Source organism: Variovorax sp. VaC1 (genome assembly GCF_043658315.1).
In the GTDB taxonomy this organism is placed as follows: domain Bacteria; phylum Pseudomonadota; class Gammaproteobacteria; order Burkholderiales; family Burkholderiaceae_C; genus Variovorax.
This window is the reverse complement of sequence record NZ_JBIGLT010000001.1, coordinates 110,328-166,546: the sequence shown is the minus strand read 5'-3', so window position 1 is coordinate 166,546 and position 56,219 is coordinate 110,328. Positions and strand designations below refer to the sequence as shown.

General features: G+C 67.0%; 50 protein-coding genes and 1 pseudogene (2 of these 51 cut by a window edge). 30 read left to right on the top strand and 21 right to left on the bottom strand.

Annotated features, from left to right (window positions below; translation table 11 throughout):
• On the bottom strand, positions 1-566 hold the 5' portion of the coding sequence (locus ACGLHS_RS00795; protein ID WP_093236757.1) for a phosphonate utilization associated transcriptional regulator. 163 nt of this gene lie to the left of the window's left edge; the window shows 566 of its 729 coding nt (coding positions 1-566); the start codon lies at positions 564-566; its stop codon lies beyond the left edge, outside the window.
• Positions 567-724: 158 nt separating this feature from the next.
• Here ACGLHS_RS00795 and ACGLHS_RS00790 point away from each other — a divergent pair, with 158 nt between their 5' ends.
• The 4 genes from ACGLHS_RS00790 (at position 725) to ACGLHS_RS00775 (ending at position 5,893) form a co-directional block, all read left to right on the top strand.
• Positions 725-1,765 (top strand): putative 2-aminoethylphosphonate ABC transporter substrate-binding protein, encoded by a 1,041-nt coding sequence (locus tag ACGLHS_RS00790; protein ID WP_394475990.1) that lies wholly within the window; start codon positions 725-727, stop codon positions 1,763-1,765.
• A gap of 75 nt (positions 1,766-1,840) precedes the next feature.
• Positions 1,841-2,977 (top strand): putative 2-aminoethylphosphonate ABC transporter ATP-binding protein, encoded by a 1,137-nt coding sequence (locus ACGLHS_RS00785; RefSeq protein ID WP_394475988.1) that lies wholly within the window; start codon positions 1,841-1,843, stop codon positions 2,975-2,977.
• Positions 2,974-4,707 carry a putative 2-aminoethylphosphonate ABC transporter permease subunit gene (locus ACGLHS_RS00780; RefSeq protein WP_394475985.1) on the top strand — a complete coding sequence of 578 codons (1,734 nt, stop codon included), beginning with the start codon at positions 2,974-2,976 and terminating at the stop codon, positions 4,705-4,707. The genes ACGLHS_RS00785 and ACGLHS_RS00780 overlap by 4 nt, the downstream gene beginning before the upstream one ends.
• A gap of 46 nt (positions 4,708-4,753) precedes the next feature.
• Positions 4,754-5,893 (top strand): 2-aminoethylphosphonate--pyruvate transaminase, encoded by a 1,140-nt coding sequence (locus ACGLHS_RS00775; protein WP_394475983.1) that lies wholly within the window; start codon positions 4,754-4,756, stop codon positions 5,891-5,893.
• Positions 5,894-5,917: 24 nt separating this feature from the next.
• On the opposite strand, the gene ACGLHS_RS00770 is transcribed toward ACGLHS_RS00775, so the two are convergent.
• The gene (locus tag ACGLHS_RS00770) at positions 5,918-7,225 is read right to left on the bottom strand and encodes an SUMF1/EgtB/PvdO family nonheme iron enzyme (protein ID WP_394475980.1); all 1,308 of its coding nucleotides are present in this window, start codon (positions 7,223-7,225) and stop codon (positions 5,918-5,920) included.
• A gap of 167 nt (positions 7,226-7,392) precedes the next feature.
• Here ACGLHS_RS00770 and ACGLHS_RS00765 point away from each other — a divergent pair, with 167 nt between their 5' ends.
• The 3 genes from ACGLHS_RS00765 to ACGLHS_RS00755 all read left to right on the top strand — a co-directional run bounded on the left by ACGLHS_RS00765 (position 7,393) and on the right by ACGLHS_RS00755 (position 10,062).
• A complete protein-coding gene (locus tag ACGLHS_RS00765) occupies positions 7,393-7,932 on the top strand; it encodes a TRAP transporter small permease subunit (RefSeq protein WP_093236751.1) in 540 nt (179 codons plus the stop codon).
• A 73-nt stretch (positions 7,933-8,005) separates the two neighbouring features.
• Positions 8,006-9,550, top strand: coding sequence for a TRAP transporter large permease subunit (locus ACGLHS_RS00760; protein WP_394475977.1), 1,545 nt, complete (start codon positions 8,006-8,008; stop codon positions 9,548-9,550).
• Positions 9,547-10,062: a hypothetical protein gene (locus ACGLHS_RS00755; RefSeq protein ID WP_394475975.1), complete on the top strand. Its 516-nt coding sequence runs from the start codon at positions 9,547-9,549 to the stop codon at positions 10,060-10,062. The genes ACGLHS_RS00760 and ACGLHS_RS00755 overlap by 4 nt, the downstream gene beginning before the upstream one ends.
• A 28-nt stretch (positions 10,063-10,090) precedes the next feature.
• On the opposite strand, the gene ACGLHS_RS00750 is transcribed toward ACGLHS_RS00755, so the two are convergent.
• On the bottom strand, positions 10,091-10,429 hold the full coding sequence (locus tag ACGLHS_RS00750) for a hypothetical protein (RefSeq protein ID WP_394475973.1): 339 nt from the start codon (positions 10,427-10,429) through the stop codon (positions 10,091-10,093).
• 140 nt (positions 10,430-10,569) lie between these two features.
• Positions 10,570-11,649, bottom strand: coding sequence for a TRAP transporter substrate-binding protein (locus tag ACGLHS_RS00745; RefSeq protein WP_093236747.1), 1,080 nt, complete (start codon positions 11,647-11,649; stop codon positions 10,570-10,572).
• Between the two features lie 222 nt (positions 11,650-11,871).
• On the opposite strand from ACGLHS_RS00745, the gene ACGLHS_RS00740 reads away from it, so the two are divergent.
• The 5 genes from ACGLHS_RS00740 to ACGLHS_RS00720 all read left to right on the top strand — a co-directional run bounded on the left by ACGLHS_RS00740 (position 11,872) and on the right by ACGLHS_RS00720 (position 16,432).
• Positions 11,872-13,029: an ABC transporter substrate-binding protein gene (locus ACGLHS_RS00740; protein ID WP_176800979.1), complete on the top strand. Its 1,158-nt coding sequence runs from the start codon at positions 11,872-11,874 to the stop codon at positions 13,027-13,029.
• 128 nt (positions 13,030-13,157) lie between these two features.
• Positions 13,158-14,039, top strand: coding sequence for a branched-chain amino acid ABC transporter permease (locus tag ACGLHS_RS00735; protein WP_093236746.1), 882 nt, complete (start codon positions 13,158-13,160; stop codon positions 14,037-14,039).
• 1 nt (position 14,040) lies between these two features.
• Positions 14,041-14,904 carry a branched-chain amino acid ABC transporter permease gene (locus ACGLHS_RS00730; protein ID WP_093236745.1) on the top strand — a complete coding sequence of 288 codons (864 nt, stop codon included), beginning with the start codon at positions 14,041-14,043 and terminating at the stop codon, positions 14,902-14,904.
• Positions 14,901-15,704, top strand: coding sequence for an ABC transporter ATP-binding protein (locus ACGLHS_RS00725; protein WP_394475968.1), 804 nt, complete (start codon positions 14,901-14,903; stop codon positions 15,702-15,704). The genes ACGLHS_RS00730 and ACGLHS_RS00725 overlap by 4 nt, the downstream gene beginning before the upstream one ends.
• Positions 15,701-16,432: an ABC transporter ATP-binding protein gene (locus ACGLHS_RS00720; RefSeq protein ID WP_394475966.1), complete on the top strand. Its 732-nt coding sequence runs from the start codon at positions 15,701-15,703 to the stop codon at positions 16,430-16,432. Before ACGLHS_RS00725 ends, ACGLHS_RS00720 begins: the two co-directional genes overlap by 4 nt.
• 139 nt (positions 16,433-16,571) lie before the next feature.
• On the opposite strand, the gene dxs is transcribed toward ACGLHS_RS00720, so the two are convergent.
• Genes dxs through xseB form a run of 3 tightly spaced genes read right to left on the bottom strand, consistent with a single transcriptional unit; the run spans position 16,572 to position 19,638 of the window.
• Complete coding sequence (gene dxs, locus ACGLHS_RS00715) at positions 16,572-18,422, bottom strand: 1-deoxy-D-xylulose-5-phosphate synthase (protein WP_093236742.1); 1,851 nt, start codon at positions 18,420-18,422, stop codon at positions 16,572-16,574.
• Positions 18,423-18,442: 20 nt separating this feature from the next.
• Complete coding sequence (locus ACGLHS_RS00710) at positions 18,443-19,375, bottom strand: polyprenyl synthetase family protein (RefSeq protein ID WP_394475963.1); 933 nt, start codon at positions 19,373-19,375, stop codon at positions 18,443-18,445.
• Positions 19,372-19,638 carry an exodeoxyribonuclease VII small subunit gene (gene xseB / locus ACGLHS_RS00705; RefSeq protein ID WP_093236740.1) on the bottom strand — a complete coding sequence of 89 codons (267 nt, stop codon included), beginning with the start codon at positions 19,636-19,638 and terminating at the stop codon, positions 19,372-19,374. The genes ACGLHS_RS00710 and xseB overlap by 4 nt, the downstream gene beginning before the upstream one ends.
• A gap of 286 nt (positions 19,639-19,924) precedes the next feature.
• Here xseB and ACGLHS_RS00700 point away from each other — a divergent pair, with 286 nt between their 5' ends.
• The 8 genes from ACGLHS_RS00700 to ACGLHS_RS00665 all read left to right on the top strand — a co-directional run bounded on the left by ACGLHS_RS00700 (position 19,925) and on the right by ACGLHS_RS00665 (position 28,520).
• Positions 19,925-21,064 (top strand): aromatic ring-hydroxylating dioxygenase subunit alpha, encoded by a 1,140-nt coding sequence (locus tag ACGLHS_RS00700; RefSeq protein WP_394475959.1) that lies wholly within the window; start codon positions 19,925-19,927, stop codon positions 21,062-21,064.
• A 132-nt stretch (positions 21,065-21,196) separates the two neighbouring features.
• Positions 21,197-22,129 (top strand): DMT family transporter, encoded by a 933-nt coding sequence (locus tag ACGLHS_RS00695; protein WP_256327133.1) that lies wholly within the window; start codon positions 21,197-21,199, stop codon positions 22,127-22,129.
• Positions 22,130-22,167: 38 nt separating this feature from the next.
• Positions 22,168-23,076 carry a sulfurtransferase gene (locus ACGLHS_RS00690; protein WP_394475956.1) on the top strand — a complete coding sequence of 303 codons (909 nt, stop codon included), beginning with the start codon at positions 22,168-22,170 and terminating at the stop codon, positions 23,074-23,076.
• Positions 23,073-23,654, top strand: coding sequence for a DUF2796 domain-containing protein (locus tag ACGLHS_RS00685; RefSeq protein WP_394475954.1), 582 nt, complete (start codon positions 23,073-23,075; stop codon positions 23,652-23,654). Before ACGLHS_RS00690 ends, ACGLHS_RS00685 begins: the two co-directional genes overlap by 4 nt.
• 4 nt (positions 23,655-23,658) lie before the next feature.
• Positions 23,659-24,405 (top strand): ABC transporter ATP-binding protein, encoded by a 747-nt coding sequence (locus ACGLHS_RS00680; protein WP_394475951.1) that lies wholly within the window; start codon positions 23,659-23,661, stop codon positions 24,403-24,405.
• Between the two features lie 73 nt (positions 24,406-24,478).
• Positions 24,479-25,741, top strand: coding sequence for an ABC transporter permease (locus tag ACGLHS_RS00675; protein ID WP_093236735.1), 1,263 nt, complete (start codon positions 24,479-24,481; stop codon positions 25,739-25,741).
• 3 nt (positions 25,742-25,744) lie between these two features.
• Positions 25,745-26,386 carry a DUF3299 domain-containing protein gene (locus tag ACGLHS_RS00670; RefSeq protein WP_093236734.1) on the top strand — a complete coding sequence of 214 codons (642 nt, stop codon included), beginning with the start codon at positions 25,745-25,747 and terminating at the stop codon, positions 26,384-26,386.
• A 154-nt stretch (positions 26,387-26,540) separates the two neighbouring features.
• Positions 26,541-28,520, top strand: a complete 1,980-nt coding sequence (locus ACGLHS_RS00665; RefSeq protein WP_394475947.1) for a DUF3300 domain-containing protein — start codon at positions 26,541-26,543, stop codon at positions 28,518-28,520.
• Between the two features lie 140 nt (positions 28,521-28,660).
• On the opposite strand, the gene ACGLHS_RS00660 is transcribed toward ACGLHS_RS00665, so the two are convergent.
• The 3 genes from ACGLHS_RS00660 to ACGLHS_RS00650 all read right to left on the bottom strand — a co-directional run bounded on the left by ACGLHS_RS00660 (position 28,661) and on the right by ACGLHS_RS00650 (position 31,252).
• Positions 28,661-29,929, bottom strand: a complete 1,269-nt coding sequence (locus ACGLHS_RS00660; RefSeq protein WP_093236732.1) for a M20/M25/M40 family metallo-hydrolase — start codon at positions 29,927-29,929, stop codon at positions 28,661-28,663.
• A 116-nt stretch (positions 29,930-30,045) separates the two neighbouring features.
• Positions 30,046-30,465, bottom strand: coding sequence for a hypothetical protein (locus ACGLHS_RS00655; RefSeq protein ID WP_093236731.1), 420 nt, complete (start codon positions 30,463-30,465; stop codon positions 30,046-30,048).
• Between the two features lie 64 nt (positions 30,466-30,529).
• The gene (locus tag ACGLHS_RS00650; protein WP_394475943.1) at positions 30,530-31,252 is read right to left on the bottom strand and encodes a helix-turn-helix domain-containing protein; all 723 of its coding nucleotides are present in this window, start codon (positions 31,250-31,252) and stop codon (positions 30,530-30,532) included.
• 204 nt (positions 31,253-31,456) lie between these two features.
• Here ACGLHS_RS00650 and ACGLHS_RS00645 point away from each other — a divergent pair, with 204 nt between their 5' ends.
• The 8 genes from ACGLHS_RS00645 (at position 31,457) to ACGLHS_RS00610 (ending at position 41,546) form a co-directional block, all read left to right on the top strand.
• Entirely contained in the window at positions 31,457-32,617 is a 1,161-nt protein-coding gene (locus ACGLHS_RS00645; protein ID WP_394475941.1) for an NAD(P)/FAD-dependent oxidoreductase, read from the top strand.
• A gap of 33 nt (positions 32,618-32,650) precedes the next feature.
• A complete protein-coding gene (locus ACGLHS_RS00640) occupies positions 32,651-34,102 on the top strand; it encodes a M81 family metallopeptidase (RefSeq protein ID WP_394475939.1) in 1,452 nt (483 codons plus the stop codon).
• Positions 34,103-34,143: 41 nt separating this feature from the next.
• Entirely contained in the window at positions 34,144-35,730 is a 1,587-nt protein-coding gene (locus ACGLHS_RS00635; RefSeq protein WP_394475936.1) for an ABC transporter substrate-binding protein, read from the top strand.
• 71 nt (positions 35,731-35,801) lie between these two features.
• On the top strand, positions 35,802-36,737 hold the full coding sequence (locus tag ACGLHS_RS00630) for an ABC transporter permease (protein ID WP_093236726.1): 936 nt from the start codon (positions 35,802-35,804) through the stop codon (positions 36,735-36,737).
• Positions 36,738-36,767: 30 nt separating this feature from the next.
• Positions 36,768-37,670, top strand: a complete 903-nt coding sequence (locus ACGLHS_RS00625) for an ABC transporter permease (protein WP_394478130.1) — start codon at positions 36,768-36,770, stop codon at positions 37,668-37,670.
• A 7-nt stretch (positions 37,671-37,677) separates the two neighbouring features.
• A complete protein-coding gene (locus tag ACGLHS_RS00620; RefSeq protein ID WP_093237640.1) occupies positions 37,678-38,715 on the top strand; it encodes an ABC transporter ATP-binding protein in 1,038 nt (345 codons plus the stop codon).
• Positions 38,712-39,701, top strand: a complete 990-nt coding sequence (locus ACGLHS_RS00615) for an ABC transporter ATP-binding protein (protein WP_394475932.1) — start codon at positions 38,712-38,714, stop codon at positions 39,699-39,701. Before ACGLHS_RS00620 ends, ACGLHS_RS00615 begins: the two co-directional genes overlap by 4 nt.
• A 378-nt stretch (positions 39,702-40,079) precedes the next feature.
• Positions 40,080-41,546 carry an amidohydrolase family protein gene (locus ACGLHS_RS00610; RefSeq protein ID WP_394475930.1) on the top strand — a complete coding sequence of 489 codons (1,467 nt, stop codon included), beginning with the start codon at positions 40,080-40,082 and terminating at the stop codon, positions 41,544-41,546.
• Positions 41,547-41,663: 117 nt separating this feature from the next.
• On the opposite strand, the gene ACGLHS_RS00605 is transcribed toward ACGLHS_RS00610, so the two are convergent.
• From ACGLHS_RS00605 to ACGLHS_RS00585, 5 genes and pseudogenes are all read right to left on the bottom strand, one after another.
• Positions 41,664-41,879: a hypothetical protein gene (locus tag ACGLHS_RS00605; protein WP_093236722.1), complete on the bottom strand. Its 216-nt coding sequence runs from the start codon at positions 41,877-41,879 to the stop codon at positions 41,664-41,666.
• A gap of 136 nt (positions 41,880-42,015) precedes the next feature.
• Complete coding sequence (locus ACGLHS_RS00600; protein WP_394478128.1) at positions 42,016-42,927, bottom strand: ZIP family metal transporter; 912 nt, start codon at positions 42,925-42,927, stop codon at positions 42,016-42,018.
• Positions 42,928-43,045: 118 nt separating this feature from the next.
• A pseudogene (locus ACGLHS_RS00595) lies at positions 43,046-43,289 on the bottom strand (dienelactone hydrolase family protein); the annotation flags it as partial.
• A 34-nt stretch (positions 43,290-43,323) separates the two neighbouring features.
• The gene (locus ACGLHS_RS00590) at positions 43,324-44,076 is read right to left on the bottom strand and encodes an aspartate/glutamate racemase family protein (RefSeq protein WP_394475927.1); all 753 of its coding nucleotides are present in this window, start codon (positions 44,074-44,076) and stop codon (positions 43,324-43,326) included.
• A 111-nt stretch (positions 44,077-44,187) separates the two neighbouring features.
• Complete coding sequence (locus ACGLHS_RS00585; protein ID WP_394475924.1) at positions 44,188-45,078, bottom strand: transporter substrate-binding domain-containing protein; 891 nt, start codon at positions 45,076-45,078, stop codon at positions 44,188-44,190.
• Between the two features lie 229 nt (positions 45,079-45,307).
• Between ACGLHS_RS00585 and ACGLHS_RS00580 the strand changes: the two genes are divergently transcribed.
• Positions 45,308-46,534, top strand: a complete 1,227-nt coding sequence (locus ACGLHS_RS00580) for a D-amino acid dehydrogenase (protein ID WP_394475922.1) — start codon at positions 45,308-45,310, stop codon at positions 46,532-46,534.
• Here the strand turns inward: ACGLHS_RS00580 and ACGLHS_RS00575 are convergent.
• The 6 genes from ACGLHS_RS00575 to polA all read right to left on the bottom strand — a co-directional run bounded on the left by ACGLHS_RS00575 (position 46,467) and on the right by polA (position 55,913).
• On the bottom strand, positions 46,467-48,041 hold the full coding sequence (locus tag ACGLHS_RS00575) for a PepSY domain-containing protein (protein ID WP_394475920.1): 1,575 nt from the start codon (positions 48,039-48,041) through the stop codon (positions 46,467-46,469). The genes ACGLHS_RS00580 and ACGLHS_RS00575 overlap by 68 nt on opposite strands.
• A gap of 16 nt (positions 48,042-48,057) precedes the next feature.
• Positions 48,058-50,226, bottom strand: coding sequence for a TonB-dependent receptor (locus ACGLHS_RS00570; RefSeq protein ID WP_394475918.1), 2,169 nt, complete (start codon positions 50,224-50,226; stop codon positions 48,058-48,060).
• 117 nt (positions 50,227-50,343) lie between these two features.
• Complete coding sequence (locus ACGLHS_RS00565) at positions 50,344-50,700, bottom strand: DUF2946 family protein (RefSeq protein WP_093236715.1); 357 nt, start codon at positions 50,698-50,700, stop codon at positions 50,344-50,346.
• 50 nt (positions 50,701-50,750) lie between these two features.
• Complete coding sequence (locus tag ACGLHS_RS00560) at positions 50,751-51,653, bottom strand: LysR family transcriptional regulator (protein ID WP_093236714.1); 903 nt, start codon at positions 51,651-51,653, stop codon at positions 50,751-50,753.
• Between the two features lie 31 nt (positions 51,654-51,684).
• The gene (locus tag ACGLHS_RS00555) at positions 51,685-52,977 is read right to left on the bottom strand and encodes a M20/M25/M40 family metallo-hydrolase (protein WP_394475915.1); all 1,293 of its coding nucleotides are present in this window, start codon (positions 52,975-52,977) and stop codon (positions 51,685-51,687) included.
• 110 nt (positions 52,978-53,087) lie between these two features.
• Positions 53,088-55,913, bottom strand: coding sequence for a DNA polymerase I (polA, locus tag ACGLHS_RS00550; RefSeq protein WP_394475912.1), 2,826 nt, complete (start codon positions 55,911-55,913; stop codon positions 53,088-53,090).
• 97 nt (positions 55,914-56,010) lie between these two features.
• Here polA and ACGLHS_RS00545 point away from each other — a divergent pair, with 97 nt between their 5' ends.
• Positions 56,011-56,219: the 5' portion of a hypothetical protein gene (locus ACGLHS_RS00545; RefSeq protein WP_394475910.1), read on the top strand. The gene runs 172 nt beyond the window's last position; the window shows 209 of its 381 coding nt (coding positions 1-209); it begins with the start codon at positions 56,011-56,013; the stop codon falls past the right edge of the window.

Here is a 56,219-nt window from a genome sequence, read left to right as displayed (position 1 = left end):
TGCTCGTCGGCCGAGACCTTGAGGCCCCCGCCGCTGTCGAGCGCGCGCATTCTGAAAAGGTGCAGCTCCTTGACCAGGCGCTTGTAGGTTTCGGTGAGCTTCTTGCTGCCGGCGGTGTCGAGCAGGATCTCGTGGAACTGCAGGTTGAGCTGTGCGTACTGCTCCACGTCCTGCGCCTGCGCGGCCGAACGCATCGCGTCGACCATGGCGCGCAGCCGCTCGATCGCGTCGGGCGCAATGGCCAGCGCCACGCGGCGGCCGATGATTTCTTCGAGCGCCTCGCGCAGTTCGTAGATCTCGTCGGCTTCCTCGAATGCGATTTCGCGCACGAAGACGCCGCGGTTCTTTTCGTTGCGCACGAGGCCGGCTTCTTCCAGCGCCCGCAGCGCTTCCCGGATGGGGCCGCGGCTGGTGTTGAAGCGCTGCGAGAGCTCGCTCTCGTTGATGCGGCTACCGACGGGGAGCTCGCCCGTCATGATCAAACGCTCGATTTCCTCCTGCATCAGCATCGGCAGCGAGCTGGACTGGAGGAATGCGAGGGCGGCGGAGTGATTGCTGGTGACCATGGGGCGTATTTTCCCGAAGAATTGAAAACTGTCAACAATCTTTTATTGACAGTCATCAATCGTCAATCTACATTTCGCTCGCCGGAGCTTGGCACGCCAGCAGCCGGAGCCCGCCACTCACCTCTTCCAGTGACAGCCAGCCCTCTCAGGAGAAACAGATGACGATGAAACAAAGCACGCGCCGTCTCACGGCGGTTCTGTGTGCGGCGACGCTCGGCCTTGCGGCCAGCGGCGCTGCATGGGCGCAAAAGACCTCGCTCCTGGTCTACACGGCGCTCGAAACCGATGCCATGAAGCTCTACAAGGACGCCTTCGAGAAAGCCAACCCGGACATCGAGGTGAAGTGGGTGCGCGACTCCACCGGCATCGTCACCGCCAAGCTGCTGGCCGAGAAAGCCAATCCGCAGGCCGACGTGGTGGCCGGCCTGGCCGCCAGCAGCCTGGCCCTGCTGGGACAGGAAGGCATGCTGCTGCCCTACGAGCCCAAGGGCTTCAAGGAGTTGAACCCCGCGTACTCCGACGCCGCACGCCCACCGGCCTGGGTCGGCATGGACGTCTGGGCCGCGACCATCTGCTTCAACCGCGTCGAGGCGCAGAAGCTCGGCCTTCCAAAGCCCGAGACCTGGAAAGACCTGGCCAAGCCGGTCTACAAGGGCACGATCTCGATGCCGCACCCGGCCTCCAGCGGCACCGGTTATCTCGACGTGTCCTCGTGGCTGCAGAACATGGGCGACGCCGAAGGCTGGAAGTACATGGACGCGCTGCACCAGAACATCGCGCAGTACGTGCACTCGGGCTCCAAGCCCTGCAAGCAGGCCGGCGCGGGCGAGTTCCCCATCGGCATTTCCTTCGAGTTCCGCGCACACCAGGTCAAGAAGTCGGGCGCGCCGGTCGATCTGATCTTCCCGAAAGAAGGCCTGGGCTGGGACATCGAAGCCACCAGCCTCATGAAGACCAGCACGAAGCTGCCGCAAGCCAAGCGCTTCGCCGACTGGATGGCCAGCAAGGAGGCCAACCAGATCACCTCCACCTGGTGGGCCGTGGTGGCCTACCCCGGCGTGGCCTCGAAGCTGGAAGGCATTCCGGACAACTACGAAAAGCTGCTGGCCAAGAACGACATCAACTGGGCGGCAAAGAACCGCGAACGCATCCTGGCGGAATGGAGCAAGCGCTACGAAGGCAAGGCCGAACCCAAGTAAGCCCCGCGGCATTCCCGACTTTCAATCCGCGGGCGCCGCCGCAGTGGCGACGCCCGCCAACGACGAGTGCGAAAAATGGATATGACCGACACCAAGTTCATTGCCAACCCGGTGCCTGCGAGCGCGCCCGCCGCGCTCGAGATCGTCGGCGTGCGCAAGGACTTCGAATCCTTCAGCGCGTTGCGCGACGTGCACCTGCGCGTGAATCCGGGCGAGATGCTGTGCTTTCTCGGCCCCTCGGGCTGCGGCAAGACCACGCTGCTGCGCATCATCGCGGGACTGGAAACGCAGACCTCCGGGCAGATCCTGCAGAACGGCAAGGACGTCTCGTGGCTCTCGCCGGACAAGCGCGACTACGGCATCGTGTTCCAGTCGTATGCGCTCTTTCCCAATCTCTCGATTGCCGACAACATCGGCTACGGCCTGGTCAACAGCCGCGCCCGGCGCGGCGACATCAAGGCACGCGTCGAAGAATTGCTGAAGCTCGTCGGCCTGCCGACCTCGGGCAACAAATACCCGAGCCAGCTCTCCGGTGGGCAGCAACAGCGCGTGGCGCTGGCGCGCGCCCTTGCCACGCGACCCGGCCTCCTGCTGCTCGACGAGCCGCTGTCGGCGCTCGATGCGCTGGAGCGCATCCGCCTGCGCGGTGAAATCCGCCGGCTGCAAAAGCAGGTCGGCATCACGACCATCATGGTCACGCACGACCAGGAAGAAGCGCTGTCGATGGCAGACCGCATCGTGGTCATGAACCACGGCGTGATCGAGCAGGTCGGCACGCCGATGGAAGTCTATGAACAGCCGGCCACGCCCTTCGTGGCCGATTTCGTGGGCAAGGTGAATGTGCTGCGCTCGGTGGCGCTGGGCAACCACCGCTTCCAGGTCGGCGACATGGAACTGCAGTGCGACGCCTGCGACGGCGCCTTCGAGCCCGGCGAGGCCGTCAACCTCTACCTGCGCCCCGAAGACCGCGCGGTCGAGCACCTGGCCGACGACACGGCCAACCGCCTGCAGGTGCGGGTCACCAAGGTCGAGTTTCTCGGCGGCCTGTGCATTGCCGAAGTGACGGCCGATGCGCTGCATGGGCAGGCGCTGGGCCTGCACTTTTCGCTCAACCAGTTGCACGACCTGGACATCCGCGAAGGCAACACCATCGACATCGCGCTGCGCGCGAACCGCATCCGCGCCTTCTCCGCCCGCACGCCGAAGCCATGAACACGCTCGCCCGCCCTCGCACCGCGTTCGCCGCCTTCAGCGCGCGCCCCGTCATGCGCTGGAGCCGCGACGAAACCATCGCCCGCGCCATCCTGCTCGTGGTGATGGCGATGCTGTTCGTGTTCCTGATCGCACCGCTGCTGACCATCCTGGCGCATGCCGTGCAGGACCGGGAAGGCCGCTTCGTCGGCCTGACCCACTTCATCACCTACTTCCAGACACCCAGCCTGCTGCGCGCGGCGTGGAACTCGATCTGGGTGTCTGCGGTGGTGGTGATGATCTCGGTGCCCACGGCCTTCGTCTTCGCCTATGCGCTCACGCGCAGTTGCATGCCGGCGCCGCTCAAGGCGGTGTTTCGCCTCGTCGCGCTGATTCCGCTGCTGGCGCCCTCGCTGCTGTCGGCCATTTCGTTCGTGCAGTGGTTCGGCAACCAGGGGGCGCTCAAGTTCCTCCTGGGCGGCGTGTCGATCTACGGTGCGCCGGGGATCATCATGGCGGAGGTCTACAACACCTTTCCGCATGCGCTGATGATCCTGATCACCGCCCTGTCGCTGGCCGACGGACGGCTGTACGAGGCCGCCACCGCGCTGCGCACCCGGCCCTTGCGGCAGTTCATGACCATCACGCTGCCATCGTGCAAGTACGGCCTCATCAGCGCGGCCACCGTGGTCTTCACCTATGTGGTGAGCGACTTCGGCGCACCCAAGGTGATCGGCGGCAACTTCAACGTGCTGTCGGTCGATGTCTTCAAGCAGGTGGTGGGACAGCACAACTTCTCGATCGGCGCGGTGGTGGGCATGCTGCTGCTGATTCCGTCGATCATTTCCTTCGTCATCGACTACGTGGTGCGGCGCAAGCTGAAGGCGCAGCTCACGGCCCGCTCGGTGCCCTACAGCCCCAAGCGCCGCAAGCTCGCCGATCCGCTGCTGATGCTGTTCTGTACGGTGGTGTGCGGCCTGCTGCTGGCCACCATCGGCATGGCGATCTACACCTCGCTGATCTCGCTGTGGCCCTACGACCTTTCGCTCACGCTCAAGCACTATCACTTCGTGCTGGTCGAAAGCGACATGGCCGCGGCCTACGGCAACAGCCTGATCGTCGCCATGGCCACCGCCGTGGCCGGCTCGCTCATCGTGTTCGTGGGCGCCTACCTGATCGAGAAGACGCGCAACCTCGGCCTGATGCGCCGCGGCATGCACCTGATGGCGGTGCTGTCGATGGCGGTGCCGGGACTGGTGCTCGGGCTGGGCTACGTGATGTTCTTCAACCATCCGGCCAACCCGCTGAACTTTCTCTACCAGACGATGGCGATCCTGATCATCTCGATGGTGGTGCACTACTACACGTCGAGCCATCTCACGGCCGTCACCGCGCTCAAGCAGATCGACAACGAGTTCGAGGCCGTGTCGGCCTCGCTCAAGGTGCCGTTCTTCAAGACCTTCCTGCGGGTGACGGTGCCGGTGTGCCTGCCGGCCATCCTGGACATCGGGCGCTACTTCTTCGTGGTGTCGATGGCCAGCCTGTCGTGCGCCATCTTTCTCTACACGCCCGAGACCATCCTGGCCTCGGTCGCGATCATGCATCTGGACGACGCCGGCGACATCGGCCCGGCCGCGGCGCTGGCCAGCCTGATCGTCGTGACCTCGACCCTCGTGTGCATCGCCTATTCGCTGCTCACGCGCGTGCTGCTGTCGCGCACGCAGGCCTGGCGCAACCTGAGCCGCGGCTGAACACGCATCGCACCTCTCTCATTTCCTTTCCCCGCCTGGAGACATCATGAGTCAAACGCACCACCCCAGCTACCCCATCCTGCTCACGCCCGGCCCCCTGACCACCTCGGACCGCACACGCCAAGCGATGCTGCGCGACTGGGGTTCGTGGGATGCGGACTTCAACCAGATCACCGCGCGCATCCGCAAGGAAGTGCTGAACATCGTGCACGGCACGGGCACGCACGAATGCGTTCCGCTGCAGGGCAGCGGCACCTTCTCGGTGGAAGCAGCCATCGGCACCGTCGTTCCGCGCAACGGCCATGTGCTGGTGCCGAGCAACGGCGCCTACTGCCAGCGCCTCGCGAAGATCTGCAAGGTGCTGGGCCGCAGGCTGACCACCATCGACTACACCGAGGAAAAGCAGGTGTCGCCCGCAGACGTCGACCGCGCGCTTGCAGCCGACCCCAGCATCACGCACGTCGCCGTGGTGCATTGCGAAACCGGCGCGGGCGTGCTCAACCCGCTGCACGAGATCGCGCTGGTGGTTGCAAAGCATGGCCGCGGCCTGATCATCGATGCCATGAGTTCCTTCGGCGCGCTGGAGATCGATGCACGCAGGACGCCCTTCGACGCGGTCGTCGCTGCTTCGGGCAAGTGCCTCGAAGGCGTACCGGGCATGGGCTTCGTGGTCATCAAGCGCAGCACGCTCGAGAAATGCGAAGGCAACTGCCACTCGCTGAGCATGGACCTGTACGACCAGTGGGTGTACATGGAAAAGACCACGCAATGGCGCTTCACGCCGCCCACGCATGTGGTCGCGGCACTCGACACCGCCATTGCGCAGTACATCGAGGAAGGCGGCCTGAAGGCACGCGGCGCACGCTATGCGCGCAACTGCAAGGGACTCATCGACGGGCTGGCTGCGCTGGGTTTCAGGAGCTTTCTCGACCCGGCCATCCAGGCGCCGATCATCATCACCTTCCACGCGCCGGACGACGCCAACTACAACTTCAAGACCTTCTATCAAGAGGTCAAGAAGCGCGGCTACATCCTCTACCCCGGCAAGCTCACGCAGGTGGAGACCTTCCGCGTCGGCTGCATGGGGCACTTCGGCGAGGCGGGCATTCCTGGTGCGGTCGCGGCGATTGCGGACACGCTGAAAGCCATGGGGATCCGGCAGGTGTCGGCGACCGCCACAGCCTGAGCGGCGCGCACGGACGGACGGCCCCTACAACGCGCAGGTCCGGAAGCCGAAGAAGCCGTCGTCGCGCTCTGGCAGCGCGAAGCTGCGGCGCTTGAGCGAGCGCAGGCGCGCACGCGTCGCGAACGAGGCACCGCGCAGCACGCGCGCACGGCCGAAGGCGGCCTCGGGGTCGAACTCGCCGCCGGCGCTCCACGGGTCGGCGCGATAGCCGGGCCATGGCTGCAGCGTGCCCGCCGTCCATTCGTGCACGTCGGCCCAGCGAAAGCCGCGCCGCGCGGCCACATGCGCCGCGATTTCCCATTCGACCTCGGTCGCAACGCGTCGCCCCGCCCAGCGGGCCCAGGCATCGGCCTCCCACCAGCTCAGGTGCACGGCGCTGTGATGCCCGGCCGCCCGCACGGTCGCACCGAAGCGCTGCTGCAGCACCGAGCCGCCCGTGCCGTTGCGTGCCACGCCGATCTGCTCGACATGGCGCGGCCCGCGCCGTCCCTCGACCTGCGCGGCCAACCAGCGCCAGCCCTCGGCGTGCCACAGTTCCTCACGGTCGTAGCCGCCGTCGTCGACGAACTCGATGTACTGGTTCCAGGTGACGGGCTGCGCATCGATCTCGAACTCGGGCACGTCGACCCGGTGTGCGCTGCGCTCCTGCGCAAAGGCGAAGCCACTCTCGGACGACCCCAGCTCCCAGCGCGTGGCCGGCAGCAACAACGGCGGGTGCGTGACGGCAATGGGCGCCTGCTCGATGCCCAAGGGCAGCCCCAGCGTCTGCGCCATCACCACGAACTGCTCGCCGCGCAGGTCTTCATGGAACAACGCGAGGCGATAGAAGTACAGCCCCGCATCGGTCTCGGCCGCGTGCTCCAGCAGCTCGAGCGTGCTCTCCAGCGTTTCGAGCAAGTAGGCGCGGGTCTGGCCGAGATCGGGCAGGTCCGCGGGCCAGCGACGGGGCCCGGGCGCGTGCTGCATCGGGCTCCACCAGTCGTCGGCGCCGGGCTCGATCGCCGCGAGCCGCGTGGGCCGCACCGGGCAGTCGGGGCCGAAGGCGCGCTGCGTGTTGCGGCCGATCCACCACTCGGCAAACCAGCCGATGTGGCCGGCCAGCCAGGCCGCCGGCACCACGCCTTCTTCTTCCAGCGCGGGTGGCCGCACGAGCGCATCGGCGCCCATGGCTTCTTCATAGAGCGACAGCAGGTGCAGCGTCTGGTTGCGCGCATCGATCAGTGCCAGCGACAACAGCTCACGGCCGGCGCGGCACATGTCCGTCGAGTCGATCGAATGGGGCAGGCCCTGGGCCCCGGAAGGGGTCGAGGAAGGCGGCAGGCGCGAAGACATCGCCGATTATGAGGACCGCCCAAGGGCCTCGAAACATGCCCCGGATTCCGGGTAAACCCGCCCAGTGAAACGGCGCAATACAAAGGTATGCGCGGGTAACATTCCGGGCTTTTGCGCAGCCCCCACAACGGGCCCGCGTTTTTTCTGGGCTTCGTGGGAGACACCCCTTGTCTGCATTCCTCAAATTCGCGACCGGCATGGACTGGGTCAGCGAAAAACTCGGCAAGATCGCCGGCTACGCCGTACTGGGTGCCTCGCTGATCTCTGCCGGCAATGCCCTCATCCGCTATGGCCTCGACTTCAGCAAGAACTCGTGGCTCGAGATCCAGTGGTACCTGTTCGCCGCCACCGTGATGCTCGGTGCGCCCGTGGTGCTTCGCTTCAACGAGCATGTGCGCGTGGACATCATCTACGGCAAGCTCAAGGGCTACGGGCCGGTGTATGTCGACCTGTTCGGGCTCATCTTCTTCCTGCTGCCGGTGATGGCGCTCTTCACGTACCTCACCTGGCCCTTCTTCTGGAACATGTGGGTCACCGGCGAGATGTCGGGCAACATCGGCGGCCTGATCCGCTGGCCCGCCGCGCTGCTGATGCCCGTGGGCTTTGCGGCGATGTTCCTGCAGGGCGTTTCGGAAATCATCAAGCGCATTGCCTACCTGCGCGGCCTGATCCAGATGGACACGCACTACGAGAAGCCGGTGCAGTGACGGGCGCCCCTTGCGCGCCCCTCCTTCGCACTCTTTCAGGCCCCGCCCTTTCTCGCACCGCAGGTAAGTAGCAATGCACATGGAAAACTTTGCCCCGATCATGTTCGCGGGGCTCATCGTGATCATGCTGATCGGGTTCCCGGTCGCGTTTTCGCTCTCGGCCCTGGGCCTGATCTGCGGCTTCTTCGCCATCGAGATGGGCTGGTTCCCGGCCGGCTTCATGGCCAACCTGCCGCTCAACGTTTTCGGCATCCTGTCGAACGAGACGCTGCTCGCCATTCCGTTCTTCACCCTGATGGGAGCCGTACTGGAGAAGTGCGGATTGGCGGAGGACATGCTCGACTCCATGGGCCAGCTCTTCGGCCCGGTGCGCGGCGGCCTGGGCTACTCGGTGATCATCGTGGGCTTCATCCTCGGCGCCATCACCGGCACGGTGGCCGGCCAGGTGATCGCGATGGCGATGATCTCGCTGCCGATCATGATGCGCTACGGCTACGACATGCGCTACTCGACCGGCGTGCTCGCCGCCTCGGGCACGATCACGCAGCTGGTGCCGCCCTCGCTGGTGCTCATCGTCATGGCCGACCAGCTCGGCACCGACGTCGGCCAGATGTACAAGGGCGCCTGGGGTCCGTCGATCCTGCAGGTGATCATCTTCGCGATCTACACCTTCCTGGTGGGCCGGCTGCGCCCGCACTACGTGCCGGGCCTGCCCGTCACCGCACGCACGCTGAACGGCTGGGCACTGTGGGGCAAGTGCCTGCGCGGCATCATCCCCTCGGCCATCCTGATCTTCGCGGTGCTGGGCTCGATGGGCGGCCTGCCCTTCATGGACAACGCCATCGCCACGCCGACCGAGGCCGGCGCGATGGGCGCGGTGGGCTCGCTGATCCTGGCGCTCATCCATCGCCGCCTGAACTGGTCGCTGCTGAAGGGCGCGATGGAAGGCACGATGCGCCTGACGGCCATGGTGGTGTTCATCCTGATCGGCTCGCGCGTGTTCTCGCTGGTGTTCCAGGGCGTCGATGGTGCCAAGTGGATCGAGCACATGCTGTCGGGCCTGCCGGGCGGGCAGGTCGGCTTCCTGATCGCGGTCAACATCTTCGTCTTCTTCCTTGCGTTCTTCCTCGACTTCTTCGAGATCGCGTTCATCATCCTGCCGCTGCTGGGGCCCGTCGCGCACAAGCTGGGCATCGACATGGTGTGGTTCGGCGTGCTGCTGTGCGTGAACATGCAGACCTCGTTCATGCATCCGCCCTTCGGCTTTGCGCTGTTCTATTTGCGGGGCATCGCCGACACCCTCTTCAAGAACGGGGCGTTGCCCAAGAAGGTGGAGTCGCGCGACATCTACCTGGGCGCCATTCCGTGGGTGGCGATGCAGCTGCTGCTGGTGGCCATCGTGATCTTCTTCCCGCAGACGGTGACCGTGTTCCTCGAGAAGGAAAAGGTCGTCGACATCGACAAGGTCAACCTCGACATGCCCGCTGACGCCGAGCCGCCCCCCGCCCCCGACAGCAACGGCGTGAACATGGAAGACCCATTCGGCAACGGCAAGAAGGATGAGGCGGCCACCCCGGCCGAAGCACCGCCGGCCTCCAGCGAGACCGCCAAGCCGTGAGCGACCACGGCCCAGGCACCGCGCAAGAACAACAGGACAACGACAACATCGACGGCCCTCGCACCCCGCCCCTTGAAAGCGCGGCCTTCCCGCCGCTCTTGCGCACGCTGGCGGTGGTGCTCGTGGTGGACATCTTCGCCTTCGCGCTCTGGAGCCTGCCTTCGCTGCGCACCACCACCTGGTCGACCAGCGCCCTGGTGGTGTTCGGCATCGCGGCCCTGTGCGTGGTGTGGGTGGGCTACTGGATCGTCTACAGCCGCACCCGCATCGAGGGTGACGTGCTCACGCAGACCTGGCTCTGGGACAAGCGCGTGAGCGCACAGGACGTGGCGCAGCTCAAGCTGGTGCACATCCGCATGCTCGAACGCCTGATCGCACCGCGGCTGCTGGTGCGGCGGCGCTACGGCGGCATGACGTGGTTCCACGCGGCCGACGCTAGCGTGCTCGTGGCGTTCGGCGAGCAGGTGGCGAAGCGCTCGATTCCGCAGAAGCCGGACAACGGCGAGCCCTGAGCAAGGCGCCTCGGGGCGCTTTCTTCTTCTATCGCTGGAGCAGGCGCTCGAGCGTTTCGCGAATGGCGCGCGGCTTGTCGATGCCATCGCCATCGGCCGGACAACTTGCCGCCTGCACCCGCTCCGCGCCCTTCGGCCCGACCTGGGCATGGAGCTGTTCGCAATCGCAGCGCAGCCGGCCCTTCAACGCCTTGGTGTGCGCATTGCGCACCTCGGCCACCCAGCACGAATCGCCGCAGCCGCACGAGTGGTATTCGAGTACCTCGCCGCGCGTGTTCCATGGCAGCGTGTAGCTGCCCGTGCCGGCCGCGGCCTGCGCGCCCGAGGTGAACGCCATCGCGAGAAGCGCTATCGCAAGGGACGACATTCGAAGCATGCGAAGAAGACCTGGAAGATGGAGAAAGAGACGCACGATAACCGCAGCGAACGGGCGAAAAAAAGCCCCGCCTGGATCGGCAGGGCTTCTTGCTCGAGACAAGGCGCCGCAATGGCGCCCGCCTTTTCTTCTTACAGCTTCTGCTGCTGCATGAAGCGGTCGAACGTGCCTTCGGTGTAGCGGAACCAGGCGTTCTGGTCGGCCAGGAATTTCGACCAGTCGCCGTAGATCTTCTTCCACTCGGGGTTGCTGTTGTTCAGGTCCGAGTAGATCTGCTGGGCCGACTTGAAGGCGGCGTTCATCACGTCCTGCGAGAACGGGCGCAGCTTGGTGCCCGAGCCCACGAGCTGCTTGAGCGCGACCGGGTTCTTGGCGTCGTACTTGGCGGTCATGGTGATGTTGGCGTGTGCGGCGGCCGCCTCGACGATGGCCTTGTACTCGCCCGACAGGCCTTCCCAGGCCTTGGTGTTGATGTAGAAGTCGAGCTCGGGGCCGCCTTCCCACCAGCCGGGGTAGTAGTAGAACGGGGCGATCTTGTTGAAGCCCAGCTTCTGGTCGTCGTACGGGCCGACCCACTCCAGGCCGTCGAGCGTGCCCTTTTCAAGCGCCGGGTACAGGTCGGCGCCAGGGATCGATTGCGGGATCACGCCGAAGGGTTCGAGCACCTTGCCGGCGAACGGGTTGGTGCGGAACTTCAGGCCCTTCAGGTCGGCGACCGACTTGATTTCCTTGCGGAACCAGCCGCCCATCTGCGCGCCCGTGTTGCCGCCCGGCAGGTTGATGATGTTGTACTTGGCATAGAACGCGCGCATCAGCTTCAGGCCGTTGCCTTCGTACATCCATGCGTTCTGCTGGCGGGTGTTCATGCCGAAGGGCACTGCGCAGCCCAGGCAGAAGGTCGGGTCCTTGCCGTAGAAGTAGTACGGCGCCGTGTGGGCCATCTCGACCGATGCGTTCTGCACGCCGTCCACCACGCCGAACGCGGGCATCAGCTCGCCACCGGCGTGCACGGAGATCTGGAACTTGCCGCCCGTCATGTCGCTGACGCTCTTGGCGAACACCTCGGCGGTGCCGAAGATGGTGTCCAGCGACTTGGGAAAACTCGACGCCAGGCGCCAGCGAACGGTTGCCTGCGCATGAACCGCGGGTGCGATGCCGGCAGCCAGAACGCCGGCGATGCCGGCGTTTTTGATGAGGGAACGACGATCCATTGATAGCTCTCCGAGTTCTTTGAATAAAACAAAACGCGGCTTGTGGCCGCGTTGGGGACTTTGGTGTAAGCCGGGGCGATTGTAAAAACGCGCTTACAGGTGCCCGGCGGGGGTTTACCCTGCGGCATTCGGGCGGGGCGCATGCGATCCGGAAGGTGTTGCAGGCGAGGCATAAAATGTTACTTCGCCTTCATCACTCAAAACCACCGAGGCATCCAACAGATGATCCGCTCCATTCCCTTCAAACCCGCTCTCTTCGCACTCGTTGCCGCCACCGCATTCGGTAGCGCGCAGGCCGCCGACATCAAGATCGGCGTGGCCGCTGCCCTGTCGGGCGGCGCTGCCCAATATGGCTCCGCCATCCGCAACGGCTTCCAACTGGCAGCCGACGAGATCAACGCCGCCGGCGGCATCAACGGCGACAAGATCGTGCTGGCCATCGAGGACGAGCAGGGCAAGAAGGAAGACGCCATCAACGTCTTCAAGAAACTGATCTTCCAGGACAAGGTCCTGATGACCTTCGGCCCCACGCTGTCGAACTCGGCACAAGCCGCCGACCCGATCGCCCAGGCCGCCAAGACCGTGGCCTTCGGCACCTCGAACACGGCCGACGGCATCACCTCGATCGGTGACTACATCTTCCGCAACTCGGTGACCGAAGCCGACGTGCTGCCCGAAACGCTGCGCGTGGCCATCAAGCACGCCAACGTGAAGAAGGTCGCCGTGCTGTACGGCAACGACGACGTGTTCACCAAGAGCGGCTACGACAACTTCAAGAAGGCCCTCGAAGACCTGAAGCTGCCCGTGACCACCACCGAGACCTTCGCCAAGGGCGACGTGGACTTCAAGGCCCAGCTGACCAAGATCAAGGCCACCAACCCCGACGCCATCGTGCTGTCCGCACTGCTGGCCGAAGGCGCACCGGTGATGGTGCAGGCCCGCCAGCTCGGCCTGAACGTGCCGATCATCGGCGGCAACGGCATGAACTCCACGAAGATCTTCGAGTTGGCCAAGGGCAGCTCGGACAACCTCTACGTCGGCAGCCCCTGGTCGGCCAGCAACGCCACGCCCGAGAACACCAAGTTCCAGAAGGCCTACAACGACAAGTTCAAGATCGCGCCGGACCAGTTCGCGGCACAGGCCTACGACGGCCTGTACGTGGTCGCGCAGGCGCTCAAGGGCGTGAAGCTGACGGGCAACCTGGCATCGGACCGCAGCGCGCTGCGCGATGCCCTGCCCAACGTGAAGTGGACCGGTGCCACCGGCGCCTTCACCTTCGCGCGCGCCAAGGACAAGGCCGGCAAGCCCGCCGGCTACGACGCCCAGCAGCAGGCCATCGTGAGCGTCACGAAGGGCACTGCGTTCGTGATCGAGAAGTAAGCACCGCCGTGGCGGGACCGCGTCGCGCGGCCCGCCGGTGCCCTTCGCATGGCGCAGGCCTCCTGCGCCGTTTTCTTTTTTGATTTGCCGCAATGCCCCCTACGGTTGCGGCCTGACGGAAGCCCATCGTGCTCGATCAGCAGCTTGTCAACGCCTTGTCGCTGGGGTGCGTCTACGCACTCTTCGCGCTCGGCTTCACACTCATCTTCGGCGTGCTCGGCGTCATCAACCTGTCGCATGGCGCGGTCTTCATGGTCGGCGCCTATTCGGCGGCCGAGTTCATGCGCGTGCTGCACCTGCCCCTGTGGGTCGGCCTGCCCTTCGCGTTCGCCTTCTGCGGCGTGCTCGGCCTGCTGATCGACGTGCTGGTGCTCAAGCCGCTGCGCAAACGCAACGCACCCCACCTGATTCCGATGATCGCCACCATCGGCGTGGCCATCATCCTGAACAACGGCATCCAGGGCATCTTCGGCGCGGAGAACCTGCGCTTTCCGGCCGGCACCATTCCCGACGACGCGCTGGTGATCGCCGGCATCCACGTCACCGTGCTCGAACTGGGCATCGTGCTGGCGTCGTTCCTGCTCATGGGCCTGCTGATGCTGTCGCTGCAGCGCACGCAACTGGGCCGCGCGCTGCGCGCCATTGCCGAGTCGCCCAAGGCGGCGTACCTCGTCGGCGTGAACGTCGAAGGCCTGTTCTATCTGACCTCGTTCGTGGCCGCCGGCCTGGGCGGCGTGGCGGGCGTGCTGATCGGCCTGTATTCGAACGCCCTCTTCCCGCTGATGGGCCAGCCGATGCTCGAGAAGGGCATCGCGGTGATCATCCTGGGCGGCATGGGCGACATCCGCGGCGCGCTGCTCGGCGGCCTGTTCCTCGGCTTTGCCGAAGTGCTGTCGGTGGCCTACGTGGGCTCCAACATGCGCGACGCGGTGGCCTTCGGCCTGCTGTTCCTCGTGCTGCTGGTGCGTCCGAAGGGTCTGTTCGGTTCGCTGAAGGAGCGCAAGGTCTGACATGGAAGCGCTCGACAATTTCTGGTCGGTCTACAGCAACCTGGTGCTCTCGCTCGGCATCAACGGCCTGCTGGCACTCTCGATCTGGCTCACCCTCGCCTGCGGCATGCTGGCGCTGGCCAATGCCGCCTTCATGGGCATCGGCGCGTACACCGCGTCGATCCTCACGCTGAACTACGGCGCGCCGTTCCCGGTCGCCATTGCCGCCGGCATGGCGGCGCCGGCGCTGGTCGCCTTCATCATCGGCAAGCCGACGCTGCGGCTGTCGGGCGTGTACCTGGCGATGGCCACGCTGGCCTTCGGCGAGGTGGTGCGCATCGCCATCCTCAACGCCGAGTCGCTCACGGGCGGCGCGCTGGGCCTGAACGGCATTCCGCAATCGACCGAGTGGTGGCACGTGGCGCTGGCGCTGGTGCTCGTGCTGCTGGTGCTGTGGCGCATCCGCCGCTCCAAGGTGGGCCGCGCCTTCGAGGCCATCAAGGAAGACGAAACCGCCGCCGGCCTGATGGGCATCGACGTGGCGGGCCACAAGATGCTGGCCTTCGTGCTGGGCGGCGCCATCGCCGGCCTGGCGGGCACGCTCAATGCGCACCTGACCTTCTTCATCGGCCCGGCCGAGTACGGTTTCAACCGCGCGGTCGACATCCTCACGATGGCGATTCTTGGCGGCATCGGCAGCCTCACCGGCCCGGTGCTGGGCGGCACCATCCTCACGCTGCTGCCTGAAATGCTGCGCGGCCTCGGCGCCTTCCGCCTCGTGGTCAATGGCTTCATCCTCGTGCTGATCGTGCTGTTCCTGCCCAAGGGCATCTGGGACCCGGCGCGCATCCGCCAGTGGTTCGCACGCAAGGGGAGCGCGGCATGAGCGAAAACACGCTTCTCACACTCAAGAACGTGTCGCGCCACTTCGGTGGCCTGAAGGTCCTGCAGGACGTGAACCTCGACATTCCCAAGGGCGGCGTGTTCGGGCTCATCGGCCCCAACGGCGCCGGCAAGACGACGGTGTTCAACCTGATCACCGGCCTGTTGCCGACCACCAGCGGCACCATCCACTTCGAGGGCCAGGACCTGGCGGGCCGCAAGCCCTTCCAGATCACCCGTGGCGGCATTGCGCGCACCTTCCAGAACATCCGCATCTTCAAGGAGATGTCGCTGCTGGAGAACGTCACTGTCGGCATGGACGCCAAGCTGCGCTACGGCCCCCTCGGCCTGCTGGCCGGCACGGGCCTGTTCCGCAGCGAGGAAAAGCGCGCGCGCGACCGTGCGCGCGAACTGCTCAGTTGGGTCAAGCTCGACCACAAGGCGAACGACGTGGCCGACAACCTCTCGTACGGCGACCAGCGCAAGCTGGAGCTGGCGCGCGCGCTGGCCACCGAGCCCACGCTGCTGCTGCTCGACGAGCCGGTCGCCGGCATGAACAGCACCGAGAAAAGCGAGCTGATGGTCGAGATCGAGAACATCGCGGCGCGCGGCTACACCGTGTTCATGATCGAGCACGACATGCGCTTCGTGATGGGCCTGTGCCAGCAGATCGCGGTGCTCAACTTCGGCCGCATCATCGCGCGCGGCGGACCCGAGCAGATCCGCAACGACCCGCAGGTGATCGAGGCCTACCTCGGCCGCGAAGACGACGAAGCCACGAACGACCAGGAGGCCGCTGCATGAGCGCCGCGACGAGCAACCCCTTGCTGCAGGTGCAGGACCTGAAGGTGAACTTCGGGCACGTGCAGGCCGTGAAGGGCATCGACTTCGAGCTGCACGAAGGGCAGATCACCACGCTGGTCGGCGCCAATGGCGCGGGCAAGTCGACGACGCTGCTGGCGCTGTCGGGCCTGGTGAAGAAGGCCTCGGGCCGCGTGACTTTCGCGGGCCAGGACATCACCGCGCTGTCGCCCCACAAGATCGTGGCCGGCGGCGTGGTGCAGGTGGCCGAAGGCCGCGCCACGCTGACGACGCTGACGGTGCGCGAGAACCTCGAGCTGGGCGCCTACACGCGGCGCGACGGTGCGGCTGCGCGCGCGGCCGACCTGGAGCGCATCTACGCGCTGTTCCCGGTGCTGAAGGACCGGGCCGATGGCCTGGCCGGCAACCTCTCGGGCGGCGAGCAGCAGATGCTGGCGATCGGCCGGGCCCTGATGGCCAAGCCGCGCGTGCTGCTGTTGGACGAGCCCTCGATGGGCCTGGCGCCGATCATCGTGCAGGACATCTTCCGCACGCTGCGCGAGATCAACAAGCAGGGTTTGACGATCTTCCTGGTGGAGCAGAACGTGCGCCAGGCACTGAAGATTGCCGACCGGGCGTATGTGATCGAGACGGGATCGATCGTGTTGTCGGGTACCGGACGCGAGTTGCTGGGCAACCCGAAGGTGCAGGACGCGTACCTGGGCAGCTGATCCTGGCTTCCCTCCCTCCCCCGCTGGGGGAGGGTCGGGGTGGGGGCACGGCGGCCTGTAAACCGCGGCGGCATCTTCAAGGCCGCTTGCCCCCATCCCAGCCTTCCCCCAACGGGGGAAGGAGCAATACGCAAGAGCCTCAGGCGCGGCCGAAGCGGTCGGCGATGGACTTCTCGATGCCCGCTGCGTCGAGGCCAATCCCCGCCAGCAGCTTCGCCGGATCGCCGTGCTCGATGAAGCGGTCGGGCAAGCCCAGCAGCAGCACCGGCTTCAGCAGATTCGCGGCCTGAAGCGCTTCGAGCACCGCACTGCCCGCACCGCCCATCGTGGCGCCCTCTTCGAGCGTGACGATGGCGTCGTGCGTGCGCGCGACCTGCAGCAGCAGATCGACGTCGAGCGGCTTGGCCCAGCGCATGTTGACTACCGTGGCATCGAGCGACTCGGCCGCCGTGAGCGCCGGGTACAGCAGCGTGCCAAAGGCCAGGATCGCGATGCGCTTGCCTTCGCGGCGCACTTCGCCCTTGCCGAAAGGCAACGCGTCGAGCGTGAGGTTCGGCGTCACGCCGGCACCCGCGCCGCGCGGATAGCGCACCGCCACCGGATGGCTCTGCTCGTAGGCGCTGGTCAGCAATTGCCGGCACTCGCGCTCGTCGGCCGGGCAAGCGATGCTCATGTTCGGGATGCAGCGCAGGAACGGGATGTCGTACGCACCCGCGTGCGTGGCGCCGTCGGCACCCACGAGGCCCGCGCGGTCGAGCGCGAACACCACCGGCAGGTTCTGGATCGCCACGTCGTGGATCAGCTGGTCGTAGGCGCGCTGCAGGAAGGTCGAGTAGATCGCCACCACCGGCTTCAGGCCTTCGCAGGCAAGGCCGGCCGCGAAGGTCACGGCGTGCTGCTCGGCGATGCCGACGTCGTAGTAGCGGTCGGGAAAGCGCTGCTCGAACTCGACGAGCCCCGAGCCTTCGCGCATCGCAGGCGTGATGCCCACGAGCCGGCCGTCATGCGCGGCCGTGTCGCACAGCCAGTGGCTGAACACCTGCGTGAAGGTCTGCTTGGCCACCGCGGTGGACTTGACCAGCCCGACCTGCGGATCGAACTTGCCGGGGCCGTGATAGGCCACCGGATCGGCCTCGGCCAGCTTGTAGCCCTGGCCTTTTTTGGTGACCACGTGCAGGAACTGCGGGCCGTCGAGGTGCTTGAGGTTTTCGAGCGTGGGCACCAGCGATTCGAGGTCGTGGCCGTCGATCGGGCCCACGTAGTTGAAGCCGAACTGCTCGAACAGCGTGGCGGGCACGACCATGCCCTTGGCATGCTGCTCGAAGCGCTTGGCCAGCTCGAACAGCGGCGGCGCGGCGCGCAGCACGCTCTTGCCGACGTTCTTGGCGGCGGCGTAGAAGTTGCCGCTCATCAGTTGCGCCAGATAGCGGTTGAGCGCACCCACGGGCGGGCTGATCGACATGTCGTTGTCGTTCAGGATCACCAGCAGCTTGCAGTCGCACACGCCCGCGTTGTTGAGAGCCTCGAAGGCCATGCCGGCCGTGAGCGCACCGTCGCCGATGATGGCCACGGTGTGGCGGTCTTCGCCCTTCTGCTTGGCGGCCATGGCCATGCCGAGCGCGGCCGAGATGCTGGTCGACGAATGGGCGGTGCCGAAGGTGTCGTACTCGCTCTCGGTGCGCTGCGGAAAGCCCGAGATGCCGCCGATCTGCCGCAGCGTGGGCATGCGCTCGCGCCGGCCCGTGAGGATCTTGTGCGGGTAGGTCTGGTGGCCCACGTCCCACACCAGCCGGTCGTGCGGGGTGTTGAACACGTGGTGCAGCGCGACCGTCAGCTCGACCGTGCCGAGGTTGGAGCTCAGGTGGCCGCCGGTGCGCGAGACGTTGTCGAGCACGCAGGCGCGCACTTCATCGGACAGTTGCCGGAGCTGGGCCCGGTCGTACTTGCGGATCGGCGAGGGGTCGTGGAGTGTGGGAAGCAGCGGAGCCATGGGGAGGTTTTGTTCTTTTCTCAGCGGTCGCGGTCGACCACCATGTGGGCCAGCGCACGCAACGCGGCGGTGTCGGCCAGGCCGCTGCGCGCCAATGCGGCGAGCGCGTCGGCCAGCAGCTGGCGGGCCTGCGCGCGCGCGCCGTCGAGGCCCAGCAGCGACACGTAGGTGGGCTTGTCGGCCGCGGCGTCCTTGCCGGCGGTCTTGCCCAGGGTCTGCGAATCGGCAGTGACGTCGAGGATGTCGTCGACCACCTGGAACGCCAGGCCGATGGCCGCGCCGTAGTCGCGCAGCGCGGCCAGGGCCGTCGGCGTGACGTGGCCGCAGGCGGCGCCCATCTCGACGCTGCCCTGCAGCAGCGCGCCGGTCTTCAGGCGATGCATTTCGCGCAGTTGCGCTTCGTTCAGGGCAATGCCGACGCTGGCCAGGTCGATCGCTTGGCCGCCGGCCATGCCCTGGCTGCCCGCGGCGCGGGCCAGCAGGCGGCACAGCATGGCTTGCGTGGAAGACGGCACTTCATCGCCCTCGGGCGTGAGCAACTCGAAGGCCAGGGCCTGCAGCGCGTCGCCGGCCAGCAAGGCATCGGCTTCACCGAACTTCACGTGCACGGTGGGCTTGCCGCGCCGCAGCACGTCGTTGTCCATGCACGGCAGGTCGTCGTGCACCAGCGAATAGGCGTGGATCAGCTCGGTGGCGCAGGCGGCGCGCAGCGCGGCGGCCTTGTTGCCGCCAACCGCCTCGCTGGCCGCCAGCACCAGCAGGGGCCGCAGGCGCTTGCCGCCGTCGAGCACGGCATAGCGCATGGCATCGCCCAGCAGCACGGGGGCATCGACGCCGACCCAGCGCGACAGCGCGGCCTCGACGTTCGCCAGGTGCGGCTCGCTCCAGCCGGACAGGCGGGCGGCATCCCAATCGATGGTGGGCGTGGTGTTGGTCATGGCGACGGCGCTCATTCGGCGGTCCAGGTCTTCAGGCTGCCCGCGTCGAGCACCTTGATCTGGTCTTCGACCGCCTGCAGCTTGTCGCGGCAAAAAGCCAGCAGCGCGGCGCCGCGCTGGTAGCTGCCGAGCAGTTGGTCGAGCGGCAACTGGCCCGATTCGAGCTCGGCAACCAGTTGTTCCAGTTCCTGGAGCCCGGCTTCGTAACTGGCGGGCAGCGGGCCTGTGTCGGGCGTTGCCGCCGGGCTGGACGTGGAAGGGGAAGGCACCTTGGGCATGCAACGAAACGTGGGTGAAACCGGGCATTTTAGGGCGGGGCCCGAAATGAACGGCCGCCGCCGCCGGGCCGCCCCGAGGCGGGCCGCGCCGCCCCCTCGGAGGGGGGCGAATTACAGGCTTCGAAGCGGTCTGAAAAGCCAGGGGGCAAAAAAAGTGCCCCCGGGTACAATGCGAACTTCTCTCGTTGGCAACACACCAACACCCCTCTCGGGCCGTCGACCCTTCCAGACGGCGCCTTCCGTTCTTTCTCTTTCTCTCCCTGTGGGGAGCTTGGTCAGGTCCTCCATGTCTGATTTAAGTCTTCAACTGCAGCAGGCCGCGAGCCAACTTCCAGTTTCAGCGTATTTCGACGAAGCGCTCTACGCGCGCGAAATGCAAAACCTTTTTGCGCGAGGGCCCCGCTATGTCGGCCATCGCCTTTCCGTGCCCGAGATGGGCAACTTCCACACCCTGCCGCAAGAGCACCAGGGCCGCGCGCTGGTCCACACGCCCAAGGGCGTGGAGCTGATCTCGAACGTCTGCCGCCACCGCCAGGCGCTGATCCTGCAGGGCCGGGGCCAGCTCGACAACCAGACGGGCGGCAACATCGTCTGCCCGCTGCACCGCTGGACCTACGCCGCGAGCGACCCGCGCACCACCGGCACGCTGATCGGCGCCCCGCATTTCGACCAGGACCCCTGCCTGAACCTGCACAACTACCCGCTCACCGAGTGGAACGGCCTTCTGTTCGAGAAGAACGCCGACGGTTCGGGCCCCGACGTGGCGGCCGACATGGCCGGCCTCGGCCCGCAGGCCGACCTCGACTTCAGCGGCTATGCGCTCGACCGCGTCGAGCTGCACGAGTGCAACTACAACTGGAAGACCTTCATCGAGGTCTACCTCGAGGACTACCACGTGGGCCCGTTCCACCCGGGCCTTGGCAGCTTCGTCACCTGCGACGACCTGCGCTGGGAGTTCAAGCCCCGCTATTCGGTGCAAACGGTGGGCGTGGCCAACCGGCTGGGCCGCGCGGGCAGCCCGGTGTATCAGAAGTGGCAAGAGCAGTTGCTCAAGTACCGCGACGGCAAGCCGCCCAAGTACGGCGCCATCTGGCTGACCTACTACCCGCACGTGATGGTCGAGTGGTATCCGCACGTGCTCACGGTGTCGACGCTGCATCCGGTGAGCCCGACCAAGACGCTCAACATGGTCGAGTTCTTCTACCCCGAGGAAATCGTCGCCTTCGAGCGCGAGTTCGTCGAGGCTCAGCAGGCCGCCTACATGGAAACCTGCGTGGAAGACGACGAGATCGCCGAGCGCATGGACGCCGGCCGCCGCGCGCTCATGCTGCGCGGCGACAACGAGACCGGCCCCTACCAGAGCCCGATGGAAGACGGCATGCAGCAGTTCCACGAGTGGTATCGCAGCGCAATGCAGAACGCCTGACTCGATGATTGCCGCATCGACGGGTGTTCTGGGAACACCGCGGAACCGGCTTTGCCGGGCCGCTGGTGTTGCCCCCGGTGAGGGGGTTGGAGAAGCGACACGAAGTGCGCGAAGCCTGGGGGAGAGCCAATAATGCAAGCGCTGTGGATGGTGCTCGGGGCCTTTTTGTTCGCCACCATGAGCGTGGTCGTCAAGATCGCCTCGGCGTGGTTCAACAGCGGCGAGATGGTGCTGGGGCGCGGCCTGATCGGCATCGTGTTCCTGTGGCTGCTGGCACGCAACCGCGGCGTGTCGCTCGCCACCCGTTATCCCGGCATGCACGCATGGCGCAGCACCATCGGCGTGGTGTCGCTCGGTGCATGGTTCTACGCGATCGCCCACATGCCGCTGGCCACCGCCGTCACGCTCAACTACATGAGCAGCGTGTGGGTCGCGGCCTTCCTCATCGGCGGCACGCTGCTGGCCTGGGTCCCGGTGCCCGGGCGCGACGGCCGCGTGCAGCGCCCGCCGCTGCAGGGCGCGCTGGCGCTGACCGTGCTCGCGGGCTTCGTGGGCGTGGTTCTGATGCTCAAGCCCACCGTCAACGGCAACGAGGGCTTCGCGGGCATGCTGGGCCTGCTGTCGGGCCTGACGGCCGCCTTTGCCTACATGCAGGTGGTGGCGCTGTCGCGCATCGGCGAGCCCGAGCTGCGCACGGTGTTCTATTTCGCGGTCGGCTCGGCCGTGGCCGGCGCCTTCGCCACCGCCGCCACCGGCTTTTCGGGCGGCAGTTCGTGGACCTGGCAGCATGCGCTGTGGTTGCTGCCGATCGGCCTGCTGGCCGCTCTCGGACAGCTTTGCATGACGCGCGCCTACGCCACCGCCAAGACCCAGGCCGGCACACTGGTGGTGGCCAACCTGCAATATTCGGGCATTGTCTTTGCGGCCTTCTACAGCGTGGTGCTGTTCGACGACCGCATCGACGCCGCGGGCTGGGGCGGCATGGCGCTCATCATCGCGAGCGGCATCGCGGCCACCGTGCTGCGGCAGCGGGCGGTGCCCAAGGCGCCGGCCGAGGAACACTGAACCACGCGCAACAACGTCATTTCGAAGGAGCACACGCCATGTACACCACCCTCATCTCCGTCGAACAACTCCAGCAGCTGCAGCAAGGCGACACGCCCTTCATGGTGTTCGACTGCAGCTTCGAACTCATGAAGCCCGAAGCCGGCCCGCAGCACTATGCCGCCGCGCACATTCCGGGCGCGCTCTACGCCAACCTGGACACCGACCTCAGCGCCAAGCATGGCGCACCCGGCGCCCATGGCGAAGTCGTGGTGGCACAAGACGACGGTCCGCCCGCCTCGGGCGGGCGCCACCCGCTGCCCAGCCGCGAGAAGTTCGCGACGTGGCTCTCCAGCATCGGCTTTGCCAACGACATGCAGGCCGTGGTGTACGACCGCAACGGCGCCAACTACTGCGGGCGCCTGTGGTGGATGCTCAAGTGGATGGGCCACGACGCGGTGGCCGTGCTCGACGGCGGCCTGCAGGCCTGGCAGGCCGCGGGCGGCGAAGTCACCCACCGCGAAGAGCCCGCGCGCTTCCAGTCGAACTTCGTGCCGGGCGAGCCGATCGCGAAGCTCGTCACCACCGACACCGTGCTGCGCCGGCTCGACCAGCCTGACCAGAACCTGATCGACGCACGCGCCGGTGCCCGTTACCGTGGCGAGGTGGAACCTCTGGACCCGATTGCCGGTCACATCCCCGGGGCTCTGAACCGGCCCTTCGCCGACAACCTCGGCCCCGACGGCAAATTCAAGCCGGCATCGCAATTGCATGCCGAGTTCGAGTCGCTGCTCGCGGGACGCGATCCGGCGACCGTCGTCCACCAATGCGGCAGCGGCGTCAGTGCCGTGCCCAACCTGCTTGCGATGCAGATCGCCGGCTTCGGGACGACCGCGCTCTATGCCGGCAGCTGGAGCGAATGGAGCAACACGCCGGGGCTGCCGACCCGGCAAGGCGCTGAACCATGACATTGACCCGACGACTCCGACGCACTTGCGGTCTTGCAAGCGTTGCCGCGCTCCTTGCGGCCACCCCGTTCCTCGCGGCGCAGGCACAGCAGCAGCACGCACACGTGCACGGCCAGCTCAAGCTCGACGTGGCCGTCGATGGCCCCACCGTGGTGATCGACATGGAATCCCCGCTCGACAACATCGTCGGCTTCGAGCGCGCGCCCAAGACCGATGCCGAAAAGAAGACCGTCGAGGAAGCCGTGGCCCAGTTGCGCGCGGCCGACAAGCTCTTCGTCATCGACCCGGCCGCCAACTGCAAGCTCGGCCCCGTCGACCTGCGCTCTGGCGCGCTCGGCCTGGGCAACCCCGATCCGAACGAGCCCGTGGGCCACGCCGACCTTGACGCCACCTTCTCCTTCAACTGCACCAACGCGGCCGCCGCGAAGTTCATCGACGTGAACCTGTTCGGCGTGTTCAAGGGGCTGCGCCAGATCGATTCGCAGATCGCCTCCGCACAGGGCCAGTTCAAGCGCCAGCTCAAGCGCCCGGCCGGCGCGGCGGCCGCCCAGCCGGTTCGCCTGGGCTGGGGCAAGTGACACTGTGAGCCCCCCCCTGCAGGACGAGACATCGGCGCTGCGCGTCGTGCTCGCCGCCGAAGCGCTGCGTTTTTCGTGGCCCGGCGTCAAGACCCCATGCATCGACATCGAGGCGTTTCGCATCACCGCCGGCGAATCGGTGTTCTTGCATGGCCCGAGCGGCTGCGGCAAGAGCACGCTGCTGTCGCTGCTGGCCGGCGTGCTGGTGGCCGACGAAGGCCGCGTCACGCTGCTGGGACACGACTGGTCGAAGCTCTCGGGCGCCGCGCGCGACCGCAGCCGCGTGGCCCACGTGGGCTACATCTTCCAGCAGTTCAACCTGCTGCCCTACCTGAGCGTGCTCGACAACGTGCTGCTGCCCTGCCGCTTCTCGGCGCGCCGCGAAGCACAGGCCGCGCGCAACGGCAGCTCGCGCGCCGAAGCCGAGCACCTGCTCGACCAGATGGGCCTGGACCGCAACCTCTGGAAGCGCCAGGCGCTGCAGCTCTCGGTCGGCCAGCAACAGCGCGTGGCCGCCGCGCGCGCGCTCATCGGCCAACCCGAGGTGGTGATTGCCGACGAGCCCACCTCCGCGCTCGACGAAGACCGGCGCGAAGCCTTCCTCGACGTGCTGCTGACGGCCTGCGCCATGAACCACAGCGCGCTGGTGTTCGTAAGCCACGACCAGCGCATCGCGCAGCGCTTTGCGCGGCACGTGCTGCTGCCCGAGATCAACCGCGCGGCATCGAGCGCCATGGCGGTGGACGCATGAGCGCGACAACGCCCCGCCGCATCGGGCAACCCTGGCAAGTCCGCTTCGCAGTGCGAGGCACGAAGGCATTCCGATGAAGGCGCTTTTCTCCATTGCCTGGCGCAGCGCCTGGAACCGCCGCTTCACGCTCGCGCTCACCGTGTTCTCGATCGCGCTGTCGACCTTCCTGCTGCTCGGCGTCGAGCGCATCCGCACCGAGCTGCGCGAGAACTTCGCGTCTTCGGTCTCGGGCACCGACCTGATCGTCGGCGCGCGCACCGGCTCCACGCAGTTGCTGCTGTACTCGGTGTTCCGCATCGGCGCGGCCACCAACAACATCTCGTGGAAGAGCGTGCAGGCGCTGGCCGAGCACCCCGGCGTCGACTGGGTCGTGCCGCTGTCGCTGGGCGACTCGCACCGCGGCTTCGCGGTGCTGGCCACGTCGCCCGAGTACTTCACGCGCTTTCGCTACGGCGACAAGCAACTGCTGAAGATGCGCGAAGGCAAGCCCTTCAGCGAACTCTTCGACGCGGTGGTGGGCGCCGAGGTGGCCGACAAGCTCGGCTACCACGTGGGCCAGAAGATCACGCTCGCGCACGGCAGCGGCGAACTCAACGTGGCCGAGCATGCCGACAAGCCCTTCACGGTGGTGGGCGTGCTCGCGCGCACCGGCACGCCGGTCGACCGCACGGTGCACATCGGCCTGGCGGCCATGGAAGCCATTCACCTCGAATGGGTCGGCGGCGCGCCGATGCCCGGCGTGCACATTCCGGCCGAGCAGGTGCGCAAGTTCGACCTCACGCCCAAGACCGTGACGGCCGCGCTGGTGGGCCTGAAGAACCGCGCGGCCGTGTTCGGCGTGCAGCGCTGGATCTCGACCTACACCGGCGAGCCGCTCATGGCCATCCTGCCCGGCGTGGCGCTCGACGAACTGTGGAGCGTGATCGGCATCGGCGAAAACGCATTGCTGCTGATGTCGGCACTGGTCGCGCTCGTGAGCCTCGCGGGGCTGGTGTCGGTCGTGATGGCCGGCCTCAACGAACGCCGCCGCGAGCTCGCCGTGCTGCGCGCGGTGGGCGCGGGCCTGCGCCACGTGCTGGCGCTGCTGGCGCTCGAAGGCGCGATGGTCACCGTGCTGGGCGTGGCCTTCGGCGTGGTCATGGCGGTGCTCGGCATCGCCCTGCTCTCGCCATGGCTGCAGGCGCAGTTCGGGCTGACATTGAGCCTTTCCGAACCTACACTGAACGAGTGGTTGCTGATGGCGAGCCTGCTGGTCGCGGGCTGGCTGGCAAGCCTCTTGCCCGGCATCCGTGCCTACCGACTCTCCCTGGCAGACGGCCTCTCACCGAGGATTTGAACCATGCGCATCGCAAAGAAAATTTCCACGCCCAAGGCTTTCATTCGCCTTTCAATGTTGCTGGCCGGTGCCGGCCTCGCGGCGGCCACCTGGGCCGCCGAGCCCGCGCCCAAGGACACCACCGCGTCGAACCCGCTCGGTGGCAAGGCCGCACCCGCTGCCGCCGCCGCCAAGGGCACGCCGGGCCAGCCGAGGCAGATCACGTGGGAAGAACTCGTGCCCAAGGACTGGGACCCGGCCAAGGAGTTCAAGGGCATGGACCTGAGCGCGCTCGACGATGGCGACCCGCGCGCCAACGAGCTGCTCATGAAGATGCAGGAGGTGTCGAACAACGCGCCGACCAATCCCGCGATGAACGGCACCGAAGTGAAGATCCCGGGCTTCATCGTGCCGCTCGAAGAAGCCAAGGGCGAGGTCACCGAGTTCCTGCTGGTGCCCTACTTCGGCGCCTGCATCCACACGCCCCCGCCGCCGGCCAACCAGATCCTGCACGTCGTGCCGCAAAAGGGCGCCAAGTTCCGTGCCATGGACACCGTGTGGGTCACCGGCAAGCTGCAGACGCTGCGCAACGACTCGATGATGGGCGTGAGTGGTTACCACGTGAGCGCCACCAGCGTCACAAAGTATTCGGGCGGCGCCAAGTAGGCCTTCCTGCCGTCTGTGGTTCTGCGCCGACAGGGTTGGCGGCGCACGACCGACACAGTCGGTTGCATCCATGAAGCAGGCTTTGTCATCGCCTGCCTCCTCGCGCCGTTGAAACAGTTCCGGGCACGACGCCGGCGCCTTCATGGAACTACAGATGACAACAACCCATCGCCCCACGGTCCCGCGGCTCCTGACGATCTCGCTGTGCATCGGCGCCCTCGCCATCGCAGGCTGCGACAACAAGACCAACTCCACCCCCGCGGCCGCGGCCGACCCCGCGCTGTCGATTCCCGCGCCCTCGGTGCCGCAGACACCCGCGGCCCCGACGCCCGTGGCCTACACGCCACCCACGGCCGAACAGCTCTACCAGATGGTCGCGCCCATCGCGCTGTACCCCGACAAGCTGATCGCGCAGATCCTGGCCGGCGCCACCTACCCCGAGCAGATCACCGCCGCGCACGACTGGCTCGCGCAGAACCGCGCGCTCAAGGCCGGCCCGCTCGCCGATGCGGCCAACCAGCAGCCCTGGGACCCGAGCGTCAAGTCGCTCACGGCCTTTCGCAGCGTGCTCGACCAGATGGCCGGCAACATCCCGTGGACCGAATCGCTCGGCAAGGCCTACTACAACGACCCGACCGACGTGATGAACGCGATCCAGGTCATGCGCCAGCGGGCCTCGAAGGCAGGCCGCCTCAAGAACAACGACAAGCTGCGCGTGGCAAGCGCCGCCACGCCGCAGAACTACGCGCCGGCACCCGACATGCAGCCCGTGTATGCGGGCCCCGCCGTGATCGAGCCGCCGCCGCAACTCATCACCATCGAGCCCGTGCAGCCCGACGTGGTGTACGTGCCGAGCTACGACCCGGAGGTGATCTACGGCGCGCCCGTGCCCGTGTACCCCGGCTACGCCTACGCTCCGCCCGTCGTGGTGGCGCCCGGCTACAGCGGCGGCCAGCTCGCCGCGGCCAGTGCGCTGGCATTCGGCGCCGGCGTGATCGTCGGTGCCGCGCTGGAGCGGCACGACTGGGGCTGGCACGCATGGAACATGAACTGGGGCGCACCGCGCTGGCAAGGCCGCGACCGGGGGCCCGACTTACAACCGGCCTACGCGCGGCCGGCGGTGGTCTACAACAACAGCACCTACATCTCGCGCTCGACCACGGTGGTCAACAACGTGAACAACGTCAACGTGCGCAATGTCTACAACAACAACGGCGGTGGCCCGCGCGGCAACCTGCCGGCTGGCGTGGCGCCCAACTTCGCGGGCGGCCCTGGCTTTGCGCCACAGCAGCAACAACTGCAGCAGCAGGCCTTGCTGGCCCAGCAGCAACAGCAGCAGCGCCAACAACAACAGCAGGCGGCGATGGCCCAGCAACAGCAGCAACAACAAGCCCGCCAGCAACAGGCGCTGATGCAGCAGCAAGCCCAGCAACACTCGCAACAGCAGGCTCAACAGCTGCAGGCGCAGCAACAACAGCAAGCGCGTGAGCAGCAACAGCAGGCACGCCAAGCCCGGTTCCAGCAACAGCAGCAACAGGACGCGCTGCACAGGCAGCCGCCGCAACAACAGGCCCTGCTGCCCCAACAGCAGCACCCCGGCGGCAACCCGCAAGCGCAGCAGCAGCTCTTGCAGCAGCAACAGCAGGCCCGCGCACAGCAGCAGGCCCAGCAAGACCAGAAGCGGCAGCAGCAACAGGCCCAGTTGCAGGAACAGTCGCGGCGCCAGCAGATGCAACAGCAACAGCAGGCGCAACAGCAAGCCCGTGCGCAGCAGCAGGCTCAACAACAGCAGCAGATCCAGCGCGAGCAGGCGCAGCAGCGGCAACAGGCCCAGGCACAAGCCCAGCAAGCCCAGAACCAGGCCCGCCAACAGCAACAGGCGCAGATGGAGCAGATGCGCCGCCAGCAGCAGGCACAGCAGCAACAAGCCGCGCATCAGCAGCAATTGCAGGCGATGCAGCAGCAACAGCAACGCCAGCAACAACAGATGCAGCAACAGCAGGCGCGTCAAGCCGAGATGCGGCAGCAGCAACAGGCTCAACAACAGCAGCAACAACAACGCGTGGCCGCCGCGGCGGCTGCTGCAGCCCATCGCCAGCCCCACCCGGGGGACCCGCAACAGCAGCACCCTTGAGCGGCTGGGGTCGAACGCCGCCCGTCAACCGCGCTGCGCTGGCGCTGTGAGGTGTGCCGGCAGAACGAATCAGCGAAAGACGCGGTGCCACAGCGCCACGGGGCGCATCAAGCGCCCCGTGCAAACGATCGTGGTGAGGATCAGTTCTTGCCGATCTCGGTCAGCAGGCGCGTGACGAGATAGATGCGCGGCACGATCGAATCGGCTTCGATGTACTCGTCGCGTGCGTGGTAGCCGAAGCCCGCGAGGCCGAAGCTCTCGACCACCGTGGCCTTGCCCGAACGGCCCGCATAGCCGGCATCCGTACCGCCGCCGGTCATGGGCGCCAGCGCGAGGTCGCGGTCGATTTCCTTGTAGATGGCTTGCGCCTTCTCGCCCAGCGCGCGGCCCTTCTCGCCCGCGATGAAAGCCGGACGGCCCACTTCCACCTTGACCGTGGTCTCGGTGTCGGGAATCAGCTTGCCGGCACCGATCTTGGCCTGCAGCGCCGCGTCGAGCTTCTTCTCGGCGCCGGGCTGCGTGATGCGCACGTCGCCCAACGCCTGCGCCTTCTCGGTGATCTGGTTGAGCGGGCCGGTGGCGCGTGCCACGGTCCAGTTGAGCGTCACACCGGGGATGTCCTTGGCGATATCCCTGGTCTGCAGCATCTGATACGACAGCTCATACAGCGCGTTGCGGCCCAGCTCCGGCGCGGCACCCGCGTGCGCCGCGCGCCCCTTCACCTCCAGCGTGGCGGTGGCGATGCCGGCCGCGCCGAGCAGCAGCGACTCGCCCTTGACCACCGACTTGGCCACCGTGGGCTCGAACGACAGCACCGTGTCGTGCTGGTCGGCCATGGTGGCGATGAGTTCGCCGGAGCCGACCGAGCCCACTTCCTCGTCGGGGTTCATCAGCACGGTCAGGGTGTCGTAGTCGCGCCAGCCTGCGTCGGCCAGTATCTTCAGCGACGCCATCATCACGGCCAGCCCGCCCTTGTCGTCGGCAATGCCGGGGCCGTAGATGCGGTTGCCGTCGACCTTGTACGGCTGGCCATTGAGGATGCCCGCCGGGTACACCGTGTCCATGTGGCCCTGCAGCATGATCTTGCGCTTGCCGGTGCCCTTGAGCGTGCCGATCACGATGTCGGCGCCCGCGCCGGCCGTGGCCTTGCGGCGCTCGGTCTTGAAGCCGATGGCCTTCAGCCGCCCTTCCACCACGTCGGCCATCTTCAGCAGGCCATCGACATTCAGGCTCCCCGATTCGATGAGCACCATTTCCTTGAGGTTGTCGATCACCGCCGGTTGCGCCTTCTCGGCAGCGGCGAGCAGCTTGGCGTCGGGCGCGGCTTGCACGCTCGCGGCGGCACCAAGGGCCAGGCCGCAGGCCAGGGCAACGGAACGAACGGCGAAGAAGGAAGAGCGGAATGTCATGGTTGTAGTTTCCGGAGTGAATGGCGGGCAACAGCATAGCGGCCCGCCGGCCGATCCCCAGCAAATCGGCGACAGCGCTGCGCCGCCACGCACAGGCCCGGACGCCGCTGTGCGGCCTACAGGCCCAGCCGCGTGAGGGACCAGGCCACGGCGCCGAGCTGCGCCACGTTGAGGACCATCCCCGCAATGTGGAGCCGGTGAAACCCGGAGATCGAGGCGCCGACCGCGGGGATCGTGTGGCGCAGCATGTCCATGCGCGGAATGATGATCCAGCGGCGCAGCGCGAACGCCAGCGCCGCGATGAAGGCCATGCCGAAGGCGAAGGCAGGCTTGCCGCACCAGGCATAGCTGAGTGCCGCCGCGCTCGCCGTCAGCATCACGGCAAGGTAGTAGACGTTGAACAGGCCCCGGATGAAGCGCGAGTCGAGCGGCGTGTCGTGCTTGAGGATCAGCAACGGCAGCGAGCCCATCATGAAGAACCCCATCCACACGAGCAGGATGACGGTCGCGATGAGTGCAATGACGGTGGGAAGCATCTGGTGAACCCTCCTCGGTCTCGAAGCACTGGGCGCGGGCCGCGTCGTTGCGTCCTCGCGCCGGTCAGCCCTTGCGCCCGCGCGCGGCCTGCGCGGCCTTCTTCGCGGGCACGGTCTTGCGCGCCGGCTTCAGCGCCGGCGCCTCGCGCGCGGACTTCATGTGCCCGCTCTCGCCCGAAGTCATGCCCACGATCTTCGCGAGCTGGCGGCTCACGCTCACGTAGGCATGCCCGAGGCGGCTGTCGAAGTAGAGCGAGTCGCCGCGCGCCAAGCGCACCACCTCGCCGTTGTCGAAGTGCACGTCGATCTCGCCCGACAGCACATAGGCGAACTCCTCGCCGGCGTGCCGCACGAAGTCTTCGGGGCCGTTGATGCGGCGCGCATGCACCGTGCCGACGATGGGGCTCATCTGCTTGCCGGCCGCCGTGGTGCCCAGGAATTCATAGGCAATGGCCAGCCCGCGGTACACCACGCCCTTGCCCGCGCGGGTGACCACCGGCCCGTCGAACTGCTCGGGCTTGACGCCGGCGCCGGCGAACATCGCGTTCATGTCCATCTCGAGCGCACGGCCCAGCGCGGTGAAGTTCTCGTAGCCCAGTGCGAGCTGCCCGCGCTCCGCGCGCGAGATGGTGGTGATCGACACGCCCGAGCGCTCGGCCAGTTGCGCCAGCGTCCAGCCGAAACGCTTGCGCGCGGTGCGCAGGCGATGACCGAAAGTGGTGCGGTCCAGCGTGAGCGGCTCGTCCTTCGGCCTCGTCGCCGGCTTGGTCCTTGGGTGTGGATTCACGCTTGGCCTTGTCTATGTAGTGCGCTGCAATTCTGCCAGTGCAACGCCGCGCCATCCATGCCAACCCGCATGACGCGGGCCTGGAAGTTGCGTATATGCAAATTGCATTGACGCAAATTTCACCGTTCAGGTGCCCCATGGTTTCCCCTTGGTTGGCTCTATTTAATTTGCGTATCCGCAAATTTATTCCTACACTTTTGGCCGATGACCTCCAGCACACCAGCGCCCATCGTGGCCGACTACCTCGTGATTGGCGGCGGCATTGCCGGGGCTTCGGTAGCCCACTGGCTCGCACCGCATGCCCGCGTGATCCTTCTCGAACGCGAAGCCCAGCCGGGCTATCACTCCACCGGCCGTTCGGCCGCCCTCTTCATGGAAAGCTACGGCACGCCGCAGGTGCGCGCGCTCACCATGGCCAGCCGCGCCTTTCTCGAGCATCCGCCTGAAGGCTTTTCCGAGCACCCGCTGCTCACGCCGCGCGGCGCGATGATGGTCGCGGGCGAAGAACACATGGCCGAGCTCGAAGCCCACTGGGACGTGCTGCGCGCCATGGACACCGGCGCCACGCGCCTGAGCGGCGAGCAGGCGCGCGAGATGGTGCCCGCCCTGCGCCCCGAGCAGGTGGCCGGCGCCGTGTATGAACCCGACGCGGCCGACATGGATGTGCACGCCATCCACCAGGGCTACCTGCGCGGCATGCGGCAGGCCGGCGGCAAGCTGGTGTGCGATGCGGAAGTGACCGCCATCGAACGCACCGGCAACCAATGGCGCGTGACGGCCGGCGGCAATGTCTACGAGGCGCCCGTGGTGCTCAACGCGGCCGGCGCATGGGTGGACACCATCGCGCAACTGGCCGGCGTGACGCCCATCGGCATCGAGCCGCGCCGGCGCTCGGCCTTCATCTTCGCGCCGCCCGAAGGCGAGAGCGTCACGCACTGGCCCATGGTCTTCGGTGCCGACGAAGGCTGGTACATCAAGCCCGACGCCGGCATGCTGCTCGGCTCGCCGGCCAATGCCGATCCGGTCGATCCGCAGGACGTGCAGCCCGAAGAGCTGGACATCGCTTTCGCCATCCACCGCATCGAGGAAGCGACCACGCTGACCATCCGCCGCCCCACCCGCACCTGGGCCGGCCTGCGCTCCTTCGTGGCCGACGGCGACCTCGTCGGCGGCTTCGAGCCCGGCGCGCCCGGCTTCTTCTGGGTCGCGGCGCAAGGCGGCTACGGCATCCAGACCTCGGCCGCCATGGGCGAAGCCTGCGCCGCGCTGGCACGCGGACTGCCGCTGCCGGAGCGCATCGCGGCCTTCGGCCTCACGGCCGAGATGCTCGGCCCGCAGCGGCTGCGCACCGCCGCTGCCGCCTGACCCCAACAACCCACAACCACAAGAGACCATCCCATGCGTGTCTTCAGTGCCTCCCTCGCCACCGAAACCAACACCTTCGGCCCGATGCCGACCGGCATCGCGTCCTTCAAGGACCGTGGCTACTTCCCCGCCGGGCAGCATCCCGATGCGTTGACGATCTACTCGGGTCCGCTGTGGGCCGCGCGCATCCGCGGCAAGGAAAAGGGCTGGACGCTGCTCGAAGGCATGGTGGCGGGTGCGCAGCCCAGCGGCATCACCACGCGCCACGCGTACGAAACGCTGCGCGACGAAATGCTGAACGACCTGCGCGCCGCGCTGCCGGTGGACATGGTGCTGCTCGGCCTGCACGGCGCGATGGTGGCCGACGGCTACGACGACTGCGAAGGCGACATGCTGCAGCGTGTGCGGCAGATCGTGGGGCCCGACATCGTCATCGGCGCCGAACTCGACCCCCACAACCACCTCACGCCCGCGATGGTCGACAACGCGAACGTGATGGTCTCGTTCAAGGAGTACCCGCACACCGACGTGCTCGAGCGCGGGCTGGAGCTGGTGGACATCTGCGCCGCGGCGGTCGAGGGCAAGGTCAAGCCGGTGCACGCGATGGTCGACTGCGACATCATCGTCACCGTGCACACCTCGCGCGAACCCGCGCGCAGCTTTGTCGAGCGCATGCAGGCACTCGAAGGCAAGGACGGCGTGCTGTCGGTCTCGCTCACGCACGGCTTCTCGTGGGGCGACGTGCCCGAGATGGGCACCAAGGTGCTGGTCTACACCGATGGCGACCAGGCCAAGGCGAACGCACTGGCGCGCCAGCTGGCCGATGAAGTCATCGCCATGCGCGACGGCCTCACGGTCAACTACCCCAGCATCGACGCCTCGCTCGACGAGGCCCTGGCCTTCGACGGCGGCCCGGTGGTGCTGGCCGACGGCGCCGACAACCCCGGCGGCGGCGCGGCGAGCGATTCCACCTTCATCCTGCGCCGCATGCTGGAGCGCGGCATCACCAACGCGGCCCTCGGCCCGATGTGGGACCCGATCGCGGTGCGCATCGCCTTCGATGCGGGCGTGGGCGCGAAGCTGCAGATGCGCATCGGCGGCAAGATCAGCCCGCTGTCGGGCGACCCGCTGGACCTCGACTGCACCGTGAAGGCGCTCATGCACGACCTGGTGATGACCGGCCTGTCGAACACGCCCACGGCGATGGGCGACTGCGCGCTGGTCGAGGTCAACGGCATCGAGATCGTGCTCATCACGCGGCGCAACCAGGCCATGGGCACCGACCTGTTCACGCAACTGGGCTGCGACCTGGCCGCCAAGAAGATCGTGGTCGTGAAGTCTTCGCAGCACTTCTATGCGTCGTACTCCAAGGTGGCCAGGCACGTGATCTACGCGGGCGCACCGGGCGCCGTGACGCTCGACCTCACCACCCTGCCCTACCGCAAAGCACGCCTGCCTAAGTGGCCGATCGGCGTCGCGGCTTGACCGATTTTTTTCTTTCGCCCCCACCGACCGGAGAACCGACGATGAAACGACGAACGCTTGCCGCCCTCGCTGCCCTGGCCCTTTCTGCGGCTTCCGCCGTGAGCCTTCCGGCGCTCGCCCAGACACCGCCCAAGACCTTGAAGGTGGTGGCGCATGCCGACCTGAAGATTCTTGACCCGACCTTCACCACGGCCTACATTTCGCGCAACTTCGGCCACATGGTGTACGACACCCTGTTCGCGCAAGATGCCACCGGCAAGCCGCAACCGCAGATGGTCGAGAAGTACACGACCTCGAAGGACGGCAAGCAGTGGAGCTTCACGCTGCGCCCCGGCCTGAAGTTTTCCGACGGCGCCGCCGTGACCTCGGCCGACGCCGTGGCCTCGCTGCAGCGCTGGGCCGCACGCGACAGCCTGGGCCGCGCCATGACGGCGGTCGGCGCCGAATGGAAGGCGACCGACGCGCGCAACTTCACGCTCACGCTCAACGAGCCCTTCGGCATGGTGCTCGACGCGCTGGCCAAGCCCTCGGGCTTTCCGCCGGTGATCCTGCCCGAGCGCATCGCCAAGATGTCGGCCACCGCGCCGCTCACCGAGGTGGTCGGCTCGGGGCCCTTCATCTTCAAGCGCGACGAATGGGTGCCGGGCAACAAGACGGTGTTCGTGCGCAACCCGAACTACGTGGCGCGCAGCGAGCCGCCGAGCGGCCTGGCCGGCAGCAAGAAGACCAGCTTCGACCGCGTCGAATGGCTCTACCTGCCTGACGCCAACAGCGCCGTGTCGGCGCTCAAGCGCGGCGAGGTCGACATCATCGAACAGCTGCCACCCGACTACATCGCGCCGCTGCGCACCGACAGCAGCATCAAGATCGGCTCGGGCGGCGCCTACCAGGGCTTCCTGGTCATGAACCAGCTGCACCCGCCCTTCGACAACCCGAAGGTGCGCCAGGCGCTGCTGCAGGCCGTGAACCAGGAGCGCTTCGTCGCGGCCATGGGCTTCCCGCTGGACATGCGCATGGCCTACTGCGCCACCTACTTCATCTGCGGCAGCCCGAACGACACCTCGGCTGGCGCCGAGCCCTTCCGCAAGGCCGACGTCGCCAAGGCGAAGAAGATGCTGGCCGACGCCGGCTACAAGGGCGAGAAGGTCGTGCTGATGGTGCCGAGCGACGTGCCCTACCTCAACGCAGAAGCTCTGATGGCCGCGCAGACCATGAAGAGCATCGGCATGAACGTCGACGCGCAGAGCATGGACTGGGCGTCCATCGGCGCGCGCCGCGCCAAGCGCGATGCGGCCGACGCGGGCGGCTGGAACATGTACGTCACGGTGGCCGGCGAGTTCGACGTCAACTCGCCCATCGCCAATGCCTACCTGGGCGCCGCCTGCGGCAACACCCTGCCCGGCTGGCCCTGCGACAAGAAGCTGGACGAGCTGCGCACCGCGTGGCTGAAGGAAACCGTGCCGGCCAAGCGCAAGGAATTGCTCGACGCCTTCCAGGCCCGCGCCTACGAGGCCGTGCCGTACATCAACGCAGGCCAGTACTCGGCCGCGTTCGCCGCGCGCGCCAACATCAAGGGCCTCGACAAGCTCTGGGCCGGCATGCCGACCGTCTGGATGCTCGACAAGTAAGCCGCCCCCACAGCGCCTTCCCCGCCAGTCAGCCAGCACACCGCCAGCCACACCAGTTCAAGGGCAACGCCATGGGCTACATCGTTCGACGCTTTCTCTCGACACTCCCTGTCATGGCGGTGGTGGCGGTGGTGGTGTTCCTGCTGATCCACCTGTCGCCGGGCGATCCGGCCGCGCTCATCGCGGGCGACCTCGCCACGACGGAAGACATCGAGAAGCTGCGCGCCGCGCTCGGCCTGAACCTGCCGCTGTGGCAGCAGTTCGCGCTGTGGGTCGGCAAGCTCTTCACCGGCGACCTCGGCACCTCAATCTTCACGCAGATGCCGGTGACGCAACTGCTCGGGCAGCGGCTGGAGCCCACGGTGTCGATCGCGGCGCTCACCATGCTCATCACGCTGGTGGTGTCGGTGCCGCTGGGCACGCTCGCGGCCTACCGCGCAGGCAGCTGGATCGACCGGCTGGTGATGCTGTTCGCGGTGCTCGCCTTCTCGGTGCCGGTTTTCCTGGTGGGCTACCTGCTGGTCTACAGCTTCGCGGTGCAGCTGCCGTGGTTTCCGGTGCAGGGCTATGCGCGCTTTGCCGACGGCCCCGTCGAGTGGCTGCACTCGCTGGTGCTGCCCTGCGTGAACCTGGCGCTGGTGTACATCGCACTGGTGACCCGCATGACGCGCGCCACCGTGCTCGAAGTGCTGCACGAAGACTACATCCGCACCGCGCGCGCCAAGGGACTGGGCGTGCTCCCGGTGCTGGGGCATGCACTGCGCAACGCGGCCATTCCCATCGCCACGACCATCGGCGCGGGCATCGCGCTGCTGATCGGCGGCGTGGTCGTCACCGAGACGGTGTTCGCCATTCCGGGTGTGGGCCGCCTCGTCATCGACTCGGTGCAGCGCCACGACTATCCCGTCATCCAGAGCGTGCTGCTGTTGTCGGCGGGCGTGTATGTGCTGATCAACCTGTTGATCGACCTGAGCTACCGCCTGTTCGATCCACGCATCCAGTACTGAAGAACACAACCCATGTCCACGGTCCTCCCCATGAGCGAGATCGATGCGCCAGTCTCTGTTGCACCCTCGGTGCCAGCCGCGCCGGAAGATGCGCCCTTCGTACCCCCGCGCTTTCGCTGGGTGCGCAAGCACCCAACATTGATCATCGGCGCGCTGCTGCTGATCGCGATTGCCATCCTGTCCATTGCCGCGCCCTGGATCGCCACGCACGATCCGCAAGACATCGACCCGCTCGCGCGCATGCAGCCGCCGTCGGCCGAACACTGGTTCGGCACCGACGCGCTGGGCCGCGACGTGTTCAGCCGCGCCGTCTGGGGCGGCCGCGTGTCGATGATCGTGGGGTTCTCGGTGGCGGTGCTGGCCACCTTCTTCGGCATCCTGCTGGGGCTGGTGTCGGGCTTCGTGCGCTGGGCCGACGGCTTCATCATGCGGGTGATGGACGGGCTGATGGCCATTCCCGGCATCCTGCTGGCCATCGCGCTGATGGCCGTGACGCGGGCCAGCCTGACGACGGTGATCATCGCCATCACCGTGCCCGAAATTCCGCGCGTGGTGCGGCTGGTGCGCTCGCTGGCGCTCACGCTGCGCGAGCAGTTGTTCGTCGAGGCCGCGCATGCGGTGGGCACGCGGCTGCCGACCATCCTCGTGCGCCACGTGCTGCCCAACATCGTGGCGCCGCTGGTCGTGCAATCGACCTTCGTGGCCGCGGCGGCGGTGTTGACCGAGGCGGCGCTGTCCTTCCTCGGCGTGGGCGTGCCCGCGCAGACACCGAGCTGGGGCAACATGATGGCCGAGGGCCGCAACTTCGTGACGGTGGCGTTCCACATCATCCTGTACCCGGGCCTGCTGTTGGCGGCCACGGTGCTTGCGATCAACCTGCTCGGCGACGGCCTGCGCGATGCGCTCGACCCACGCCTGGCACGGCAACTGTGAGAGCGCCATGACGACGACGACCCCGATGTCCCACACCGCCCTCGCCCCCGGCGAGCCACTGCTCGAAGTCGACAACCTGCGCACCCACTTCCACACGCTGGCCGGCGTGGTGCGCTCGGTCGATGGCGTTTCGTACACGGTGCGCGCGGGCCGCACGCTCGGCGTGGTCGGCGAATCCGGCTGCGGCAAGAGCGTGACCGCGCTGTCGATCCTGCGGCTGGTCCCCACGCCGCCCGGCCATCACATGGGTGCCGTGCGGCTGCGCGGCACCGACCTGATGCAGCTGAGCGAACGCGAGATGCGGCAGATTCGCGGCAACCGCATCTCGATGATCTTCCAGGAGCCGATGACCTCGCTAAACCCGGTGCTCACCGTGGGCCGGCAGATCGCCGAGACGGTGCAGCTGCACCAGAAGGCCAGCCGTGCCGATGCGCTCAAGCGCGCCGTCGAGATGCTGCGCGTGGTGCAGATCCCCGAGCCCGAGCGCCGTGTGAACGAGTACCCGCACCAGCTGTCGGGCGGCATGCGACAGCGCGTGATGATCGCGCTGGCCCTGGCCTGCAACCCCGAGGTGCTGATCGCCGACGAGCCCACCACCGCGCTCGACGTGACGATCCAGGCGCAGATTCTCGACCTCATCAAGCGGCTGCAGAAAGAGCTGGGCATGGGCGTGGTGATGATCACGCACGACCTGGGCGTGGTGGCCGAGAGCTGCGACCGCGTGGTGGTCATGTATGCCGGCAAGAAGGTGGAAGAAGCCGACGTGATCGACCTGTTCGACCGGCCGCTGCATCCCTACACCCGCGCGCTGATGGCCTCGATGCCCGCGATGAACACCGCGAGCACGCGCCTCACCGAAATTCCGGGGCTGGTGCCGGCCGCCCACGAGCTGGGGCGCGGCTGCGCCTTTGCCGCGCGCTGCAGCCATGCGCGCGCCCGCTGCCGCACCGAAACGCCGCAGCTCACGCAGCAAGGCGGCGACCACGTGGTGGCCTGCTTCGCGATCGAAGAACAATGGGAAGACGCCGCCGAGGTGACCGCATGACGGAAACGACCGCAGCCCCGCTGCTGCAGGTGCGCAACCTGCGCAAGCACTACATCTCGCCCAAGCGCTGGTTGCGGCCCGCGAAGCCCGCGATCCAGGCGGTCGATGGCGTGTCTTTCTCGGTCGCGCGCGGCGAGACGCTGTCGCTGGTCGGCGAGTCGGGCTGCGGCAAGACGACGACGGCCAAGTCGGTGATGCGGCTGGTGGAGCCGACCTCGGGCTCGGTCGAGCTGGAAGGCGAAGAGCTGCTCACGCTGTCGCCCCACGAGATGCGGATGCGCCGGCGCCAGCTGCAGATCATTTTTCAGGACCCGTATGCCTCGCTCAACCCGCGCCTGACGGCCGGCGACATCGTGGCCGAGCCGCTGCGCAATTTCGACATGGGCGCGGCGGCCGAGCGGCGCGAGCGGGTGCAGTGGTTGTTCTCGCGCGTGGGGCTGCGGCCCGAGGCGGCGAAGAAGTTTCCGCACGAGTTTTCGGGCGGGCAGCGCCAGCGGCTGGGCATTGCACGCGCGCTGGCGCTCAACCCCAAGCTGATCGTGTGCGACGAGCCGGTGTCGGCGCTCGACGTGTCGGTGCAGGCGCAGGTGGTGAACCTGCTGATGGACCTGCAGGCCGAGTTCGGCATCGCCTACCTTTTCGTGGCGCACGACCTCGCGGTGGTGCGCCACATCAGCCACCGCGTGGCGGTGATGTACCTGGGCCACATCGTGGAGATCGCCGACCGCGACACGCTGTTCTCGGCCCCGCTGCATCCGTACACCGAGATCCTGCTGTCGGCGGTGCCGGTGCCGAACCCGCGCACGCCCGCACGCCGGTTGCTGCTGCAGGGCGATCCGCCGAGCCCGGCCAATCCGCCTTCGGGCTGCCGCTTTCACACGCGCTGCCCGATGGCGCAGGCTGTGTGCAAGGAGAAGGCGCCGGAGTTGACGGAACGGCCTTCGTCATCCAGCGGTGGCCATTGGGTTGCCTGCCACTTTCGTTGAGATGGCAGCCTGCTTTTCTGTTTGTGGCGTTGCTTGTTCCGGGCTTCGTTGTTCGGGGCGGCGCCCACGCCGACGGCGTACTCCCCTCCGCGAATGTCCCCCGGGGCTGCGCCCCTCCTCCTTTATTTCGCTGCGGGGAGCACACCATCGGCGTGAGCGTTGCGCAGAGCCGTTGTTGATCGGCGATGCACCCGCAGCGCGCCCGGTGCGCATGGCACCGGGTGGTCCCCGCAGCGAAATAAAGGAGGAGGCCGCAGGCCGGGGGACATTCGCGGAGGGGACCACCCGGTGTCATTCGCACCCGCCCTGAATGAACCCGCATCGAACACCGACGCCAAGAACAAAAGCCCAGACGAAGAACACCACGAAAGGATCGAGATGAACACCCCAGTCACCCACTACGACCTGCTGATCCGCGGCGGCACCGTCATCGACGGCACCAAGGCCCCGCGCTTCGATGCCGACGTCGGCATCGTGAACGGCCGCATCGCCGCCATCGGCCAGCTCGCCGGCCACACCGCCGAGAAGACGCTCGACGCCACCGGCCGCATCGTCGCGCCCGGCTTCATCGACTCGCACACGCACGACGACCAGGCCGTGCTGTCGCAGGCGCAGATGCCCTTCAAGGTGTCGCAGGGCGTGACCACGGTGGTGGCGGGCAACTGCGGCATCAGCGCCGCACCGCTGCGCGTCGACATGGACCTGCCGATGCCGCTGAGCCTGCTCGAATCGCCGGCCGAAGGCCGCTTCACGACCTTCGCGGCGTACCTCGATGCACTGCGCGCCACGCCTTCATCGGTGAACGTGGCCGCGATGGTGGGCCATTCGACCTTGCGCGCCGTGGTCATGTCCGACCTCGACCGGCCCGCCAACGACACCGAGATCGCCGCCATGCAGGCGCTGGTCGAAGAAGCCATGCAGGCCGGCGCGATCGGCCTTTCGACCGGCACCTTCTACCCGCCGGCCGTGAAGGCCACGACCGAGGAAATCATCGAGGTCGGCCGCCCGCTCACGTCGCGCAAGGCGCTCTACGTGACGCACATGCGCGACGAGAGCGATCACGTGATGGAGTCGCTGGAAGAAACCTTCCAGATCGGCCGCGCGCTCGACATTCCGGTGGTGGTGTCGCACCACAAGGTGCAGAACACGCACAACTTCGGCAAGACCAAGGTCACGCTGCCCTTCATCAAGGAGGCGATGCAGCACCAGTGCATCGGCCTGGATTGCTACCCGTACACCGCCGGCTCGACCATGATCCGCACCGACCGCGGAATGATGGAAGGCCGCGTGCTGATCGCGTCGAGCGTGCCGCACCCCGAGTGCGCCGGGCGCGACCTGAAGGACATCGCGGCCGAATGGGGCGTGTCGGGCGAGGTGGCGGCGCAGCGGCTGCAGCCGGGCAGCGCGATCTATTTCATGATGGACGAGGACGACGTGCAGCGCATCCTGGCCTTCGACGAAACCATGATCGGCTCCGACGGCATTCCGCTGGGCGACAAGCCGCATCCACGGCTGTGGGGCACCTTCCCGCGCGTGCTGGGCCACTACAGCCGCGACGTCGGCCTGTTCCCGCTGGAGACGGCGGTGTGGAAGATGACGGGGCTCACGGCACGCAACTTCGGCCTGCACGAGCGCGGCGCGCTCAAGCCCGGTTACCACGCCGACGTGGTGATCTTCAACGCGGCCACGGTGCGCGACACCGCGAACTACGAAACGCCGACACAACCGGCCGAAGGCATCGACGCGGTGATCGTGAACGGCGAAGTGACCTGGCAGCACGGCGTGCACAGCGGGGCGCGCAATGGGCAGGTGATCACGCGGCGCGAATCGCAGCAGGCGCACTGAACGCGCGCGGGGATCATTCGGCGGGCCGGGCGGACCAGACTTGCCGGGCCGCTGGCATCGCCTCTTGCACCTCTTCTTGCAAAGGGAAGAATGGGCGGAGCCTGGGGAGGGACCGGATCAGTCCGGCGCGTTCATGACGCGGTCGAACTCTTCGTCGGCCGGCACGTTGTCGGCATCGAGTTCGCTCGCATCGGTGAGATCGATGCCCGTTTCGTCCGACAGGTCGTCGGAGTCTTCGTTCTCGGGTTCTTCGAAATCGTCGGCAGGCGTGTTGTCGTCGTCATCGTCTTCGGATGGCGAGGCGGAACGCGCGGTGGCGTCGACGTGATTCATGATCGGCTCCTCGGCTGAATGCTGAACGACCCCCTATGGTGCGCCTGTTTCGGCCGTTCGGGTTCATCCCACTGGCAGCGTCAGTGTCGGAAAGTTTCCTGTGCCGACGAAGCCGATCGCGCTGCCGGCCGTGCCGTCAGTCCTTGTGCACGTGGCCGTGCTCTCCGTGGCCGGGGTCGTCGTGGCCATGGTCATGCCCGTGCTCGCCATGCGCCAGCCGGCTCACCAGCGTGACCAGCACGATGCCGGCGACCAGCCAGAGGATCTGCGCGGCGGTCTGCCGTGCGGGCAGGCGCTTTTGCAGTTGCGGGATCAGGTCGGCCAGCGCCACGTAGACGAAGCTGCTGCCGGCCAGCACCAGGAAGTAAGGCAGCCAGCCATGCAGCTGGTCGACCAGCCACCAGCCCGCGATGCCGCCGAGCATGGTCATGGTGCCCGCGAGCGAGACCTTCACCAGCGCCGCGCGCTGGTTGGCCGAACTCTGGCGCAGCACGACGAGATCGCCGATGTGGTGCGGCACCTCGTGCGCCAGCACCGCGATGGCGGCCACGAGGCCCAGGCGGATGTCGGCGACGAAGGCCGAGGCGATCAGGATGCCGTCGCCGAAGCAATGCACGCTGTCGCCGGTGAGCACGGCCCAGCCGCCCGCGCGGGGTTCCGCGTGGTTGTGGGCGTGGCCATGTGCGTGACCGTGTGCATGGTCATGCCCGTGCGCGTGATCGTGCCCCTCGTGCCCACTCGCCTCGCCGCCATGGTGATGCTCGTGCCCGTGGTGCCACAGCTCGGCCTTGTCGAGCAGGAAGAAGAAGACCAGCCCGAACAGCAGCACGCCGAACAGCAGCGCGGGCTCGATGCGGCTTTCGAAGGCCTCGGGCAACAGGTGCATGAAGGCGGTGGCGAGCAGCGCGCCGGCCGCCAGGCTCAACAGGTGCTGGGGGTTCACGCCGCCGGAATCGTTGCGCACGCCCACGCGCAACAACAGGGCCGCCAGCCAGACGCTTCCGATACCGGCAACCAGGGTTGCCAAGATGATGACTATTAAATTCATAGCTGCTTGCGCAAGAGAGACGGCCATTGAAACAGTTTCAGGGCCGGGTCCGATCATAAAAAGAGAAAAGGCCGTCATCGGACGGCCTTCGGCGGGGAGTGGCTACGGGGCGTCGTCTTCAGGCGGCGCCATTGGCTTTGAACCAGGCCGTGGCGCGCTGCCATCCGTCGCCCGCCGCGCTCTGGGCGTAGCTGGGGCGGTCGTCGGCATGGAATGCGTGGCCTGCTTCGGGGTACACGACGAAGCTCGATGCCTTGGCCGCCGGAGTTCCAGTGGCCAGAGCTGCTTTCATCTTATCAACCGTGTCAAGGGGGATGCCCTGGTCTTTTTTCGCCGTAGCGGCCGAGCACCGGCGCCTGCAGGCGAAACCGCCCTGCCCCCTCGATGACCGGAAATTCAGTGCGGCTGGCGCGGCATGCCGTAGGCCCGGCGCGCCAGGGCGTCGGCGAGCACCTGCGCCGGGTCGATCAGATCCAGCCCGGCCACGGCGGCCGAGCCCTGCAAGCCCAGCGGCACCTCGGTGCAACCCATGATGATGGTGACGGGGCCGTGGCGTTCGGCCAGCCGCAGTGCCACCTCGGAAAAGCAGCGTTCGGCCAGCGGCATGTTGCCGGCCTTCACGCCGTCGAAGATGCCGCGCATGATGGTCTGGCGCTCGTCAGGCAGCGGCACGTGGCAACCCAGCCCGGCCTCGGCCAGCGCCTGTTCGTAGAGCCGCACGCGGTACGTGCCTTCGGTGGCCATCAGCGCCACGCCCGTGGCGCCCTGTGCGGCCAGTTGCCGCGCCGTCTCGCGCGCCATGTGCAGCAGCTCGACCTGCGGAAAGCGCTCCTGCAGGCTGCCGTGCCAGGCATGCGCGGTGTTGCAGGCAATGGCCACGGCCCGGCTGCCGAGCGCGGCCAGCCGGCCCAATGCCTGCAGCATCGGCTCCAGCGGCTGGTGCGCGCCGTTCTCGGCCGAGGCCAGCGCGTCGGTGCGGTCGGGCACCGGCACCTGTGCGAGCCAGTGCTCGGGAAAAGACTGGTCGCGCACCGGCTCGCCGCGTGCGCGCATCTGCTGCGCGCAGGCCTGCACGAAGAGCCGGACGAAGTCGGCGCCCGCCGCGGGGCCCATGCCCCCCAAGATACCAACTACGTTCGTCGAAGCCATGGTTTTCTCTGTTTCAGGAATACCGCGGAACCGGCTTTGCCGGGCCGCTGGTATTGCCCCCGGTAGGGGGTTGGCGAAGCGACACGAAGTGCGCGCAGCCTGGGGGCGAGCTCAAGTCGCGGGCTTGTCGCTGAAGGCCTTGAGGTTGTCCTTCAGTTGCGGGCTCATCGGCAGGTTCAGCGGCACGCCCTTCGGCGGGATCGGCTGCATGAACCACTTGGTGTAGAGCTTCTCGAACTCGCCGCTCTTCATCATGCCGATGAAGGTGTCGTCCACCAGCTTCTTGAAGGCCGGGTCGTCCTTGGGCAGCATGCAGGCATAGGGTTCGACCTGCAGCGACTCGCCCACCACTTCGTAGTCGGCCGGCGTCTTGGCGTTGGCGATCAGGCCGAACAGCAGGATGTCGTCCATGGCGAAGGCCACGGCACGGTCGCTCTCGACCAGCAGGAACGCGTCGGCGTGATCCTTGCCGAGCACGATGTTCATGTCGAGGTTTTTCTCGGCGTTGTACTTGCGCATGACCAGCACGTTGGTGGTGCCGGTGGTGCTGGCCACGGTCTTCTTGGCCAGGTCGGCGTAGTCCTTGATGTGCGAAGACTTCTTCACCAGCAGGCGCGTGCCCGTGTAGAAGTGATTGACGGCAAAGGCCACGTCCTTGCCGCGCGCGGTGTTGTTGGTGGTGGAGCCGCACTCCAGGTCGACCGTGCCGTTGGTGATGAGCGGAATGCGGTTCTGCGAAGTGACCGGCATCAGCGCGACCTGCAGGTTGGGCTTGTTCAGCTTCTTCTTCACCGCCTCGACCACGGCGTTCGACAGTTCCACCGAGAACCCGACCGGCTTGTTGGGGCCGTCGAGGTAGCTGAAGGGCACCGACGACTCCCGGTAGGCGAGCGTGATCTTGCCGGACTCGGCGATCTTGGCCAGCGTGTCGGCGGCCTGCGCCCCGGTGGCGGTGAAGAGCACCGCGGCAGCCATGGATGCCATCAAGACGGAGAGTTTCATTCGAGCCTTCATTCGGTTGGATTGAACAGGCGGCCAGTGTAGGAAGGAGTGACTCATTGCGACAATTCCAATTGAAGCCTGGGCCATACCCAAAGGTTATGGGTGAACCCCTTCGGCGCCGCAGGGCATGCGCTTTGGCTATGGGCCACGGCGCTTTTGGCATTTCCGGCCGGTGCGGGGCGCCCCTAAAGTCAGGGTTACCTCTTATCACTCCCGGAAAGTTGCCTCCATGCATGTGTGTGTGCTCGGCGCCGGCATCGTGGGCCTGGCCACCGCCTGGCGGCTCGAACGCCAGGGCCACCAGGTCACCGTGATCGACCGCGCAACGCCCGGCGCGGGTGCCAGCGGCGGCAACGGTGCGCAGCTGAGCTATTCGTACGTGCAGCCGCTGGCCGATCCGTCGATCTGGAAGCAGTTGCCCAAGCTGCTGCTGTCGCCCACCTCCCCGCTCAAGCTGCGGCCGCAGCTCGATCCGCTGCAGTGGCGCTGGGGGCTGGCTTTTCTGGGTGCCTGCAATGCGCAGACCTCGCGCGACACCACCGCGCAGTTGCTGGCGCTGGCTGCATCGAGCCGCACCGAGTTCGAGGCGATGCAGGCCGACATCGCACCCGACTGCGACTTCTCGGCCACCGGCAAGCTGGTGCTGTATTCGAGTGCCGCGTCGCTAGCAGGCGCACGCGCCCAGGTCGAATTGCAGCGCACCATGGGCAGCGAGCAGCGCATCGTCACGCCCGACGAATGCATCGCCATCGAGCCCGCGCTGGCCGGCTACCGCGGCCAGATGGCGGGCGCGGTCCACACGCCGAGCGAATGCGCGGCCGATTGCCTGAAGGTGTGTGCCGAGCTGATGCGGGCACTGAGCGCGCGCGGCGTGCGCTTCATGCTCGGCACCGACGTGCACGGCTTTGCGCGCAGCGAAGGCCGCATCGCCGCCGTGCAGACCAGCGACGGCGACGTGCAGGCCGATGCCTTCGTGATGGCGCTGGGCTCGGCCTCGCACAAGCTCGGGCGCGCGCTCGGCGCCTACCTGCCGGTGTATCCGCTCAAGGGCTACAGCATCACGGTCGAGGTCGACCCCACGCCCGGCGCCGCGCCGCGCGTGAACGTGACGGACAGCGCGCGCAAGGTGGTGTTTGCGCGCATCGGCTCGCGGCTGCGGGTGGCGGGCATGGCCGAACTCGTGGGGCACGACGCCAGCATTCCGGCCACGCGCATCGAAACGCTGGCAGCCGCCACGCGCGCCCTCTTCCCGCATGCGAGCCGGCTGGAAGAACTGCACCCGTGGACCGGCATGCGGCCGGCCACGCCGAAGGGCCTGCCGATCATCGGGCGGCTGCCGGGCGCGCCTTCGAACATGCTGTTCAACACCGGGCACGGCGCGCTCGGTTTCACGCTGGCTTTCGGTTCGGCGCGGCAGATCGCTCTGGCGTTGGCGTCTTCCGCATCGACGTCCTGAGCTTGCGGCCCAGGCGCCGCCAGCCGATCACCACACCGGTCAGGCTCAACGCCGCGCCGCCGAGGCTCGTCGCGACGAGCAGCACGTCCCACAGCGGGCGATGGTCGAGCAGCGGCAGCCAGTCCCAGCTGTGCAGCATCGCGAACAGCCAGCGGCTCAGGCGTCGCGTGCTGTCGGAGCGGCCAAGCACGGCGCCGGTCTGCGGATCGACGTGCACCCAGGTCGCGTGGGCATCGCCGAACACCACGCGCCAGATGGGCAGGGGCTTGTCGGTGCCGCCGGTCATGGTGTGGGGCTCGCGCGTGTAGTAGTGGCTGTCGTAGGCGGTCAGTATGTCGACGCGCTGCACCGCGTCGGGCAGCAGGCGTGCGACGGCGGCTCGCAATGCATCGGGGTCGAACTGGTATGGCTGTGCGCTGACGGCATCGCGCACTTGTGGCCGGCCGCTGGCGGTGCTGGCGAGCACCAGCGTCTGGCCTGCTGCGCGCACCCAGCGCAGCTCGCGCACGTCGCCGCTCGCCGAGGCCAGCAAGGTCGCGGGCGATGCATCCTGCGCGGAAACTGTGAGCGCACCGCCATTCATCGCCTCGATGCGCAACGCCGGCGCACCGCTGTCGAACACGCGCCACGGGTTCATCGACATCAGGCCGCTGAAGATCCACGTCAGCGTGATCAGCGCGAACAACAGGCCGGTGATGTGATGCCAGCGCATCATGAAGCCCTGGTACGGCGAGTGCGATCCGCTCTTGTAGGTGCGCCCGAAGCGCCAGCGCATCACGCCGACCACGGTGCCCGTCAGCGTGACGGCGATGCCGACGATCGAGAGCCAGTTGACGATGTCGGCCCAGTAGCGGTCGAGGCCGCCGCCGCGCAGCGGGTACAGCCAGTGGATCCAGGCTCCGGCGTAGTTCCAGAGCCGCTCGGTGCGCGGCGCATCGCGCACCACCTCGCCGGTCTTGCCCGACACGTAGAGCCGCGTGGCACCGGCATCGGCCAGTTCGACCACATGCAGCGGGCGGTGCGCATCGAGCCCGCGCGAATGGGTGAACGCGTCTTCGCCGATGGTGCCCCGGTAGTCGAGCGGAACGCCCGCGCCGGCATAGGCCTGCGCGCTGGCGAGCACGCGGGCCCGATCGACATCGCGCAACACTGTGCCGGTCGTGGCATCGATGACGATGGTGCCGCTGCCCGGCGGAGTGCGTCGCTGGCCCGGTGCCGGCTCGCGCATCGGCGTTGCGAGGTACACCGCGCGCCCACCGCTGGCCATGGCCAGCCGCAGCGCCTGCAGCGGCCCTGCGATGCCGGCCGCATCGAGCGCCTGCCCCGGCCCCAGGAGCGGCACCGAGGCATCGAGCCGCGGCAGATGCTGCAGCCGCTCGGCCTCGGTGAGCTTGGGGTAGCCCACGTACATCATCACCACGCCCGAGACGAACCACATCGCGAAGAAGGCGCAGACGATCACGCCCAGCCAGCGATGGACCAGGAACAACCAGCGTTTGGCATGCACGGCGAATCTCCCCAGGCTAGAAGGTCACGCGCAGCGACACGTCGGCCGTGCGCGGCGCGCCGAGGTAGGCGAAGGTGCTGCCGACATTCGCCGCGTAGACGCGGTTGGTGGCGTTGCGGATGCGGCCCACCACGGTGACGGAGCGGTTCACCTTCCAGCTCAACCCGAGGTCGAGCAAGGTGTAGCCCGGCCAGTTGATGGTGTTGGCCGCATCGGCATACACCTTGCCGACATGCCGCACGCCCACGGTGGCCTGCAGGCTCGGCGTGAAGGTATACGACGTCCACAGGTTGGCCACCACGGCCGGCGTGTTGGTCGGCGTGCGACCCGCGAGTGACACGCCGCCCTGCGTGAAGCGCTCGTAGCGGGCATCGACGTACGTGAAGTTGCCCTGCAGCGACCACTGCGGCGTGGGCTGCAGCCCGAGCGCCAGTTCCACGCCTTTCGACGACTGCTCGCCCACCAGCACGGTGAGCGCGCTGTTGTTCGGGTCTTGCGTGGCGATGTTCTTGCGGCGGATGCTGTAGGCCGCCAGCGTGGCCGTGCCCTTGCCCTGCCAGAAGTCGAGCTTGCTGCCGACCTCCACCTGCCGGCCGGTGGTCAGCTCGCTGTTGTTGCGCACGTCGGCAAACGATGCGGTCGACAGCACGCCCGAAGGCGGATCGGCCGCCGTCGCGTACTGCGCATACAGGTTGGCGCCGGGCGCGAAGTCCCACACCAGGCCGATGCGACCTGTCGTCGGCTTGTAGCCGCGATGAAAGGTGGCGGGGTTCGAAGCGTCCACCGTGCGCCGGTTCACAAGGTCCAGGTCGATGCGCTCGTGCCGCAGCGCCGACACGAGGTGCAGCGACGGCATCAGCGCCGTGCGGTTTTCAAGATAGAGCGCGGTGGTCGTGACCTTGTTGTTCCTGTCGGGCCGAAAGCCCGGCGTCATGCCCGGCACCGCGAAGAACTGCTCCGTGGCAAACACATAAGGGTTGACGGTGCTCACCGTGCCCGAGAGGCTGTTGGGAAAGCGCGTCTGCCGGTTCACGCTGTAGTCGAGGCCGAAAGACCAGTCGCTCTTCAAGCCGGCAAGCTGCCCCTTGTAGAGGCCCTCGACGCGGTTGCCCCACACGTCCTGATCGTGACGCTGCAGCAGAGCACTGGAGCGGATGACCGCCGTGTTGGCCGGGTTGTAGCGATAGCTCTCGACGTTGCGGTAGTCGCGCAGCGCGTCGTAGGCATAGAAGGTGTTCTTGAACTGCAGCGCATCGCTCGCCTGCCATTCGGTGACCGAGCGCAGCCACTGCACGCGCTGGGCGTAGAGGCCGTCGCTGCTGTTGTAGTTCTTGAAGCGGATGCCGCGGTCGATGCGCATGGTGCCCGCCACCGGGTTGAGCACCGGCGTGCCCCAGTAGGGCCGCTCGACGTTCTCGTCCTGGTACTCGTAGGCCAGCGTGTGCTTCAGCCCGCCCCCAAAGTCGGAGAGCAGCGACGCCGCCAGCTGCGTGGACTTCGACTTCGTCCCGTCGGTCCAGCCATTGGCATCGCGGTGGTTCACGTCAATGCGCGCGTAGTGGCTGCCCGCACCGCCGTCGCCTGCAATGCGGCGGTTCAGCCCGAACGAGGCTTCCTTGAGGTTCTGCGTGCCCAGCCGCAGTTGCGCCTCCGCGAAGTCGCCGCGCTCGGCCGTCTTGGTGATGTAGTTGATCGAACCACCCAGCGCGCCCGAGCCGAACAGAAAACTCGACGGCCCGCCGATGGCCTCGACGCGGTCGTAGATCCAGCTGTCCACCGGCCGCGCCGCGATCGCGTATTGCACGTTGATGCCATTGAAGAGCTGGCTGATCGAGCCGCTGCCGAAGCCCCGGTAGCTCACGCCGATGTTGCCCGGCGCATCGTGCGCGGTCACGCCCGGAATGGCGCGCAAAATTTCTTGCGTGTTCTGCGCGCCGCGCGCATCGATCACCGAGCGGTTCACCACCGTGACCGATGCCGGCGTCTCGCGCGGCGTGAGGCCCAGGCGGCTGGCGGTGTCCGAAGGCGTGTCGAGGTCGAGCCGGCCGTTGGCGCTGGGTGCGTCGTCGGCCACCTCGATCTGCGGCAGCGAGTGTGCAGTTGCCTGTTCGGCATGGGCAGGCGCGCAAGCGGCACCGAGCAAGGCCAGGAGCCCCAGCGTGGGGGAGGAAGGAATACGGGACATGGCATCTCTCATGCGGCGGCGCGTGCGACAAAAGCAAAAGGCGGCGCCGGCCGCGGAACGACCGAAAACCCACCGTGCGGCCGTGTCAGGCCGCGTGCGGTGGAAGAAGAACGGGGTTCAGGAGAGCGAGGGTGGCCCGCGCGCCGGCAGCGGCGAGGCTGTGGCCGCCGCGATGCGGGCAGCCGGAATCGATTGCAGCGCGCGGCCCAGCGGCAGCGGCGTGGGCAGCGTCACCTGCGCGGCGGCAGGCGGTGGTCCGGAGACCAGGCACAACGGGCAGTCCATCGCGGTAGCGCCCATCTCGGTCGGGCCATCGTCGCCCTGCACGATGACCTTGATGGAGCCGCTGGCGGAGCACACCAGTTCCATCGACTGCGGATTCACGAGGGGCGACGCCCCCGCGACGAGCAGCGACGCCATGAACCACGCCAGCACCAGACGGTGCAACAGGCGGAAGGTTCGTGGGAAGTGCATGGCCGCGGATTATCGCGTGCGGCGAATGCCCGTGGCACCCAGGGCGGTGCTCAGCCGGCCTGCTCTATCGCTTCGCGCATGCAGCGCGTGATGCCACGCACCGCCACCGAATCGGGCCGGCCCGCAAAACGCAGCGCGCGGATCGGCACCGGAATGTGCGGCTCCAGCGTGAGCACGTCGACCTTGTCGCGGTCGGCCGAACGCGCGGTGCAACCATCGACCAGCGCCACGCCGATCCCATGGTGCGCCATGGCCAGCGCCGCGTGGTAGGTCTGCACCGTCACCACCGCCTGCTGGAAACCCACGCCGGCCTGCCGGCAGGCCTGGCTCAGGCTGGTGCCGACGGGGTCGCGGCTGTCCAGCCCGATCACCGGCCGGTCGATGAGGTCGTGCAGCGCGACCGAGCCGTTGCGCACCAGCGTGCGCGGCAGCATGCCCTTGGGCGCGATGCACACCATGCGGCTGTCGGCCAGCGTCTCTTGGGTGAGCGAAGGATGCACCGCGGGGCTGAACGCGAAGCCCACGTCGGCCTCCTGCAGCAGCAGGGCCGACATGATCTGCGGCGAATGCAGCGACTCGACCGTGATCGCGTAGCCCGGATGCTTTTCGCGAAAGGCCTTGAGCGCGCGCGGCAGCACATCGTAGCTGAGCGCCAGCACGCTGAGGATGCGCAGCTCGCCCGTGTCGCCCGCCGTGCGCAGGTTGGCGGCCAGCCGCTGCACTTCGTCGAGTTGCGCGAACAGCCGCTCGATGTGCGGGTACAGCGTGAGCGCCTCGGTGGTTGCCGTGAGCCGCCCCTTGGCGCGCTGGAACAGCGGAAAGCCCAGTTGCTGCTCGGCATGCTGCAGCGTGCGGCTCACCGCCGGCTGCGTGATGTTGATGAGCCGCGCCGCCGCGCTCACGCTGCCCGTGAGCATGATCGCGTTGAAGACCTCGATGTGGCGCAGGCGCATGGGCGAAACCGAAGGCCGATCGGTCAGTTGGTCAGTTGCCGCTGCTGGCGGTCTTGCCGTGCGCGATGTCCATGATCATCCGTACGCCCAGGTACAGGCGCGGCTCGATGGAGTCGACCAGCACGTACTCGGCGTCGGCCGAGTGCGCGCCGAAGCCCTGCAGGCCAAAGCGCTCGATGACGGGCGCCTTGGTCTTGAGCGCCGCGAAGGCCGCGTCGGTGCCGCCGCCGGCTGCCTTGTCATCGGCGCCCAGCGGACGGCCCAGCTCGTCCTTGTAGATCTGCTGCGCGTGTTTTGCGAGTGCGCGCGAGGCATCGGTGGCTTCGAGCGGCGGACGGCGACGCTCGAACTTCAGCTCGACCTTGGCTTCGGGAATGAGCTGCTTCTTCACGCGCTCGTTCACCTGCTGCTCGATGCGGTCGTAGTCGCTGACCTTCAGCACGCGCACGTCGGCACCGGCGGTGGCGCTGGCCGGAATCACGTTGCGGTTGCTGCCCGACTTGGAAATGGTCCAGTTCATCTTCAGGCCCGTGGCCGGATCGGACAGGTCGCGCATCTGCAGGATCTGGTGAGATAGCTCGTACAGCGCGTTCACGCCCAGCTCGGGCGCCGAGCCCGCGTGCGAGGCCTTGCCGGTGACGTGCAGCGTGACCGAGGCAATGCCGGCGGTGGCGAGCGAGAGCTTGTCGTCCTTCACGTAGGCGCCCTCGAAGGACAGCACGGCGTCATGCTCGCTGCCCATGCGCGTGATGAGCGAGCGTGCGCCGGGCGAGCTGATTTCTTCGTCGCCGTTGATCAGCACGGTGAGCGTGCCGTAGTCCTTGAACTTCATCGACTGCAGCATCGACACGATGTGCGTGATGACCGCCACGCCCTGCTTGTCATCGGCAATGCCCAGGCCGTAGGCCTTGTCGCCCTCGATGCGGAACGGCTGCTTGTTGAGCATGCCGATGGTGTAGACCGTGTCCATGTGCGCGATCAGCAAAATCTTCTTGGTGCCCGTGCCCTTGAAGGTGGCGCGCACCACACGGCCGATTTTCTCGGGCGTGTCTTCCATGCGGTAGGCATCGGCGCTCGGGTCGATCAGCTCGACCTCGCCGCCCAGCGCCTTGAACTTCGCAGCGATGAGGTCGGAGATTTTCTCGAGGCCGTCGAGGTCGCGGCTGCCCGATTCGATGGAGACCAGCTCCTTGAGCGTGTCGAGCAGCGCGGGCTTTTCCTTGGCGGCAAGCGAGGCGATGCGGGCATCGGGGGCGGCGAAGGCGGTGCCGAGGCAGGCGGCGCAGACGGCGGCCAGCAGGAATTGGCGAGGCTGGAATTTCATGGATGAGCGTTCTTCTTTCTTTCGTTCGTTGTCTCTTCGATCGACGCGTCGGACCCATGCAGGGTCCATGCAGATCAATGGGGAATCGGCGGTGCAGGGTTAGTGCGGGGTCAGTGGGCCTTGTCCCAGTTCGGGCCGACGCCGATCTCGGCGAGCAGCGGCACCTTCAGGTCCGCCACGCCGGCCATCAGACGCGGGATTTCGGTGCGCACCCATTCGATCTCGGCCTCAGGCACTTCGAACACCAGTTCGTCGTGCACCTGCATGATCATTTTGGTGGCGCGCTTTTCTTCATCAAGCACGTTCTGTACCTTGACCATGCTGAGCTTGATCAGGTCGGCCGCCGTGCCCTGCATGGGCGCGTTGATGGCTTGCCGCTCCAGCGCCGCCAACCTCGGACCTTTCTCGCCCTCGATGCCTGGTAATTGCAGACGTCGACCAAAGACTGTTTCGACATAGCCCAACTCCTTGGCCCGCACTCGCGTTTCTTCCATATACGCTTTGACCCCCGCGAAGCGCTCGAAGTAGCGATCTATGTAGTTTCGCGCGGCTTTCTGTTCGATGCCCAGGTTCTGCGCCAGCCCGTAGACACCCATGCCGTAGATCAACCCAAAGTTGATGACCTTGGCATAGCGGCGCTGCTCGCTCGACACCTGGTCGGGCGTGGAGCCGAACACCTCGGCGGCGGTGGCGCGGTGCACGTCGATACCCTCCCGGAAGGCGCGCAGCAGCGATTCGTCGCCGCTGATGTGGGCCATGATGCGAAGCTCGATCTGCGAGTAGTCGGCGCTGGCGATCACGCGGCCGGCCGGTGCCACAAAGGCCTCGCGCACGCGGCGGCCTTCGGGCGTGCGGATCGGAATGTTCTGCAGGTTCGGGTCGTTGCTGCTCAGGCGTCCCGTCACTGCCACAGCCTGCGCATAGTGCGTGTGCACGCGACCGGTGCGCGGATTGGCAAGCTGGCCGAGCTTGTCGGTGTAAGTGCCCTTGAGCTTCGAGAGACTGCGGTGATCGAGGAGCTTCGCGGCGATCGAATGGTCCTCGGCCAGTTTTTCGAGCACCTCTTCGTCGGTGCTGGGGGCACCGCTGGGCGTTTTCTTGATCACGGGCATCCCCAGCTTGGTGAAGAAGATCTCACCGATCTGCTTGGGCGAACCGAGGTTGAAAGGCTGACCAGCGATCTCGTATATCTCTTGCTCCAGCGCCATGATGCGCGTGCCGAGTTCGTGGCTCTGCGTGGCCAGCGTGGGCGCATCAATCAGCACGCCGTTGCGTTCGACACGGTAGAGCGCCTCGCTCGAATCCATTTCGAGCTGGTAGATGAAACGCAGCTTCTCGTCGGCTTTGACCTGCGGCCACAGTGCGTTGTGCACGTCGAGCGTCTGGTCGCTGTCCTCGCACGAATACTCGGCCGCCTTGGCAATGTCGACCTGACTGAATGGGATCTGGTGCGCGCCCTTGCCGCAAAGGTCTTCGTACGAGATGCCGCTGCGACCCAAATGACGCGCAGCCAAGCTCGACAGACCGTGCGGCTTGTGCACCTCGAGCACGTAGCTCTGCAGCATGGTGTCGTGCGCATAGCCCTGCACTTCGATGCCGTGGTTGGCGAATACATGGCGGTCGTACTTGATATGCTGGCCTAGCTTCTTCTTCTCGCCGTTCTCGAGCCAGGGCCGAAGTTTCGCGAGCACCTCGTCGAGCGGCAGTTGCGCGGGCGCGTCAGGGTAGTTGTGCGCGACCGGGATGTAAGCCGCTTCGCCGGGTGTGACGCTGAAGCTGATGCCAACGATCTGCGCAACCATTTCGTCGAGCGAGGTAGTCTCCGTATCGATGGCCGTGAGCTCAGCCGCTTCGAGCCGCGCGAGCCAAGTGTCGAACTGTTCCCAGGTGAAGATGGTGTCGTACTTCAGGTTGCTCGCGGGCGCGGCGGCTTCCATCGCGGCGCTCTCCGCGGATGGCTCGTCGAACAAGCCACTCTGGTCGTCATTGGCCTTGGCCGGCTTCGATGCCTTCTTCTTGAGGCTTTCCTCGATCAGTTCAGGCGGCACGGCCTGCGCCTCGAGCGACTTGACGAGGCTCTTGAAACCAAACTTCTCGTAGAAAGGCCGCAACGCCTCCGTCTGCGGCGCACCGACCGGTAGTGCCTCGAGTGAGGGTAGGCCGCTGACGTGTCCGTCGAGGTCGCAGTCGGTGCGGATGGTGACAAGCTTTCTGCTCAGCGGCAGCTTGTCGAGCGCTTTGCGCAGGTTTTCGCCGGCCGCCCCCTTCACTTCGGACGCGTGTTCGACCAGTGCATCAAGCGAGCCGTATTCGAGCAGCCACTTGACGGCAGTCTTGGGACCGACCTTCTCGACACCGGGCACGTTGTCGACCGAATCGCCCACCAGCGTCTGGTAGTCGACCATGAGGTTGGGCGGCACGCCGAACTCGGCCGTGACGCCGGCCACGTCGCGCTTCTTGCCGTTCATCGTGTCGATGATGGTGATGTGCTCGTCGACCAACTGGCTCAGGTCCTTGTCGCCGCTGGACACGATCACCTCGATGCCCTGTGCGGCGGCGATCTTGGCGAGCGTGCCGATCACGTCGTCGGCCTCGACGTCGGGCACGCTGAGCACCGGCCAGCCCAGCATCTTCACCACTTCGTGGATGGGGTCGATCTGGCTGCGCAGGTCGTCGGGCATCGGCGAGCGGTTGGCCTTGTATTCGGGGTACCAGTCGTCGCGGAAGGTCTTGCCGGGCGCATCGAAGATGCAGGCCGCGTAGTCGGCGCGAACCTCGCGGCGCAGGGCGGTCATCATGTTGATCATTCCGCGAATGGCGCCGGTGGCTGGACTCGTCGAATCGCCGGGCACAGCGCGCAAATTGGGTAATGCGTAGAAGGCGCGGTAGAGGTAGCTCGAGCCATCGACGAGCAGCAGCGTTTTCTTGTCGGTCATCGGGCCATTTTGCCGTGCCCGGACCGGCCTGCAGAACCACGATGAAGCGGCCTGCAGGCCGACACCCCGAAACCGGACGCACGCCTACAATCGGCGCATGCCTAGCTCCACACTCCTGGTCGCCCGCCGCATCCTGCTGGCGCTGGCTTTCGCAGCCCCCTTTGCCGCCGTGCAGGCGCAGTCCGCACAGCCCGCGCCCGCCCAACCGGCGGCAGCGCCGGCACCGGCCGACACGCTACAAAATCAGGAGCAGGCAGACGGCCGGCGCAACCAGAAGGTCGAGAACCTCCACACCGAAGACAGCGG

What these genes read in the sequence shown, in the direction of transcription:
- polA (WP_394475912.1), bottom strand. Translation starts at nt 55,913, where the DNA reads ATGACCGACAAGAAAACGCTGCTGCTCGTCGATGGCTCGAGCTACCTC.
- ACGLHS_RS00695 (WP_256327133.1), top strand. Translation starts at nt 21,197, where the DNA reads ATGCAAGCGCTGTGGATGGTGCTCGGGGCCTTTTTGTTCGCCACCATG.
- ACGLHS_RS00635 (WP_394475936.1), top strand. Translation starts at nt 34,144, where the DNA reads ATGAAACGACGAACGCTTGCCGCCCTCGCTGCCCTGGCCCTTTCTGCG.
- ACGLHS_RS00605 (WP_093236722.1), bottom strand. Translation starts at nt 41,879, where the DNA reads ATGAATCACGTCGACGCCACCGCGCGTTCCGCCTCGCCATCCGAAGAC.
- ACGLHS_RS00610 (WP_394475930.1), top strand. Translation starts at nt 40,080, where the DNA reads ATGAACACCCCAGTCACCCACTACGACCTGCTGATCCGCGGCGGCACC.
- ACGLHS_RS00580 (WP_394475922.1), top strand. Translation starts at nt 45,308, where the DNA reads ATGCATGTGTGTGTGCTCGGCGCCGGCATCGTGGGCCTGGCCACCGCC.
- ACGLHS_RS00570 (WP_394475918.1), bottom strand. Translation starts at nt 50,226, where the DNA reads ATGTCCCGTATTCCTTCCTCCCCCACGCTGGGGCTCCTGGCCTTGCTC.
- ACGLHS_RS00625 (WP_394478130.1), top strand. Translation starts at nt 36,768, where the DNA reads ATGAGCGAGATCGATGCGCCAGTCTCTGTTGCACCCTCGGTGCCAGCC.
- ACGLHS_RS00620 (WP_093237640.1), top strand. Translation starts at nt 37,678, where the DNA reads ATGACGACGACGACCCCGATGTCCCACACCGCCCTCGCCCCCGGCGAG.
- ACGLHS_RS00675 (WP_093236735.1), top strand. Translation starts at nt 24,479, where the DNA reads ATGAAGGCGCTTTTCTCCATTGCCTGGCGCAGCGCCTGGAACCGCCGC.
- ACGLHS_RS00685 (WP_394475954.1), top strand. Translation starts at nt 23,073, where the DNA reads ATGACATTGACCCGACGACTCCGACGCACTTGCGGTCTTGCAAGCGTT.
- ACGLHS_RS00615 (WP_394475932.1), top strand. Translation starts at nt 38,712, where the DNA reads ATGACGGAAACGACCGCAGCCCCGCTGCTGCAGGTGCGCAACCTGCGC.
- ACGLHS_RS00660 (WP_093236732.1), bottom strand. Translation starts at nt 29,929, where the DNA reads ATGACATTCCGCTCTTCCTTCTTCGCCGTTCGTTCCGTTGCCCTGGCC.
- ACGLHS_RS00630 (WP_093236726.1), top strand. Translation starts at nt 35,802, where the DNA reads ATGGGCTACATCGTTCGACGCTTTCTCTCGACACTCCCTGTCATGGCG.
- ACGLHS_RS00770 (WP_394475980.1), bottom strand. Translation starts at nt 7,225, where the DNA reads ATGTCTTCGCGCCTGCCGCCTTCCTCGACCCCTTCCGGGGCCCAGGGC.
- ACGLHS_RS00750 (WP_394475973.1), bottom strand. Translation starts at nt 10,429, where the DNA reads ATGTCGTCCCTTGCGATAGCGCTTCTCGCGATGGCGTTCACCTCGGGC.
- xseB (WP_093236740.1), bottom strand. Translation starts at nt 19,638, where the DNA reads ATGCCCAAGGTGCCTTCCCCTTCCACGTCCAGCCCGGCGGCAACGCCC.
- ACGLHS_RS00760 (WP_394475977.1), top strand. Translation starts at nt 8,006, where the DNA reads ATGCACATGGAAAACTTTGCCCCGATCATGTTCGCGGGGCTCATCGTG.
- ACGLHS_RS00725 (WP_394475968.1), top strand. Translation starts at nt 14,901, where the DNA reads ATGAGCGAAAACACGCTTCTCACACTCAAGAACGTGTCGCGCCACTTC.
- ACGLHS_RS00700 (WP_394475959.1), top strand. Translation starts at nt 19,925, where the DNA reads ATGTCTGATTTAAGTCTTCAACTGCAGCAGGCCGCGAGCCAACTTCCA.
- ACGLHS_RS00790 (WP_394475990.1), top strand. Translation starts at nt 725, where the DNA reads ATGACGATGAAACAAAGCACGCGCCGTCTCACGGCGGTTCTGTGTGCG.
- ACGLHS_RS00600 (WP_394478128.1), bottom strand. Translation starts at nt 42,927, where the DNA reads ATGAATTTAATAGTCATCATCTTGGCAACCCTGGTTGCCGGTATCGGA.
- ACGLHS_RS00560 (WP_093236714.1), bottom strand. Translation starts at nt 51,653, where the DNA reads ATGCGCCTGCGCCACATCGAGGTCTTCAACGCGATCATGCTCACGGGC.
- ACGLHS_RS00720 (WP_394475966.1), top strand. Translation starts at nt 15,701, where the DNA reads ATGAGCGCCGCGACGAGCAACCCCTTGCTGCAGGTGCAGGACCTGAAG.
- ACGLHS_RS00690 (WP_394475956.1), top strand. Translation starts at nt 22,168, where the DNA reads ATGTACACCACCCTCATCTCCGTCGAACAACTCCAGCAGCTGCAGCAA.
- ACGLHS_RS00640 (WP_394475939.1), top strand. Translation starts at nt 32,651, where the DNA reads ATGCGTGTCTTCAGTGCCTCCCTCGCCACCGAAACCAACACCTTCGGC.
- ACGLHS_RS00555 (WP_394475915.1), bottom strand. Translation starts at nt 52,977, where the DNA reads ATGAAATTCCAGCCTCGCCAATTCCTGCTGGCCGCCGTCTGCGCCGCC.
- ACGLHS_RS00745 (WP_093236747.1), bottom strand. Translation starts at nt 11,649, where the DNA reads ATGGATCGTCGTTCCCTCATCAAAAACGCCGGCATCGCCGGCGTTCTG.
- ACGLHS_RS00775 (WP_394475983.1), top strand. Translation starts at nt 4,754, where the DNA reads ATGAGTCAAACGCACCACCCCAGCTACCCCATCCTGCTCACGCCCGGC.
- ACGLHS_RS00665 (WP_394475947.1), top strand. Translation starts at nt 26,541, where the DNA reads ATGACAACAACCCATCGCCCCACGGTCCCGCGGCTCCTGACGATCTCG.
- ACGLHS_RS00780 (WP_394475985.1), top strand. Translation starts at nt 2,974, where the DNA reads ATGAACACGCTCGCCCGCCCTCGCACCGCGTTCGCCGCCTTCAGCGCG.
- ACGLHS_RS00730 (WP_093236745.1), top strand. Translation starts at nt 14,041, where the DNA reads ATGGAAGCGCTCGACAATTTCTGGTCGGTCTACAGCAACCTGGTGCTC.
- ACGLHS_RS00585 (WP_394475924.1), bottom strand. Translation starts at nt 45,078, where the DNA reads ATGAAACTCTCCGTCTTGATGGCATCCATGGCTGCCGCGGTGCTCTTC.
- ACGLHS_RS00590 (WP_394475927.1), bottom strand. Translation starts at nt 44,076, where the DNA reads ATGGCTTCGACGAACGTAGTTGGTATCTTGGGGGGCATGGGCCCCGCG.
- ACGLHS_RS00710 (WP_394475963.1), bottom strand. Translation starts at nt 19,375, where the DNA reads ATGAGCGCCGTCGCCATGACCAACACCACGCCCACCATCGATTGGGAT.
- dxs (WP_093236742.1), bottom strand. Translation starts at nt 18,422, where the DNA reads ATGGCTCCGCTGCTTCCCACACTCCACGACCCCTCGCCGATCCGCAAG.
- ACGLHS_RS00565 (WP_093236715.1), bottom strand. Translation starts at nt 50,700, where the DNA reads ATGCACTTCCCACGAACCTTCCGCCTGTTGCACCGTCTGGTGCTGGCG.
- ACGLHS_RS00670 (WP_093236734.1), top strand. Translation starts at nt 25,745, where the DNA reads ATGCGCATCGCAAAGAAAATTTCCACGCCCAAGGCTTTCATTCGCCTT.
- ACGLHS_RS00740 (WP_176800979.1), top strand. Translation starts at nt 11,872, where the DNA reads ATGATCCGCTCCATTCCCTTCAAACCCGCTCTCTTCGCACTCGTTGCC.
- ACGLHS_RS00655 (WP_093236731.1), bottom strand. Translation starts at nt 30,465, where the DNA reads ATGCTTCCCACCGTCATTGCACTCATCGCGACCGTCATCCTGCTCGTG.
- ACGLHS_RS00785 (WP_394475988.1), top strand. Translation starts at nt 1,841, where the DNA reads ATGGATATGACCGACACCAAGTTCATTGCCAACCCGGTGCCTGCGAGC.
- ACGLHS_RS00645 (WP_394475941.1), top strand. Translation starts at nt 31,457, where the DNA reads ATGACCTCCAGCACACCAGCGCCCATCGTGGCCGACTACCTCGTGATT.